This is a genomic window from Rhizobium sp. R635, from assembly GCF_002211285.1.
Taxonomy (GTDB): domain Bacteria; phylum Pseudomonadota; class Alphaproteobacteria; order Rhizobiales; family Rhizobiaceae; genus Rhizobium.
Genome location: NZ_LOKX01000033.1, coordinates 111,368 through 164,865 on the forward strand (window position 1 = coordinate 111,368; position 53,498 = coordinate 164,865).

A 53,498-nucleotide genomic window follows, 5' to 3' on the forward strand; every position below is an offset into this window, starting at 1 on the left:
GCCGGGACGGGAAAGACGGTGGTCGCCGTCGCGGACGAGGGTCAAGACAACGTCGTCGGCGGGAAGATGCTCGACGAGCTTCATCGCATGCGCATGCGGCACGTCAGGGTCCTTCATGCCCTGGAGGATATGCACCGGGCAGCCCGTCTCGATGATGCCGTCGAGCACCCGGTTCTCCCGACCGTCCTCGATCAGCGCCCTGGTATAGATGTTCGGTTCCGGGCTGTATTGCGAGCGCTCTTCGAAATAGCCGCGCTCGGCAAGCGACTTGCGCTCCTTTGCCGTCAGGTTCGGCTCGATCAGCTCGGAGGTGAAGTCGGGCGCCGGCGCGATCAGCACCATCCCGGCGAGCTTTGGGCCGCCCTGCCGCGCAAGCTCCTGCGCAAGCCTCAGCGCGATCCAGCCGCCCATCGAGGAGCCGACGAGAATGACCCGGGCGGGCGCGGCATGGCGGAGAACGGCAAGCGCCTCTTCGAGCCAGCGTGAGATCGTTCCGTCGCGGAAACTGCCGCCGGAAAGCCCGTGGCCGGAATAATCCAACCGGATGCAGGCGAGGCCGAGTTCTGCCGCCAGCCCGTCGAGCTCCACCGCTTTTGTGCCGCTCATGTCGGAACGGTAGCCGGATAGCCAAACGAGCGCCGGTGCGTCATCGCCGCCCTGCGCCGGGCGGACGATGAAGGCGATCTCACGCGCCGCCTCGCCCTCGCCGACGGCCAGGAACTGCGGCTGGGCATTGGGAATCTGATCTGACATCGGTGAAACTCCTTTTATTTTGGCCTATAAAACAGATTCTTGACAGGCTGACAGCAGGTGATTTTTCCGCTAAAGGATGATATTGACTCCGTTGCAGCGATGACGAGACACGTTGGTGCACCCTCACCGGGAGCGCGCGGCTGCAACATTTCGAAACAACGCGAGGAGAATACGACCATTCGCAGACCTTTTAAGACCGATGCGCCCGTGAAGGACGGCCCGCGCTCGAACCGTGAAATCCGCATCCCCAAAGTTCAGCTGATCGCGGCTGACGGACAGAATATGGGCATCGTGCCTACCGACCAGGCCTTGAGAATGGCGGAAGAAGCCGGCCTCGATCTCGTCGAAATTTCCCCCAATGCCGAACCGCCGGTGTGCAAGATCCTCGATCTGGGCAAGCTGAAATATGCCAACCAGAAGAAGGCTGCCGAGGCGCGCAAGAAGCAGAAGATCGTCGAAGTCAAAGAAATCAAGATGCGCCCGAACATCGACACCCATGACTATGAGGTGAAGATGAAGGCGATGGGCCGCTTCTTCGATGAAGGCGACAAGGTCAAGGTGACGCTGAAATTCCGTGGCCGTGAAATGGCTCACCAGGAACTCGGCATGAAGCTTCTGCAGCAGGTCAAGGCGGATACGACCGAGATCGCCAAGGTGGAGGCCGAGCCCAAGCTCGAAGGCCGCCAGATGATGATGGTGCTGGCGCCGAAGTAAGCGCCAGATACTTTTTCGCCCCAAGGCCGTCCGCAAGGGCGGCTTTTGTGCTTTCGGCTACCGTATTTTCGGCGCGCCGAAGATTCCTCCGCGGCCCCGTTGCACTTTCATGACGCTGCGGTTATAAGCGCGCGTCCGAACTGACCGGCAGGGCATGCCGTGGCAGTTTCGAATGCTTGCGGAACGGTTCGTCGCCGGTCCCGCAGATCAACAACAAACGCTCCCGCACCTTGTTGCGACGGCCGGAGAACCGGACTTCGCGAGGAGGGCTTTTTGATGAAGCGAGCAGGGAGGACAGAAGGAGTAGCAAAATGCCCAAGATGAAGACGAAGTCCTCTGCCAAGAAGCGGTTCAAGATCACCGCAACCGGCAAGGTCAAGGCGGCTGCCGCTGGCAAGCGCCATGGCATGATCAAGCGCTCGAACAAGTTCATTCGCGATGCACGCGGCACCATGGTTCTCGCAGAACCCGATGGCCGCAAGGTCGTGAAGAACTATCTGCCGAACGGTCTCTGAGACTATTCCGGTAACGCGTTAGATTAAGGAGATCATGAAATGGCACGTGTAAAAAGAGGCGTCGCTGCGCACGCCAAGCACAAGAAGGTTCTGAAGCAGGCCAAGGGCTTCTATGGCCGTCGCAAGAACACCATCCGTACCGCCAAGGCTGCCGTCGATCGCGCCAAGCAGTACGCATACCGCGACCGCAAGGTCAACAAGCGCAACTTCCGCGCCCTCTGGATCCAGCGTATCAACGCTGCCGTCCGCGAATTCGGCCTGACCTATGGCCGCTTCATCGACGGCCTGAACAAGGCTGGTATCGAAGTCGACCGCAAGGTTCTCTCCGACATGGCGATCCATGAGCCGGAAGCATTCGGTGCGCTGGTTGCTGCCGCCAAGAAGGCCCTTGAATACCTCAAGGAAACCGGCACGGCTAACGAGTTTGAAGGCGCGGTTCGTTAACCAGCGCTTCCCAAGCTTTGAAGTTATGATTTTGGGAAACCCGCGCTGGTTTGGGCTAGTGCGGGTTTTTCTTTCTTTATATTCCTTGCGCCGGTCGGCGCCACCTGCCTCCCGATCCCCCGCCTGATACTGGACGGAAAGAAGTGACAATGTCAGATATCGACCAGCTCAACTCATCGCTGCTCGCGGAAATCGCTGCTGCCAATGACGAGGCAGCCCTGGAAGCCGTGCGCGTGTCCGCTCTCGGCAAGAAGGGCTCCGTCTCGGAGCTCCTGAAGACGCTCGGCGCCATGACGCCGGAGGAACGCCAGACCCGGGGTGCGGCGATCAACGCCCTGAAGAATGCGGTGACGGACGCCATTGCCGAGCGCAAGTCGGTACTGAAAGTTGCGGCTGTCAATGCGCGGCTGAAGGCCGAGACGGTCGACGTCAGCCTGCCGGTGCGCTCCTCGCCCGCCGAGCGCGGCCGCATCCATCCGATCAGCCAGATCGTCGACGAGATCACCGCGATCTTCGCCGACATGGGTTTCTCGATCGCCGAAGGTCCCGATATCGAGACCGACTACTACAATTTCACCGCGCTGAACTTCCCGGAAGGCCATCCGGCCCGCGAGATGCACGACACCTTCTTCTTCAATCCGGATGAGAATGGTGAGCGCAAGGTGCTGCGCACGCACACCTCGCCCGTGCAGGTGCGCACCATGGAGACGCAGAAGCCGCCGATCCGCATCATCATCCCCGGCAAGACCTACCGTCAGGATTCGGACGCCACGCATTCGCCGATGTTCCATCAGGTCGAGGGCCTGGTCATCGACAAAAAGGCCAATGTCGCCAACATCCGCTGGGTGCTCGAGGAGTTCTGCAAGACCTTCTTCGAGGTCGACAGCGTGACGATGCGCTTCCGCCCGTCCTTCTTCCCCTTCACCGAGCCCTCCTTCGAGGTCGATATCCAGTGCGACCGCTCCGGCCCGATCGTCAAGTTCGGCGAAGGCACCGACTGGATGGAGATCCTCGGCTGCGGCATGGTCCACCCGAACGTGCTGCGCTACGGCGGCCTCGATCCGGACGAATATCAGGGTTTTGCCTGGGGCATGGGGCTCGATCGCATTGCCATGCTGAAATACGGCATGCCCGACCTGCGCGACTTCTTCAACGCCGACGTCCGCTGGATGACGCATTACGGTTTCCGCCCGCTCGACATGCCGACGCTGTTCGGCGGCCTCAGCGTTTGAACGGAGAATTGAGACGATGAAATTCACGCTCTCCTGGCTGAAAGAGCATCTGGAAACGGATGCCACGCTCGATGAAATCTGCGCGCGCCTCACCGAGATCGGGCTTGAGGTAGAGGATGTCGACGACAAGGCGGCCTTCAAGCCCTTCGTCATCGCGCGGGTTGTCTCGGCGGAAAAACATCCCCAGGCCGATCGCCTGAAGGTGCTGATGGTCGATACCGGTGCCGGTGCGCCGGTCCAGGTCGTCTGCGGCGCCCCGAATGCGCGCGCCGGCCTCGTCGGCGCCTTCGCCGCACCCGGAACCTATGTTCCCGGCATCGACGTGACGCTTGCCGTCGGCAATATCCGCGGCGTCGAAAGCCGCGGCATGATGTGCTCCGAAAAGGAGCTTGAGATATCCGACAATCACGATGGCATCATCGATCTGCCTGATGATGCGCCGGTCGGCACGAGCTATGCGACTTATGCCCATCTTGATGACCCGGTCATCGAGATCAATCTGACGCCCAACCGTCCGGACTGCACCTCGATCCACGGCATCGCCCGCGATCTCGCCGCCTCCGGTCTCGGCACGCTGAAGACGCGGCCCGCGCCCTCCTTCGCCGTCGAAGGCGAGACGCCGGTCAAGCTGACGCTCGATCTCGACGATCCCAGGCTCTGCCCCGGCTTCAGCCTGCGTCTCGTGCGCGGTGTGAAGAACGGCCCGAGCCCGCGCTGGATGCAGCAGCGGCTTCTCGCCATCGGCCTGCGCCCCATCAATGCGCTGGTCGATATCACCAACTACATGACCTTCGACCAGGGCCGGCCGATGCACGTCTTCGACGCCGCCAAGGTCAAGGGCAACCTGACGGTGCGCCGCGCCAAAGAAGGCGAGACCGTACTGGCGCTCGACCAGCGCGAATACAAGCTCGGCCCGAGCAACGTCGTCATATCCGATGAGGATGGCGTTGAATCGATCGGTGGCATCATGGGCGGAGAACATTCCGGCTGCGACGAGAACACCGTCGACGTTCTGATCGAATCCGCTCTCTGGGACCCGATGAACATCGCCAAATCGGGCCGCAGCCTCGGCATCATCACCGATGCCCGCTACCGTTTCGAACGCGGCGTCGATCCGGAATATATGGTTCCCGGCCTCGAGCGCACGACGGAACTGGTGCTGGAACTCTGCGGCGGCACGGCTGCCAAGGCTGAGGTCGTCGGCTACAAGGGTTATGAACCGAAGATCGTCGATTTCCCCTATTCCGAGATCAAGCGCCTGACCGGCCTCGACGTTTCGAATGAGGAAAGCAGCACGATCCTGACGCGCCTCGGCTTTACGGTTTCCGGTTCCGGCGAGCGTGTCTCCGTCGCCGTTCCCTCATGGCGCCCCGATGTCGACGGCAAGGCCGATCTCGTCGAGGAGGTCATGCGCATCCACGGCGTCGACAATATCAAGCCGGCGCCGCTCGAAAGCCATGCGGCCGTCAACGGTAAGATCCTGACGACGCTGCAGATCCGCACCCGCTCGGCCAAGCGCGCGCTTGCCTCGCGCGGCATGCTGGAGGCCGTCACCTGGTCCTTCATTCCGGAAGATCAGGCAAAGCTCTTCGGCGGCGGTTCGCCCGCCCTCAAGCTTGCCAATCCGATCGCTGCCGAAATGTCGGATATGCGACCCTCGCTGCTGCCGGGCCTGCTGACGGCTGCCCAGCGCAATGCCGACAAGGGTTATGGCGACGTGGCGATCTTCGAAGTCTCGGGCACCTATGAGAACGACCGGCCGGAAGGCCAGCGCCGCGTCGCCGGCGGCATCCGCCGCGGCACGGCCTCGCTATCAGGCGCGGGCCGCGCGTGGTCGAATACCGCCAAGGGCGGCGGCAAGCCGGTCGACGTCTTCGACGCCAAGGCCGATGCGCTCGCCGTCATCGAAGCCTGCGGCCTGCCGATGGGCAATATCCAGATCGAGCAGGGTGGTCCCGAATGGTATCATCCCGGCCGCTCCGGCACGATCAAGATGGGACCGAAAGTCGTGCTCGGCTATTTCGGCGAGTTTCATCCGCTGACGCTGGAAGCCCTCGATGTCTCCGGCGCGCTCTGCGGTTTCGAAGTCTATCTCGATGCCATGGCGGAGCCGAAGAAGGCGACCCGCACCAAGCCGGCGCTCGATCTCTCGCCCTTCCAGGCAGTCAAGCGCGACTTCGCCTTCGTCGTCGACAAGACGGTGGAAGCCGGCGCCATCATCAAGGCTGCGACCGGCGCCGACCGCAAGCTCATCACCGGCGTCAACGTCTTCGATATCTTCGAGGGCGCTTCGGTCGGCGAAGGCAGGAAATCGGTGGCGATCGAGGTTCAGATCCAGCCGGTCGAGCGCACGCTGACGGATGAGGATTTCGAGGCGCTGACCCAGAAGATCGTCGCAAGCGTGACGAAATTCACCGGCGGCGTCCTCAGAAGCTGAGCCCCATCCGCCCACAATACAATGGACCGGTCGCGTAAGCGGCCCGTCTTTTCATGTGTGCAGATGATAGAGCTTGCTGACGATCACCCATCGTCCTTCGATCTTCAGCAGCGAGAGATAGTCGGTGAAGCGCATGCCGGCAAAATCGTCGGTGACCTTGACGCTTGCCGCGTCGCCTTCGACATCGACGTTCTGGATATCCATGAAAGGCTGGGTGCCGGGCGGGGCCGGCTCCTCAGCCAGGATCGCGGCGATGAACTCGTCCCGCGTCAGCCATTCCACATCATTCTGGTAATAGCCGATGATCGAGCTTTTCGGGTGGAAAGCCTTTTTCAAGGCTGCCGCATTGGCGAAGGCCATGCCTTCGACATAGAGGTGAACCGTCTGTTCGACTGCCTGCCTGTCCGACATGTTTCCATCCCGTTCTTAGAGATGGCGTTAGATAGTTTCGCCGGCCGCGAAGGCAAGCCCGGCCTGTCGCAACCGGCCGGGCTCGTCAGTCTCAAATGTTCGTCATCGCGAGCGAGGCATCCGAATAGCGCTTGCCGGCCACTTCACCGGCAGGGATCGCTTCATCGAGCTGATTGAGCTCCTCCGCGCTGAGCGAGATATCGGCAGCGGCGACGTTTTGTTCGAGGTGGTGAAGCTTGCGCGCGCCCGGGATCGGCACGATGTCATCGCCCTGGCCCAGCACCCAGGCCAGCGCCAGCTGCGCCGCCGTTACGCCTTTTGTGGCGGCAAGCTGTTCGAGCGTTGCGACAAGCGCCGCATTGGCGTCGAAATTCTCAGCCTGGAAACGCGGCACCTGCCGGCGGAAATCGTCGGCGGCAAGATCCTCCGGCTTGCGGATCGCCCCGGTCAGGAAGCCGCGGCCGAGCGGGCTGTAGGGCACGAAGCCGATACCGAGTTCGCGGCAGGTGGCAAGCACATCCTCTTCGGGATCGCGCGTCCACAGCGAATATTCACTCTGCAGTGCCGCGATCGGATGGACCGCATGCGCGCGGCGGATGGTGGCGCTGCCGGCTTCCGAGAGGCCGAGGGCGCGAACCTTCCCTTCCCTGACCAGTTCGGCCATCACGCCGACCGTTTCCTCGATCGGCACGTTGGGGTCGACCCGGTGCTGATAGAGCAGGTCGATGGTCTCGATGCTCAATCGTTTCAGCGAGGCCTCAGTGACTTCACGCACATGTTCGGGGCGGCTGTCGACGCCGGCGATCGCGGCGGCACCCATCTGGCTGGTATCGATCTTGAAGCCGAACTTGGTGGCGATCACCACGCGGTCGCGGAAGGGCTTCAGCGCCTTGCCGAGAAGAACCTCATTGGTGAAGGGACCATAGACCTCGGCCGTGTCGAAGAAGGTGACGCCGAGATCGACGGCGCGCTGCAGCGTGCGAACCGATTCCGCCTCATCGCTGGCGCCATAGGCAAAGCTCATGCCCATGCAGCCAAGGCCGACGGCCGAGACCGTGAGATCGTTTCCGAGTTTTCGGATTTTCATGATGCGCTCCTTTTCTGAGCTGACGTCGAATCGCTTGGGAGATCATTGCGGTACGGGCAGACTATATCGGCGCCGCATCAATCAGAAAACGCATGCAGTTTCTAACAGGCTGTTCTATCATTTCGACCAATGAACAGAACACAGCTCGCTCAACTCGCCGTTCTCGCCGCCGTCGCGGAACATCGCAGCTTCCGGGCCGCAGCCAAGGAACTGCTCGTCGCGCCGTCGGCGGTCAGCCATGCCATATCCAGCCTGGAGGAAAGTCTTGGTGTCAGGCTTCTGGCGCGCACGACCCGCAGCGTCGCGCCGACCGAGGAAGGCCGGCTGCTTCTCGAAAGATTGCGCCCGGCGCTCGAGGAGATCGGCATCGCGCTGGAGGCGGTCAACGATACGCGCGGCAAGCCGGCCGGAAACCTGCGCATCACAGCGCCGCGGTTCGCCTCCGATATCCTGCTCGCCCCGCGCCTTGGCGACTTTCTCAACCTCTATCCCGATATCACGCTGGAAATCGCCAATGAGGACGGCTTTACCGATATCGTCAAGGAGGGTTTCGACGCGGGCATCCGGCTGGAGGAGAGCCTGGAGGCCGATATGATCGCCGTCAGGATCTCGCCCAAGCTGACGACGGTGATCGCAGCCTCGCCGGAATATTTCGAGCGCTATCCGAAGCCGGAGCATCCGCGTGATCTCGTCCGCCACCGCTGCATCAAGCGGCGCTTCACCAACGGCTCGATCTATCGCTGGGAATTCGAGAAGGACGGGCAGGAACTTGTCGTCGCGGTCGACGGGCCATTGATCGTCAGCGAGGATCGGCTGGCTCTTCTTGCGGCGGTGAATGGTGCCGGACTTGCCTATCTCTTCGACATGCGGGTGCACACCGAACTGGCGGCCGGCAGGCTCGTGCGGGTTCTGGAGGATTGGTGCGCGCCCTATCCCGGGCCGTTCGTCTATTATCCGAGCCGGCGGCAGATGCGGCCGGCACTGCGCGCCTTCATCGATTTCTTCCGATATGCCGAGAGGGATACGGGCGGCAGGTGAAGGCCCGCCGCCTGTTCCCGTAGTTGCGTCAGGCGGCTTTCGCCTTCTGGTTTGCCGCGGTGGTGGCGAGCTGGGAGAGGGTCTTGTCGGTCGCCGTCTCTTCCTGCAGCGTCTGGTCGAGCAAAGCGACGACGTCCTTCAGGCCGAGTGTCGCGGCCCAGGTTTTCAGCGTGCCGTAGCGGGCAATTTCATAATGTTCGACCGCCTGGGCCGCCGAAATCAGACCGGCGTCCAACGCCGGCGTGCCCTTGAATTCTTCCATGATCTCTTCGCCTTCGGCGATGATGCCCTGGATCGCCTCGCAGGTCTTGCCCTGGGCGCGCTTGCCGATCTTCTCGAAAACCTGCTGCAGGCGCTCGACCTGAGCTTCGGTTTCCTCCAGATGCTTCTGGAAACCCGCCTTCAGTTCGGAGGACTGGGCGGCGCGCGCCATCTTCGGCAGGGCGCGCAGAATCTGCCGTTCGGCGAAATAAATATCCTTCAGCGTGTCGTAGAAGAGATCTTCCAACGTCTTTTCCTTGGCCATGTTCTCGATCCTTGTTTTGGGAAAGGCCGCGAATGCGGCGACACCATAAGAAGCGAACTTTGCCCAAATTGTTCCCGATCGATTTCGGGTGGACTGGAAATCTGCTCCGGGCGATGATTCCTGTTATTCGAGGAGGGCAACAAGCCGATGCGAAAACCAGGTTCGATGAAAGGTCTGGAGGATCTCGGCCGCGTGCGGCTGTCGCAAAACTTCTTTTTCCGCGATTTCCTCCATTCCGAAATCGCTGATTTCTATCGCATCCCCAACATCCCCGAGGATCCCGATCTTGCGATCGAGGCGGGCAAGAGGCTCTGCGAGGAGCTGCTGGAGCCGTTGGAGGCGACGTTCGGACGTCTGCACATTCGTTCCGGCTATCGCTCTCCTGCGGTCAACAGGTTCGGCAACGAGAACAAGCTCAACTGTTCGACCAATGCCGCCACCGCGGCGCATCACATTTGGGACATGCGGGACTTTGACGGCTGCATGGGCGCGGCAGTCTGCATCGTTGTGCCGTGGATGGTCGACCGCTACCACGACGAAAGCGACTGGCAGCGGCTCGCCTGGTGGATTCACGACCACCTGCCGTACGCCTCGCTCTGCTTCTTCCCCAAGCTCTGGGCCTTCAATATCCAGTGGCACGAGCGGCCAAAGCGGGTGATCCAGAGCTATATCAACCCGCGCGGCATCCTCACCAAACCGGGCATGGCGAACTGGGAAGGCGACCATTCCGAATGGTATGAGGGTTTTCCGGAAGCGCGTCGGATCGAACCTGATCGATGCGACGCGCTTTAACTCTTTGTTTTTATGCATGTCGTTATCCCGGAACCGCTGCACACTTCCGGGCGACATGCATTAGAGACTGATGCGGTAGCGGATATGGCCATCGCTTTTGACATAGCTGTCGTAGAGCGCCCGTGCCGTTTTATTCTGCTCGCTCGTATGCCAGTAAAGCCGCGACCACCCCTTCGCCTTGCCAAGCGCGACGAGATCGTCGATCAGAGCCCGCCCGATGCCTTTTCCCCGTGCATCGGCGTCGACGAACAGGTCTTCGAGATAGCAGTCCCGGGCGCGAATCCAGGTTCCCTCATGGGTAAGATAGAGCGCAAAACCCATCACCCGGCCTTCGACCTCGGCAAGCCGCATCGCAATTTCCGACGCCGGATCGAAAACACGGCACCATGTCTGATCGGTGATATCGGCATCGACCGTGACGTCGTAGAAGGCAAGGTAATCAGCCCACAGTTCCCGCCAGCGGGCTTCGTCTTCCGGGCGGGCATCGCGGATCGTCACGGTCATGGGCTTTCCTCTCTCAGGCGCCGGCTTCGTCGAGCAGCGCCATCGCTTCATGAGAAAGCGCAAGTGTCGCCGATTTCACCAGGCTTTCAAGCTGCGATAGGCTGGTCGCGCTGGCGATCGGCGCCGTCACGCCTTGCTTGCGTAGGAGCCAGGCGAGCGAGATTTCCGCGGGCTTGGCGCCGGTCTCGGCCGAAACCTCGTCGAGCGCGGCGAGGATACGCAGGCCTTTGGCGTCAAAATACTGCGAAACCCGGCCTTCCCGGGCGCGGCCCGCCGTATCGGCCTTATTGCGGTATTTGCCTGTGAGGAAACCGGCGGCGAGGCTGAAATAGGTGATGACGCCGATATCCTGCCTGATGCAGAGCTCGGCAATCGGCCCCTCGAAGCTGGCGCGCGCATAGAGATTATATTCCGGCTGTAGCACCTCGTATCGCGGCAGGCCGGCCTTCTCGGCGGCGTCGAAGGAAGCCTGGAGCAGCGCCGCATCGTAGTTCGAGCAGCCGATGGCGCGGATCTTGCCCTGCTGCTTCAGCTTGGCAAAGGCGCCGAGCGTTTCCTCATGCGGCGTATCGGCATCCGGCCAGTGCGAGAGATAGAGGTCGATATGGTCAGTCTGCAGCCGGCGCAGCGAATCCTCGACCGCTTTCAGGATATAAGGCTCCTTCAGCGTCTTTCCCTGTCCCATGTCCGAGCCGACCTTGGTGACGATGACGGCCTTGTCGCGGGACATTCTCGATTGCTTCAGCCAGCGCCCGATGATTTCCTCGGAATCGCCGCCCTTGTTGCCGGGAACCCATGCGGAATAGACATCGGCCGTATCGATGGTGTTGAGCCCCGCATCGAAGAAGGCGTCGAGAATGGCGAAAGATGTTTTCTCGTCGGCCGTCCAGCCGAAGACATTGCCGCCAAAGACGATCGGCGAAATCGAGAGACCTGTTTTTCCAAGCCGGCGCATTTCCATGACGCTCTCCAAAATGACTGACATGTTTGAAATCACGGATACGGCAGAACGCCGTCCCGGAGCATGATGCCGAAAAGTGTGAGCGGTTTTCGGAGGACATCATGCTCTGACTATCTGAACTAACCTAGTGCGATCCGGGCGTGAGGGAAACCAAACTTCCGTGATTTCCGGTCGCGCCATTGCGCCGCAGCTAGGGCCTGAATAAGGTTCGCGGACATCAGCTTTGGGAGATTGATCATGTTGCGCTTCGGTATCATTTCAACGGCGAAGATCGGCCGCGACAACGTCGTTCCAGCAATCCAGGACGCCGAAAACTGCGTCGTCACCGCGATTGCGAGCCGCGATCTCACGCGCGCAAGAGAGATGGCGGACCGCTTCTCCGTGCCGCACGCCTTCGGCTCCTACGAAGAGATGCTCGCCTCCGACGTCATCGACGCGGTCTATATCCCGTTGCCGACCTCGCAGCATATCGAATGGTCGATCAAGGCGGCCGATGCCGGCAAGCATGTGCTCTGCGAAAAGCCCTTGGCGCTGAAAGCAGCCGATATCGACGAGGTGATCGCCGCCCGCGACCGCAACCGGGTGGTGGTGACGGAAGCCTACATGGTCACCTATTCCCCGGTCTGGCAGAAGGTGCGTTCGCTGATCGAGGAGGGGGCGATAGGCTCGCTCCGGCATGTCCAGGGCGCCTTCACCTATTTCAACCGCGACCCTGCCAACATGCGCAACGTTCCCGAACTCGGCGGCGGCGGCCTTCCCGATATCGGCGTCTACCCCGTTATGAGCACACGCTTTTCCACCGGCAAGGAGCCGCTCTGGATTCAGGCGATCACCGAGCGCGACCCGGATTTCGGCACGGATATCTATTCGAGCGTCAAGGCCGATTTCGGCGATTTCGAGCTGAGCTTCTATGTCTCGACACAGATGGCCAACCGCCAGATCATGGTCTTCCACGGCACCGAAGGCTACATCGAGGTCAAGTCGCCGTTCAACGCCAATCGCTGGGGACCGGAGGAGATCGAGCTTGCCGACCGCAGCCACAACGAGTCGCGCATTTTCCGCTTCCAGGACAGCCGTCAATACCGGCGTGAGGTCGAGGCCTTCGCCCGGGCCGTGAAGAACGGCAAGGAAGAGATCGTCACGCTCGAAAATTCGAAGCTGAACCAGAAGGTGATCGACGCGATCTACCGCGCCAGCGAGAAGGACGGCTGGGAGGCCGTCTGATCATTCGGCGCGGAAGACGAAGCGCGAATAGCCGAAGAAGCTGAGGACCATCGAGGCGATGCTGGCCATCACCAACGCCGCAAGCGGCTGAAGCCCCGGCAGCGAAAGCAGCAGGGCGGAATATAGCCCGTAATTGACGAGCGCCGCTGTGACGCCGACAGAGCCGTAGCGGAAGCCTTCTGCGGCGAGCGAGCGGCCGGAGCGATCGAAGGTGAAGTTGCGGTTGAAAGCCCAGGTCGCCGCCATTGCGAGGGCGATCGCGATGATCCGCGCGAGAAAAGGCCCGAGCGGTGTCAACTCCAGCAGTGCCGACAGCACGCCAGCATCGACGAGAAAGCCGATGCCGCCGGCAATCGCGAAGCGGATGACCTTCTTCATGCCGCATCCGCCTTGTCGCGGCCCGGGCGGGACACGGGCGCTGCCTCGTTATCCGGCAGTTTGACCGCGCTTGGTGTCTCCAGGCTCATATAGTGGATACGCAGCTGTTCGGCGCGGGCGCGGGCGACGGAATCGAGAATGACGCCGGCGGTGAACAGCATGAAGGAGATCATCATCAGCGCCATCGACAGCACCCAGGTCGGCATGCGGCTGACGAGGCCCGTGTCGAAATATTCCGCCAGCACCGGCGTCATGAAGCCAAGGCTTGCCAGCATGAAGGCGGCGCTGATCGTGCTGAAGAAGGCGAAGGGCCGCGTTTCCTTCATCAGCATGGCGAACATCCAGAGGATTTTGCCGCCGTCGCGGAACGTCGAAAGCTTGGAGTGCGAGCCTTCCGGGCGGCGGCCGTAATCGAGTTCCAGTTCGCTGACCGGCAGCTTCAGCCGGGAAGCGTGCACGGACATCTCGGTTTCGATCTCGAAGCCGCCCGATACGGCCGGGAAGCTCTTGACGAAACGGCGCGAGAAGGCGCGATAACCGGAAAAGATATCGGTGAAGTCGGGGCCGAAGATCGTCCGGTAGAGCATGTTGAAAAGCCGGTTGCCGAGCGCATGGCCCTGACGGCCGGCATCGGCGTGCACGCCGCGCCGCGTTCCCACAACCATGTCGGCGCGCTCCGTCAGAAGCGTGCGCACCAATTCTTCCGCATCCTCGGGCGCATAGGTCCCGTCGCCATCGGCCATGATGTAGATGTCGGCCTCGATGTCGGCGAACATGCGGCGCACCACATGGCCCTTGCCCTGCCGCCGCTCGCGCACGACATGCGCGCCGGCAAGCATCGCCTGCAGCGCGGTCCCGTCGGTGGAATTGTTGTCGTAGACGTGGATCGCAGCATCCGGCAGCATCGCCCGGAAGCCTTGCACGACACGGCCGATCGTCGCCGCCTCGTTATAGCAGGGAAGTAGGACGGCGATATTGAGATTACCGGTATGCGATCGGGCCATGACTTTACTCGTTACACAGAAGCCGTACCGAGCCTAAACCACCCGGCGTTAATAAGACCCTATGACGCAGGCAAAATCGGAGCTGCCGGAACGAGCTTTACACTTTCTTGATCGGCAGCCGCTAAGGTTCGGCCACATGGAAACGAACTGCTAACCACAATGAATGCTGTGCAGCCGATCGCCAATGCATCATCTCCGACTGAAGCCCGTCGCAGCGGGGTCCGTGGCCTGCTGACACGCCTGTGGCCGGCCGTCATCGCCTACAGCGTCATCCTTGCGGCCGTCATCGTCGTCACGCGGCTTTCCGGCGCCACCGATTACGTCGGCCCCGACAACGACGATGGCATGCGTCTCGTGGAGGTTCGCGATTTTCTCGCGGGGCAGGGCTGGTTCGATCTGATGCAATACCGTCTTGGTCTCGGCGGCGGGACGCTGATGCACTGGTCACGGCTGATCGACCTGCCGATCGCCTCGCTGATCTGGTTCTTCAGCCTGTTTACGCCGCGTGAGACGGCCGAGGCGCTGGCGCTCGGCATCTGGCCCGTCTCGCTGATCCTGCCCGCCATGCTGGCCATGGCCGTTGCCGGCCGGCGTATCGGTGGTGTCGCCGGCATGCATATCAGCCTCGGCATGACCTGCGCTGTGATCTATACCGGCAGCCGTTTCGCGCCGGGCGCCATCGATCACCACAATGCCCAGCTGGCGCTGGTGGCGACGATGACGGCGATGCTGCTCGATCCGCAGCGTCGCGGCTGGAGTTATGCGGTGGCCGGCATCGCCGCAGCCGTCGCCATTGCCATCGGCGCCGAGACGACGCCTTTCGTCGCCGCCGTCTGCCTGACCGTCGCCCTGCTCTGGGCATGGGAGGGACCGGATTTCGCCGTCGCCGCTCAGTCCTTCGGGCTGGCGCTGGCGCTTGCGATCAGCATTCTGTTCTTCGCGACGGTGCCGCCGCGGCTCTATTCCATGGTCACCTGCGACAATCTCTCGCTCGGTTATTACAGCCTGGCGGCGATCGGCGGCGGCCTTTTGCTGTTTTCTTCGGTTTTTGCGAGCCGCCTTACCCGCCCCATGCGCTTTCTGGCCCTGGCCGTCGTCGGCGCCGGTGTTCTCGGCTCGGCGATCGTGATCGCGCCGCAATGCCTGAGCGATCCGCTGGCCGGTCTCGATCCCATGCTGGTCGAGCTCTGGCTGAGAAACGTTTCCGAGGCGAAATCGGTCTTCTCTCTGGCGCGCACTGAGCCCTACGACGTCGGCGCCTTTTATGCGGCAGGTCTCTTCGGTCTCGCCGTCTGCATCTTCCGTATCGTCCGGCGCGACCGCACACAGGTCCATCTGATTCTGTTTTTCCTGCTCGCCATCAGCTGGGCGATCGCACTGGTGCAGGTGCGCGGTTCGCCCTTTTCCAACCTCATCTCCATTCTGCCGCTTGCCCTGCTGATCATCGATATCAGGCGCATTTCCAACAGTGACAGCGAGAATGTCGCCGCTGCCCTCGTCTATGTGATGACCGTGCTTGCAAGCGTCCCCGCCGCCTGGGCGGTCGGTGGCGGGCTTCTCGCGCTGCAGTTCGACAAAGACGGGCAGAAAAAGCCGGCGGCTCCGGCAAAGGAACATTCCTGTACATCGCAAGAGGCGCTGGCGCCGCTTGCCGGACTTCCCGTCGGCCTCGTCTCCGCGCCGGCGGAAATGGGTGTCTCCGTTCTGCGCTTCACTGAGAATCGGGTTCTCGCAGCCCCTTATCATCGCGATCAGGGCGGCATGCTGACGGAATTGCATATCGGCATGGCAGAGCCGCAGGAGGCCGAGTCTTTTTTGAGGGGGGCGGGCGTTACAACACTCGCCTTCTGCCCCAACGATCCGCAGACCCGACAACTCGCCAAGCTGAAACCGGATGGGCTCTACGCGCAGCTCGGCAAAGGTCATGTTCCGCCCTATCTCGAGGCGCTGCCGAAGGCGGCGGATGCAGGCGTGCAGTTCTTCCGCTATCGGTCGGCGGCGAATTGACGCTGGCGGTCGTCAGTGAGAGGTGCGCAGTGCACGAAGGCGCTCGCTGGCATAGAGCCCGAGCACGAAGAGGATGAGGCCGCCATTGTAGCCGAGAATGGCATAAAGAAGCGCCAGAAGTGAAACCGGACCGGGAGAGAATATCGCCGCCAGCGCGAAGGTCATCCCGATCAGCGCGGCGACCAACGCGATCACGCCAGCCGAGCGCAATTGCCCGGCGCTAAGGCCCAATGCTGCAGCTGTGAGAATAATCATTTGAGCACCTTCCCAGAGAGAACGTGGGGAAGCATAGGAAGCGCCAACTAACAAAGATTTACCGGCGAGATTTGCCGAAAAGCCTTTGCATTGCGGTGGTTAGCAATCCCTTTCGGATGAAACGCATAGTCTAACTATGTGTTCCCCGACAAAATGGATTTTTCCCGATTTTGTTGTCATGCATGAAACTGCAACGAGAGCATGTACGGAACGTGTGGGGCGAATGCTGCCCGGCGGGTGATGTCAACAGCCGGGAAAACGGGGCTCGGGGGCGGTCGCGACCTTCCCGTTTCCCGCGGATGGTCATAGAAAGAAGGGATGAGCAACGTCTTCGACAGCGATTCGCCGACCAACCTTGCCGAATATTCGGTTTCGGAGCTTTCCGGCTCGATCAAGCGCACCGTCGAAACGGCTTTCGACCAGGTGCGCGTGCGCGGCGAAATATCAGGCTATCGCGGGCCCCACTCTTCGGGCCACGCCTATTTCTCGCTGAAGGATGATCGTGCGCGCATCGATGCGGTCATCTGGAAGGGCACTTTCTCGCGCCTGAAGTTCCGCCCGGAAGAGGGCATGGAAGTCATCGCCACCGGCAAGGTCACCACCTTTCCCGGCTCCTCGAAATATCAGATCGTCATCGAGACGCTGGAGCCGGCGGGCGCCGGCGCGCTGATGGCGCTGATCGAGGAGCGCAAGCGCAGGCTCGGCGCCGAAGGCCTGTTCGATGCCGCCCGCAAGAAGCGGCTGCCTTTCATGCCCAAGGTCATCGGCGTCGTCACGTCGCCGACCGGCGCCGTCATCCGCGACATCCTGCACCGCATCTCCGATCGTTTCCCGGTGCATGTGCTCGTCTGGCCGGTCAAGGTTCAGGGGGAGGGATCAGGCGAGGAGGTGGCGAACGCCATTCGCGGTTTCAATGCGCTAGAGCCGGCCGGCGCCATCCCGCGTCCTGATGTGCTGATCGTCGCGCGTGGCGGCGGCAGTCTTGAGGATCTCTGGAGCTTCAACGACGAAATCGTCGTGCGCGCAGCCGCCGAGAGCCGAATTCCATTGATCTCCGCCGTCGGCCACGAGACCGACTGGACGCTGATCGATTATGCCGCCGATGTGCGTGCCCCGACGCCGACGGGCGCTGCCGAAATGGCGGTGCCCGTCAAGGCAGAGCTGGAAGCGCAGGCGGCTGCTCTTGCCGCGCGCCTGCAAGGCTGCATGAACCGTCAGATGGATCAGCGCCGCCAATCCGTCCGTGCCCTGATGCGGGCACTGCCGTCGCTCGATCAGCTTCTCGCTCTGCCCCGCCGCCGCTTCGACGAGGCCGCCGCCGGCCTCGGCCGCGGACTGGAGCTCAACACCATCAACAAGCGTCGCGGCTTCGAACGCGTCGCCTCGCATCTGCGCCCTGATGTGCTCTCCAACCGCATCGCCGAGCGCCGCCAGCTCCTGAACGAGCGCATGGCACGGGCTGAACGCACCGTCGAGCGCCTGCTCGACCGTTCGAAGTCCCGCATCGACCGCGCCGAGGCCATCCTCGCCTCGCTGCCGGCGCGGCTGAAGACCCAGACCGACCGCGGCCGCGAGCGGCTCGGCAACCTTTCGCGCCACGCCGATACGGCGATCCGCCACCAGCTGACGCGCGCCCGCGCCGAGCTTTCCGCGCAGGACCGTGTGCTGCAGTCGCTCTCCTACAAGAACGTGCTGAAGCGCGGCTATGCCGTCATTCGCGACGAGGATGACAGGCCGGTCTCGCAAGCTTCAGCACTCTCCGCCGGCATGGGAATCGCCATCGAATTCGCCGATGGCCGTGTCGGCGCCATGACCACGGAAGGCGGCGCCCCGCCCGCCGGCGGCAAGAAGCGCAGCACAAAACCCGCAGACCCGGCGAAGCAGGGAAGCCTGTTCTAACAATGCGAATCCTGCTGGTGCTTGCCCATCCGTTGCCGGAAAGCTTTGCCGCCTCGGTGGCACGCACGGCTCACGAGACACTGGAAGCTTCCGGCCATGTCGTCGATCTCATCGATCTGTATGCTGAGGATTTCGACCCGCGCCTCACCGAAGCCGAGCGCCGCGGTTACTTCGATACGCCTTACGACACGTCAGCCGTTGCCGATATCGTTGCCCGCCTGAAGGCGGCTGAAGGTCTCGTCCTCGTATTTCCGCAATGGTGGTTCAATTTCCCGGCCATCCTGAAAGGGTTCTTCGACCGCATCTTCGCGCCCGGCGTGGCCTTCACCCATGATGCCGCCGGCGGGCCGCATCGTGCCTCAGCTCACCAATATCAGGCTCCTATATGCGCTGACGACGACGGGCTCGCCCTGGTGGCTCGTGCATCTCTATATGGGCGATCCCGTTCGCCGGCTGCTGAAGCGCGGCATTGCCGCTTTCTGCTCGAAGAAGCTCGTCTTCCGCATGCTGAGCCTGCACGACATGGACCGGGCGACGGAGGCCAGGCGCAAGGCGCATATAGAGCGAGTCCGCGAGGCGCTTTCTGTCGTCTGACCTATTCGAAATCGGCCAGGAACTTCTTGAGCAGCCGGTCGAACTCGGCCTTGTCTTCGGCCGTCAGATTGCGCGTCAGCCGCTGCTGGTTGGCGACATGGGCACCGACCGCCTCTTCGACGGTCGCAAGCCCCTTATCCGTCAGCGCGATCAGCACGCTGCGCCTGTCCTGCGGATTGACGATGCGCTCGACGAAACCCGCCTTTTCCAACTGGTCGATCCGGTTCGTCATCGTGCCGGAGCTGACCATCGTCATCTCCAGAAGCTCGCCCGGCGAAAGCCGGTGCGGCGCGCCGGAGCGGCGAAGCGTGGCCAGCACGTCGAAAGACGAGGTGGAAAGCCCGTGCTTCATGAGCACGGCTTCGACTTCACGGCCGAGATGGGTGCCGAGGCGCTTCAGGCGCCCGAGGATGCCCATCGGCTCGACGTCGAGATCCGGCCGCTCGCGCCGCCATTGCGCCAGAATCCGGTCGACGTGATCTTGCTTCTCTTCACCCATACGACATCGATATCAGCAGATATCTTGACGTCAAGATAAGATACGCTATGTTGAATTTATCTTGATATAGAGATTCTTGAGATGAAGACAAATTCGCGCTATTTCGTCGACGTGTTCGTGACTGCCGTCGCGCCCGCCATCTGGGGCAGCACCTATTTCGTCGCGACCTCCTTTCTGCCGCAGGGTTATCCGCTGTCCGTCGCCATGTTGCGCGCTCTGCCGGCGGGTCTGCTTCTGCTACTCATTGTTCGGAAGTTGCCGACGGGCATCTGGTGGGGCCGCGCCTTCATTCTCGGCGCGCTGAACTTCTCGTTCTTCTGGGCGATGCTCTTCCTCTCGGCCTATCGCCTGCCGGGCGGCGTGGCGGCGACGGTCGGCGCCGTGCAGCCGCTGATCGTCATCGCGCTGTCGCGCCTCTTCCTCGGCAAGCCGATCCGCTTCCTCGCCGTCATCGCCGGCCTGATCGGCATGGCGGGCGTCGCGCTTCTGGTTCTGACGCCGAATGCGGCGCTCGATCCGATCGGCGTCGCCGCCGGTCTCGCCGGCGCCGTCTCCATGGCTTTCGGCACGGTGCTGAACCGCCATTGGCAGCCGCCCGTTTCCAGCCTGACCTTCACATCATGGCAATTGACCGCGGGCGGCATCCTGCTCGTGCCCGTCGCCTTGCTGCTGGAGCCGGCGCTCCCGGCGCCGACGGCAGCCAATATTCTCGGCATCGCCTGGCTTGGCCTCATCGGCGCGGCCTTTACCTATCTGCTCTGGTTTCGCGGCCTCTCTCGCATCGAGCCTTCGGCCGCGGCTTCGCTCGGCTTCCTGAGCCCGGTCGTCGCGACCCTTCTCGGCTGGCTGGCGCTCGGCCAGAGCCTGACGCCGGCGCAGATTGCCGGCTTCGCCATGGTGCTCGCCAGCGTCTGGCTCAGTCAGCGCGCGATGATGCCGATCAGGCCCACTCGCCCTGACGCATCACCGCAACCCGCGATCCATCGGGCTTGACGCCGTCGATATCGACCTTGTCGGAGCCGATCATCCAGTCGATATGAATCAGGCTGGAATTGCCGCCCTGCGCCTTGATCTGCTCCTGGCTCAGTTTTGCCCCATCGAGGAAGCACTTCGAATAGCATTGGCCGAGCGCGATGTGGCACGAGGCGTTTTCGTCGAACAGCGTGTTGTAGAAGAGGATGCCGCTCGCCGAGATCGGCGAGGAATGCGGCACGAGCGCCACTTCGCCGAGCCGGCGCGCGCCCTCGTCGGTGTCGAGCACCTTGTTCAGCACCTCTTCGCCACGCGAGGCCTTCGCTTCGACGATGCGTCCGCCCTCGAAGCGCACCTGGATGTTGTCGATCAGCGTGCCCTGGTGCGAAAGCGGCTTGGTGCTCGAAACATGGCCTTCGACGCGCAGCGCATGCGGCGTGGTGAAGACTTCCTCGGTCGGGATGTTCGGATTGCAGGTGATGCCGTTCTTGGCGGTGGATGCGCCGCCATGCCATTCATGCCCGTCGGCAAGGCCGACCGTCAGGTCCGTGCCCGGTCCCTTGAAATGCAGCGAGGCGAAGCGCTCGCCGTTCAGCCAGGCCGAGCGCTTGGCAAGGTTGGCATTGTGTTCGGCCCAGGCGGCGACGGGATCGCTGACATCGACGCGCGAGGCGGCAAAGATCGCCTTGGCGAGCTTGGCGATCGCGATCGGTTCCGGGTCGTCGGGAAAGACAACCTTGGCCCAGGACGGGTTGGGATAGGAGACGATGTTCCAGTTGATGTCGAAATTCGAGATTTTTTCGAGCGCCGGCTTGTAAGCCGTCGACATGGCGCGGTTGGCGCGGCCGACCTTGCCGGCATCCTGCTCGGCAAGCAGCATCGGATTGTCGCCCGAGACCGCAAGACGGGCCGCCCCGTTGGCATAGGCCTTGGCCATGCCCTCGTAGAGCCAATCGGAGGCGCGGTCGAAGCTCTCGTCGCTGCCGTATTGATAGCGCGCCAGCGTCGTTTCCTCGTCGGAATAGAAGGTGCTGACCAGCCCGGCGCCGGCCTGATAGGCGTGTTTGGTGATGAGGCGGACGAGCGGCAGCGCCACGACAGGGGCGGTGATCACCAGGTCCTGACCCTTCTGCAACTGCAAACCGACCTTGACGGCGACTTCCGCAAGCTTTTCCAGCTTGGCGGGATCAACGGTGTTCTGGCTCTGGGGCATGAAAGTCATGGGTGTAACCTGCCTTCTGTCATCGATGCTCGGAGGCTGGAAGACTTAGACCCGTTTGCGGCGAAAATGAAGCGCATCACTACCGAATTGAAGGCGGCCGGACGCATGCCCGGCCGCTTTGCGCGCCTCAAGCAGCGGCCGGTCGCCTGAGCAGGATCGAGTTACGCTTCTCGAGGAACTCCGTCAGCCGCTGCGGATAGTCTTCGCTGACGGCGTCCCTGACGCTCGCCCGCTCGGACAGCGCCTTGCGCCAGCGCTTGACCCGCTCGAGCCCGTCGAAGATGCGGCTGTCGCCGAGCGTATCGAAGAGATCGAAATAGCGGAAGACCGGCGCGAAGACGGCATCGACGAGGCTGAATCGGCTGCCGGCGAAATAGGGGCCGTCCGCCAGTGCACCCTCGATCGTCGCGAATTTGGCGGCGAGCGCCTTGCACTTGGCCTCCAGCTGCGCCGCATCCTGCGCCGTCTCATAACCCCAGAGATCGGACAGCACGGACGAGCCGAACTCCATCCACCCGCGATGGCGGGCACGGGTCAGCGGATCGGCCGGATGCAGGGCGGCACCCGACTGCGTCTCCTCCAGATATTCGCAGATGACGCTGCTTTCGAACAGCACCTCTTCGCGGCCATCGTCTTCTTCTATCCGGAGCAGCGGCACTTTGCCGAGCGGCGAGATCTTCAGGAACCAGTCCGGCTTGTCGGCAAGATCGATGTTGACGCGCTCGAAGGGTACACCCTTTTCGAGAAGCGCGATCGCGGCGCGCTGCACATAGGGGCAGAGGTGATGGCTGATGAGGGTAAGCCTGCTCATGGAAGTCTCCTGGATGTTGCGGAAAAGATCGGCCGTCTCATATTACATGCAAATGCATCTAATATCGCTTGCGGAGAAATTCAAGATAAATGTAATTGCATTTATGTCTGAGGATATGCACGAACCGCGTGAAGCCGCCGTCTCCGCCTGGACACGCATCATGCGCGCCCGCGAGCGGCTGCTTGGCGCCATCGAAGCCGATTTGAAAGCGGCCGGCATGCCGCCGCTTGCCTGGTACGACGTGCTGTGGGAACTGGCGCGCTCGGAAGAGGGCAGACTGCGCCCCTATGAGATCGAGGAGCGCACATTGCTGGCGCAGTATAATCTCTCCCGCCTGCTCGACCGGCTGGAAAGAGAAGGTCTGGTCCGCCGCGAGGTCTTCGCAGACGATGGACGCGGCCGCTGGGTGGTGATCACCGATACCGGCTGCCAGCTTCGCGAGCGCATGTGGGCCGTCTACGCCAGATCGATCGAGGCTCATATCGGCGGCAAGCTTGCCGAAAGCGAGGCGAAGACGCTTGCCGGTCTTCTCGCGCGATTCCTCTGATCAGGCGATCAGTGGCGCTGCGGCCGCCTTCAGCGCCTTCAACGCATCCTTCGGATCGAGCCGCACTTGCAGCCCGCGTTGCCCGCCATTGATATAGACGAGCGGCTCTGCGAGGGCCGCCTCCTCGATCGCCGTCGGCACCGTCTTCTTCTGGCCGAAGGGGCTGATGCCGCCGACATGATAACCCGTCAGCCGCTCGGCATCGGCAGGCTTCATCATATTGGCCGACTTGCCGTGAAAGGCGTTTGCGAGATTCTTCATGCTGACTTCGCGATCCGACGGCACGACGACGCAGACCGGTTTGCCGTCCACCTCCGCCATCAGCGTCTTCAGAACCCGGTGCGGGGCCTCGCCCAAGGCTTCCGCCGCCTGCAGCCCGACGCGCTCGGCGCCGGGGTCGTACTCATAGCTATGGATGGTGAAGGGGATGCCTGCCTGAGAAAGAGCCTGCGTCGCACGGGTGGTCTTGGACATTGTCAGCGCTCGAAAGCACCGGCGTAGATGTCCGGCTTGAAGCCGATCAGCAGCTTGCCCTTCGCCTCCAGCACCGGCCGCTTGATCATCGACGGCTGGTCGAGCATCAGCGCGATCGCCTTTTCCCGGGTCAGGTTCTCGCGCTCGGCATCGGGAAGCTTGCGGAAGGTCGTGCCGGCGCGGTTGAGCACCGTATCGAGACCGGCTTCGTCGATCCAGGCTTCGAGATGGCCGCGGTCGATGCCGAGCGCCTTATAATCGTGAAACTCATAGGCGACGTCGTGTTCTTCAAGCCAGCTGCGGGCCTTCTTCATCGTGTCGCAATTCTTGATGCCATAGATGGTGACGGCCATGCCGATCGATCTCCCTGTGATGACAGCGAGATAGCATGCACGATGGCCGGCGCAAACGCCGTGCGGCGTTTTATCCCTTGATCCTTGCCCCACATTCATCCGGGAAGAGACGCTCAATTCTCCAGCGTGCCGGCTTTACGTGAGGCTTTGCTCGGATTGTCGCAGGCGATCTTCATCAGGTCGCCGCGCCGCCGCACCAGCCTGTCGGACGTTCGGGTCAGGATCAGCCCGTCCTGCGGCGAATGCAAGTCGATGCTGCCGCCAGGCTGACCCGGCCGGGTGACGATCGTCGCCAGAAGATCGCCTGCGGCAATCCGCTCGCCGATGCTGCGATGGAAGAGTACGGCTCCGCCTTCGGGTGCGCGGATGATCTCGACATTGTCGAGCGGCACGGCCGGACCGGAAAATGCGGCTGCCGTTGCCATTGCGCCGCTGACGATCCCTCGTGCGCCAAGGAAATGCCAGAGCCCGTCCGCATCCTTTTTCGCCAGCACCGGATCGACATCGCGCTTGCCGCGCAGTTCGACGGTGACGGAGAGTTTGCCTGGCAGCCGGGATCGGCGTTCGCCGGGGATTTGATATTTCCAGGCAAAGCCGACTGCCTCCTCGAAGGCGGAGCTTTCGCCGTCCGAAAGCAGCACGGCCTTCATGTCGAGCGCGGCGGCAAGATCGGCCGCTTCCGGCCAGAAGGCCTCGTCGATATAGGCATATTGCAGGGATTCGTCGTCGCAATGCAGATCGAGGACCAGATCGGCGCCGAGCGCCATATGCAGGAGCTGCCGCTTCAACCTGTCGATAGCCGGATAATCATCGATGTTCTCGATCAGCTCGGCCCGATCGGCAATGGAGATCAGCGGGAAATCACGGTTGAAATTGGTGCGGGAGCCGAGGTCGAAACGGCCCTGCAGCTCGCCGAAATGCGATTGCGCCGCGCCGATCGGATTGGCCTGCGGTACGATGGTGATATCGCCTGCGATCTTACCTTCGCTTTCCGCCTGCCGCAGCCGCTCGCAGAGGAAATGCAGGAGCGCCGTGCCCGGCAATTCGCCGGCATGGAGAGCGGCCTGGATATAGGTCTTCGGCGCTTTCGGATCGCGGCCGGTAAACCGCAGCACCGGCAGCCGCCACTCCGTACCCGGCGTATCGCCTGGGATGATGATCTCTGAAACGTCCATGCTGTCTTGGCTCCCGTCTGTATCTCGAACAGGTTTTCCGAGTTTTATGCGCGGACATTGGAGAAGCGCAAGCTCAGCCAAGCAGCGGCCAGCGATCGATGATGCGGTGTTCGGTTTTTCCGAGAAGGCTGTGGATCAGCAGGAATTCATCCGCCGTCCATGAAACCGGCCCGTCGAGGGTCGTCGCCGGCACGGCCTTGCGGTCATAGAGCAGCGTCATGTGCGGCGTGAAATTTCGGCTGATATTATGTGGCAATCCCGTGTTGTGCATGCCGACGCCCAGCTGGACATGCAGCCGCGTGAGCGGTTTCAGCCCGCCTTCACCGCAAAGGACGAGCGGGCGCGCCTTGCCCTCCCGCCTGAAGCTCATGATCCTGTCGAAACTGATCGCGATCGGCGCGCTCTCCACCGTGGCGCCCGCCTGGCGCGCCGCGAAAATCACATCCTCCGGCAGGTCCTCATAGTCGCCGACGCCGATAACGCTCACGTGCAGCGTCGAAAGCCGCGGTTCTGCGGAAAGGGAGAAGGTTTTGCCATAGTCATCGGCGATCGAAGCCACCCGCTCCCCGATGCTCGCGGGAGGACGGAGAGCGAAGAACAGCCGGTGTCCGCCGCCACCCCGCCGCTGAGGCTGGTTTTGGCCATGGCCGAAGTCGAAGGAAATCTGGTTCATGGGCTGTCAGGCCGTCATCACCCGCCTCATCGTTGGAAAGGAACGACGAAGGATATCCGGAGGGGATGGAATATCAAGAACAAAAAAAGAACAATATCTGCAAGAAACGGGTTGAAACAGCGCCCGTCCCATATGATTTTGGTGGTAATCGAAAACGCGGAGGCTGTGTCATGGCCCAAGCAGTGCACCACTATCTCATCTTCGAAACCGCAGGCGGTTTCTGCGGCATCGCCTGGAGCGACGCCGGCATCGCCCGGTTCCAACTGCCGACCAAAACCGCGGAAGCGACCGAGCGGTTGCTGCTGCGCCGTCTGCCGGATGCCGAACCCGGCGCGCCGACGCCCGGCGTGATCGAGACGATCGCCGCCGTGCAGCGTTATTTCCAGGGAGAAGAGACGGATTTTTCCGGCGTCGAGCTCGATCTTGCCGGCCAGGACGCCTTCTTCAAGGATATTTATGCGGCGGCGCGGCGCGTCGGCTGGGGCAGCACGACCACCTATGGCGCGCTGGCGAGAGAACTCGGTGCCGGGCCGGAAGCCGCCCGCGATGTCGGCCAGGCGATGGCGAAGAACCCAGTCGCTCTCATCATCCCCTGTCATCGCGTGCTCGCCGCCGGCGGCAAGATCGGCGGCTTCTCCGCCCCCGGCGGTTCGTCGTCCAAGGCCCGCATGCTGGAGCTCGAAGGCGTCCAGCTCGGCCCGCCGCCGCCTGCTCAACAATCGCTCCTCTTTTAGAAGACGAAACGAGCTTGCCGCCAGCTCAATAGGGGCTGGCGGTCGGCCGGATGATGATCTCGCTGACATCGACGTCATCGGGCTGCGCGAGATGCAGGCACGTCCGGGCGGCCTGCTAAGGATCACCGTTTCCTTGATTGCCGAAAGCTTCCTCTCCGGCACATTGTTGGCCGGCTTCATGGAAGCCTGCCCTGAAATCAAGCTCGCTATCACCGTCACCGACGACGAATTCGATATTGTCGGCAGCCGCTGAAGCTGCGTGCGCTGGTCGATTATATCAGGAGGACTGCCCGTCGTTAGCTGTGCCGCCGATCACCTGATCCCGCCCCGCAGGCTATCGGCAAGCGCGGAAAGAGCATTGGCGATTTGCGCCGCGGTTTCGGGCGGCGGCAGCGGTATCTTCAGGCTCCGCGCGCCTGTGGCCGAATCACGCTCGACCCAGGGATGCGCCGCTGCATCGGAATCGTTGGCCGCAGTCAGCGCGGCAACGACCTGCACGCCGATCTGGGCCAGCGCTTGCCACGGATCGGAAGCGGCATCGGGCGGCGGCGCTCCGGCGGCTTCGGTTCGTACGGCCGCTTTTGCCGCCGCGGCGGGCTCGGTATCCGCTTGGAGATCGTCCGCGGACACAGCATCGTCAGCGACGGCGAAGTTCGACACTTCCTCGGCCGGCGTCACGGTTTCGCCTTCGCCCATGTTCCCGGTGACGTTCTCCACTTCCTTCATGAAGCGGCTGAGGCGCGAGCCGCCGAGCGAAATCTCACCAAGGCCGCCGTCGAGAATTCCGGCGGACAGAGAGCGCTTGAACGCCAGAACCGAAAGCATGCCCTCTTCGATGGTGCCCTTCGAGACGAAATTGATGACCTGCACCGGTCGCGCCTGGCCTATGCGATGGATGCGGGCGATGCGTTGCTCAAGAATAGCCGGGTTCCACGGCAGATCCATGTTCACGAGCGTCGATGCATTCTGCAGATTGAGCCCCGTGCTGCCGGCATCGGTGGACAGGAAGACGCGGCAGGCCGGATCGTTGCGAAACTGCTCGAGCAGCGCCGGACGTTTTTCCGACGGAACGCCGCCATGGAGACTGACATAGCCGATTCCGCGCGCTTCGAGGCGGCGGATGACGATATCGTGGGTGCGGGTCCATTGGGAGAATACGACCGCCTTGGCTTCGGGATCGGCGAACAGTTCATCCAGCAGCGCCGCCAGTTCGTCTGCCTTGACGCCGTGGTCGGTCTCCTGGTCCAGGAGATAGGTGCTGTTGCACGACATCCGCATGTTCTGCAGCGCACAGGTCAGCCGGCGTTGATCCTTGTCCGAAAGGAATTTCGTCTTGTGCCAGCGCTGGACGATTCTCGCCACGACATCAGCGTTTTCCTGGTGGCAAAGCATCTGACCTTCGGTCATCGGCACCAGGAAATTTTGGTCGGTTCGGCTCGGCAGTTGCCGCAGCACCTCGGATTTGCGCCGGCGGATCATGATGGGCGCCAGTGTCTGGCCGATCTTTTCCAGCCCCGTATAGCCGATGACGCGTCCGCTTTCGTCCTTGACCTGATGTTCGTGCAGCAGCTTCCAGGTTGGCCCCAAACGGTGCTGATCGACGAACTGGACGATGGAAACCAGCTCTTCCAGCTTGTTCTCCAGGGGCGTTCCGCTCAGAACGATCGCGTAGGCGCTGTCGATGCTTTTCAAGGCGCGCGCCGCAATGGTGTTCCAGTTTTTTACCCGCTGCGCTTCATCGACAATGACCAGATCAGGCGCCCAGGCGGTGATCAGGTCGAGATCGGGTTTGAGCTTTTCGTAGTTCGTGATTTTGCAGAAATCGTCCAGAGCGAAGTCCTTCTGCCGCTCCGCCCGGCCACCGTTGATGACGCGGGCCGCATTCTCGCCGCCTCGGCCCGAAAAACGCGCAATTTCGCTTTGCCACTGGTATTTGAGCGAAGTCGGGCAGATCACCAGCACTCTCGATACGCCGAAATGCCGCGCCAGGATTTCCGTAGCGGCGATCGCCTGTATTGTCTTGCCCAGCCCCATGTCGTCGCCGATCAGCGCCCGCCCGGCCCGCGTCGCAAACAGCGCGCCTTCGGCCTGATAGGGATAGAGCGGCACCGACAGGAGCGTCTGCAGTCCGGGGTCGGCGGCACCTTGCGGAAAAAGTTGGTCGAGCTTCGAGGCTCGCCGTTCTGCATCCCTTTTTCCCGCGATGAAGTCGAGCGCATCGTCGTAGGCGCGGAACTCATGGTCGCTGCCAGACGCCGTGGCCATGAAAAGCTCCAGTTCGCCGAAGCGGCCGTCCGGAAGCATGCCGTCGCGCTCGGCGTCGAACAGGGCCGCCGCGGCTTGCCTCACGGCCTGCGGGCATTGGGTTCCGGCCCGGAAATGGATGCGCCTCTGGCCGTCATTGCGCAGGTAGAGTTCGGAAAATGCCGGCTGATAGCCCCGCGCAAACGCCGTCTTGGCGCCGCGCTTCTTCTCCAGCCGGGAAAGCGTGAATTCGATGTGCTTGCAGGTGCCCAGTTCGCTGGTGGAGTAGTCGGGGCACGAACAGAAATTGCCGCCGGGGCCTCGACCACGAATCGCGACGCGGTAGCTGGAATTCGAAACGGGATTGCTGACCTTGAACTCGGAGAAAAACGGCTCGCCGGTCAGATTCTCGAGTCCGAAAGCCTGCCCCCGGCCGAATTGGCGGCGCAGGCCGCGCTGCCAGTCCACCGGCGACAGATCGGCGGGCGCGTGGGTACGCGACAGCTTGGGTTCCTGGTTCGACTTGGCCGCCGCTTTCACGTTTCCGGGCTTGGATTTCATCGAAGCACATCCATTCAGAAGAGTTTTCCGCGTAACATTCTTCCAGGCTTACCCCGTGGTATCGGCGAGTTCCTTTGCCGTAGGGTAAACCGTCGCCGCAGAAGAATTATCGAGATTCGAAGCCGGATGCATCCGCTCTTCCGAAAAATATACGCAGCTCCGACCGGCGGTAGGATGCGGTCCATGGCTATCGGCTCAATGCTGCCGCCGGCAGGTCTGGTGAATTGATTTTAGGCTTCCCGGACAGTCTCATAGCCCGCCGCTTGGGCGGATCTTATGAAGCCGCGGTCAAAGGTAACGAACGCGTCGCAGTGAGCCGCCTTGGCAAGATGGAGGGCATCGGCAAAATCCATTCCCTTCTCGGCGAGATCGAACGCGACGGCAACGCCTGTTGGTTCTTCAATCGTCACCCTAGCCAGTCCGCCAAAAGCGCGAAGTGCGCGGGCAACGTCCGAGCGGCCGTACCCATAGGCGCTGCGCAGCACCCATTCGACTTCCAGCATCACCGTAACGGCGACAAAAACCGGTTGTCCGTCGATGATCTCACGTGCGCGAGGAGACTGTTCCGGATGATCGCCCGTCAAGTATCGGACGATGAGATTGGTATCAATCGCGATCATGGCGGCGGCGGGCTTCAGCTAGGATGGCGGCTTCCATGTCTTCCAGGGTTTTCGGCTCGCCGCCGAAGGGAAGCATGCCGAATACGTCGGCCGGCCGCGTCGGCGCGAAAGCAGAGGCTTGCCTCAGCAGCACCCCCTCCGGGGTTTCCTCGACAATCAAACGAGTTCCAGCTTCCCACTCCCTGCGCTGGCGCACGGCTTTGGGAAGAATGACCTGTCCTTTGGTGGAAACGGTGGTGATGAGGTTTTCAGCACGCGCCATCAGCTTGAGTTCCGTAGGTAAGACAAAGGTAAGATAGCTGTGCTGGCTGCTTTATTCAAGATGCCCCATATGACATGGTGGGCCGTCAGCACCTGGCGGTGCGGTCGTTGGACGTTTCCCGCCGGCGCCGTACAAACATCAAGATTGGTCGAGCGCTGCGCGTCGTCGGCACCACCGACAATCTGGAGCCGGCTGCGCTCTATCTTTATCGCGACTGGCTTCCAGTGAGCGGTGAAGAAGCACGCGACTTCCCGATTTATTGCCAGCGCCTCAGTTTCTTCCCGGAAGTGCCGGAGCATGAGGCGGTGGCGGAGCTTTTTCTGCCGCTGAAATGGCGGCCGTCACTCCCACTCGATCGTGCCCGGGGGCTTCGACGTGACGTCGTAGACCACGCGGTTGATGCCGCGCACCTCGTTGATGATGCGGGTGGCGGCGCGGCCGAGGAATTCCATGTCGTAGTGATAGAAATCCGCGGTCATGCCGTCGACTGACGTGACGGCGCGGAGCGCACAGACGAATTCGTAAGTGCGTCCGTCGCCCATGACGCCGACGGTCTGGACGGGAAGCAGTACGGCGAAAGCCTGCCAGATGGCGTCGTAGAGGCCGGCCTTGCGGATTTCGTCGAGATAGATCGCATCGGCTTCGCGCAGGATCTCGAGCTTTTCGCGGCTGATGCCGCCGGGGCAGCGGATGGCGAGGCCCGGACCCGGGAAGGGGTGACGGCCGATGAAGCTGTCGGGCAGGCCGAGTTCGCGGCCGAGCGCGCGCACCTCATCCTTGAAAAGTTCGCGCAGCGGCTCGACGAGCTGCATCTTCATGCGCTCCGGCAGGCCGCCGACATTGTGGTGCGATTTGATCGTCACCGACGGGCCGCCGGTGAAGGAAACGCTCTCGATCACGTCGGGATAGAGCGTACCCTGGCCGAGGAAATCGGCGCCGCCGAGTTTCTTCGCCTCTTCCTCGAAGGTTTCGATGAAGAGCCGGCCGATGATCTTGCGCTTGGTTTCCGGGTCGGAAACGCCTTCGAGTTCGCCGATGAAGCGGTCGGAGGCATCGACGTGCAGCAGATGCAGATTGTAGTGCTCGCGGAACATGGCGACGACGTTGGCCGCCTCGTCCTTGCGCATCAGCCCGTGGTCGACGAGGATGCAGGTCAACTGGTCGCCGACTGCCTCGTGGATCAGCAGAGCGGCGACGGAACTGTCGACGCCGCCCGAAAGCGCGCAGATGACGCGCTTGTCGCCCACATGCTTGCGGATCTCGTCGACCGCCTTCTGGCGATAGGCCGACATCGACCAGTCGCCCTTGATGCCGGCGATGTTGTGAATGAAGTTGCCGATCAGCTTGGCGCCGTCTGGCGTATGCACCACCTCGGGGTGGAACTGCACGCCGTAATATTTGCGCTTCTCGTCGGCGATGAAGGCGTAGGGCGCGTTGGAGGAGGTGGCGACCACCTCGAACCCATCAGGCAGCGCCGTGACGCGGTCGCCATGGCTCATCCAGACCTGATGGCGCGAGCCGGAGGACCAGAGGCCCTCGAACAGCTGGCAATCCTTGTCGACATCGAGGAAGGCGCGGCCGAATTCGCGGTGATGGCCGCTCTCGACCTTGCCGCCGAGCTGCATGCACATCGTCTGCTGGCCGTAGCAGATGCCGAAGACCGGCAGGCCGCTGTCGAAGATGATCTGGGGCGCCCGCGGCGACCCTTCATCGACGGTGGAAGCCGGGCTGCCGGAGAGGATCACGGCTTTCGGCTGCAGGCGCTTGAAGCCTTCTTCGGCCGATTGGAAGGGAACGATCTCGCAATAGACGCCGGCCTCGCGCACGCGCCGCGCGATGAGCTGGGTCACCTGGCTGCCGAAATCGACGATGAGAACGGAGTCGGGATGTGCTGTCTGGGTCATGGCGAGGCTTTAAAGAAAAGCGCTTCGCCTTGCAATCCGGGAAATCGGCGGCATCGGCTTTTTATTGTTCCGATTGTCCCCGCACGTCCTTTAAGACGCGCATCGGCGCCGTCAGGCTCAGAACCAGAACACGCCGTCTTCCAGCGCCGTGAACAGGCTGTCGACGCCGTAGGAGAGCTTGCGGTCGACGATGTGCAGATATTCGGTCCAGCCCGAAATGTGCTGCAGCTCGACGACACCGTCGGAAATGCCGCGGAGCCCGATCAGCGGCAGCTTGTAGCCCTGGCAGGCGCGCAGCACCGCATAGGTTTCCATGTCGACCATGTCGGCGTCGATGCCGCTATAGGCGGCACCCGAGATGACGTTGCCGCCTGTGGAAAGGCTGGCTTCCGGAATGCCGGGAATGCGCAGCGGCAGCTCCAGCGTCACGGGCAGGTCCAGGAAGGGCGTCTGGCCTTTTTCGAAGCCGAGCGGCGAGGCGTCCATGTCGCGATAGGAAACCGAAGTCACCTGATAGATTTCGGTCTGTTCGAGCTTGGCCGAGCCGGCTGAGCCGAGCGAGACGACGAGATCGGGCAGATCGTCTGCGGCATCGAGCCGCGCCAGGGCTCTGGTCAGCGCGACCGCCGCTTCCACAGGGCCGACGCCGGTCATCAAGGGTTCGATGCGCGAACGCAGGAAGGGGCCGTATTCGGCTTCCGCCGCCATCACGAAAAGGATGGATTTTCCCGCGACCGACTTCAGTTCGAACTTCATCCGGTAATTCCCTCTCTACCGCGAATGACCATCATCGTTCCGGTCATGGAGGCGATGAGCTTCGCCGGCCCGTCGCCGATCGCGTAGCCTCGTCCGTCGGCGACGATGATGGTCGAGCCGGGCTTGGTGATTTCCCCGCGAAACAGGAAGCGATCGCCCCGCCCCGGCGACATGAGATTGACCTTGAACTCGATCGTCAGGATCGAGGCTTCCGGGTCGATGAGGCTGTAGGCCGCAAAGCCGCAGGCCGAATCGAGTGCTGCGGAAATGATGCCGGCATGCAGGATGCCGTGCTGCTGTGTCAGTTTGACGTCGAAGGGAAGCTCGATCTCGACGACGCCGTGCTCGACGCGCGTCAATTCCGCGCCGATCGTCTGCATCGCCGCCTGGCGCGCAAAATTACGGCGGATTCGCGCGCGGAAATCGCCCCTGTCAGTCTCGCTCATGGCTACCCCTCTCGAAGCCGCGAAAGTGGCATGACACGCCGGATTCGACAAGCTGGACATCGCCGAAATCGATCTCGGCGGCGATGGAAACGTCAGGGCGTGTCGCCGGGGCCACCTTTCGCCGTGCCGCCGTTGCGCAAGCCTGCATCGTCGGCCGATCGGCTTCGTGCAATGCGATTGCAGCTTCGCGCGGAACGCGTATTCTCGCAGCCGATCCCGATGATGGAGCGCCAGCGGCATGACGACGATATCGCAATCGGTCCGGAATTTCGAGGACTGGCTGGCCGGCGAACTCGGCGACGATCTCGTCAAGAAGGATCTGCGCGAGAAGCACAAGAAGATGCGCAGCAACGAGTTCGTCTTCCTGCGCGCCACCTATTGGCGCTGGTGCGAAACTATCCTCGATATCTGCCCGAAGCTTGCGAGCGCGCCCCAGGTGCTCGCGGTCGGCGATACGCATCTGGAAAATTTCGGCACCTGGCGCGATGTCGAGGGCCGGCTCGTCTGGGGCGTCAATGATTTCGACGATGCGGCGGTGATGCCCTATGCGCTGGATCTCGTTCGTCTGGCGGCAAGCGCCATCCTGGCGCGCGGCGACAACGGCCCGTCCGTCCGCAGGATCGGCGAACTGATCCTGAGTGGTTATCGCAGGGGCATTGAAAATCCGCTGCCCGTCATCCTCGAGCGCGACTATAAATGGTTGCGGAAGGCGTTGATGCTGCCGAATTCGGAACGCCGGGAATTCTGGGAGAAATATGAGGTGCTGCGTCCCGGCAAGAAGCCGGCGCCTCCAGCCTATGTCAAGGCGCTCACCGGTGCGCTGCCGCCCGGATCAGGTCCCTTCGTGGCGAAGCCGCGGAGCGCCGGCACCGGAAGCCTCGGCCGGCCGCGCTTCGTCGCCTATGCCGAATGGCAGGGCGGGCCCGTGCTGCGCGAGGCGAAGGCGCTGGTGCCGTCGGCTTGGTCGCTTTGCCATGGGCCGCGGGATGGGACGATCCATGCGGGCAAGATCGCCGGCGGCCGGATGCGCTCGGCCGATCCCCACTATCAAGTCTCCGGGCGTATTCTCCTGCGCCGGCTCTCGCCGAACAGCCGCAAGATCGAAATCGACAAGCACCCGGAAATCCTCCTTGCACCGACGATGCTCGAGCTGATGGGCTTCGAGATCGCCAACTGCCATTCCGATGATCCGGCGGCGGCTGCGGCGATCCTGGACGATCTGCGGGGGCGCGGAAGCGAATGGCTGCATGAGGCGGCAAGGGCCGCGGCGACAGCGATCAGCGCCGAGCAGAAGGCTTATGAACGCAGGCGTTGAGAGATCCGGACGATGTGCTGATCCCAGGCGACGTCGCTGCGGGTCGACCGGAAATCGCCGTCATAGGAGGAGACGGCAAAGCCCTCTCTTGCCGGCGCAATGCCGGCGGCATCCGGAACGATGGTCTCGGCCAGTACCTTGCCCGTCCTGGCATCGATCGTCACCGAGGCGCCGCCTTTCGGCGAGGTGACGCCGACGAGGCCTTCGCTGCGATTGACGGCGATCGCGCCGACGTAGTTGGCAAGCCTGCGCGTCGTCTCTTCCGGCAGGTCGATGAAGGAGAGGTCCTCGCCCTTGGCGAAATGGCCGACAAGCGGCGGCAGATCGTTGCGGTGGCCTTCATACTGGCACGCGAACCAGATGCGGCCATCGCCGCCGAGGTCGACATGGCGGGTGGAGAGCGCCGACCATTCCGCCGGCAGCATGTGTTTTTCGACCAGCGCACCGGTCGCCGCATCGATCAGGACGAGAGACGGCTGCATCGCCCCGAGATTGAGCTTGGTGCGGCCGAAATCCGGATGGGTTTCGATGCCGCCATTGGCGACGATGAGAAGGCGCCCGTCATCGGAAACCGTCATGTCGTGCGGGCCGATACCGTAAGTCTCGAATTCGCCGATGCGGGTGAAGCGGTCGGTGGCGTCGTAGAGCCCGATCATGCCGCGATTGCCGTCGAAGTCGTTCTCGCTGGCGTAAAGCAGGCGGCCGTCGGGAGAGAAGGCGCCGTGACCGTAGAAATGCCGGTCTTCCCTGGAGCTGATGACGATCGGCTCGCCCTTATTCCGAGGGTCGAAGATCATCGCATAGGTGCCGGGCCGGCGCGCGAAGGCGACGGTCTTGCCGGTGGCCGCACTGAAGGCCATGCCGTGAGCCCGCGCCGGAAGCGCCACTTGGTCGATGATCTCGCCGCCCTCCGTCACGGTCGCGACGGCAAAGGAGCCGTCGGCTGCGCGAATGCCCGAGGCATAGACCGCATCGGCCCGTTCGAGAGCCATCAGCGACTTGGGCGCCAAGGCTGCAAGAAAGCCCATTCCTGCCGCCTTGACGAAGCTGCGTCGGTCGATCGCGGCACTTCTCCACATCGCATCAGTCTCCGTCGGAAAAGGAAAAGCCGGCCGAAAGCCCAACGGCCGCACCGTAATCGTCGCTGATCTTGGTGATCAAATTACGGCTCTCGGCCAGCAGCGTGTCGAGCTTGGCCTTCTCGGCATCGCTGGTTGCGACTTCGATATCGGGATTGAGCTTCGGAACGTTCTCGAGCAGCGATTTGAAATTCTCGTCGATCGATGCGGCGACCGCCTGCTTGTCCGGCGGCAGGAGCTCGGCCATGCCGGCCTTCTGCCAGAGCGTGCGCAGGCCCTCCAGATTGGCGGCCATCGACTTCCAGGTGTTTTTCGACCGCCAATAGATCGCCATGCGCGGGCGCGGCGCGGTGTCCTTGCCCTTGTAGAACTGCTCCAGCCGCTGGTCGCGGACATTCTCCGCGCCATGGACGAGAATGCCGAGCAGGGCGGTGACGGCTTCCTTGTTGTCCATGAAATCGTCGCTCTGCGGGCCGGGATGTTTCCAGCTCGCCTGCACCCCGTCGGGCTTTTCCCAGGCGGCGACGACTTCGCCGGCCTCGCGCTGGATATTGCCGGCGATCGCCGCGCCGTAAAGGCAGCGGAAGCCGCCCTTCTGCTTGACGAGATCGTCGGAGCCGTTGCCGTAAAGCACATATTCCAGCGCCGTCAGGCCCTGGAGCGCGACACTCTTGCCGGCGATCGCATCGACCGTCGCATCCTTCGGATCGGCCTTGGCGATCAGCGCCTGCACCTGCTTGAGGCCGACGCCCTTGCGGTCGGGATAGAACAGGATGTGCTCGAAGAGATTGTCCTGGATGACGGGGCCGGTCTGGACGATTTCGATGATCGACCAGTAGCGGATCGTATCGTCGAAGGCGGATTTCGCTTTGTCGAGCGTCTGCTGCGTGCCGCCGTCGCAAAGGTCCTTCATCGCCGTCGTCAGCCGGGCGGCCGATTGCTGCATGTTGCGATAGCCGGGACGGATCACTTCGTCGACGGCGCGCTGCATGACGGCGGGAACGGCATCCTCGTTCAGCCCTGCCGGAGGAGCGGCGGTCTGGGCGGCGGCCGATGTGGCGAAGCCGATCAGAGTGAGGCAGAGCAGGGGGTGCCAAAGGCGCATCAAAGTGACTCCAGGAATGTAATCAGGGCCGCCCTGTCGTCTTTCGACAGGGCAGAGAAAGCGTTGCGGGCTTTTTCAGCTTCGCCGCCATGCCAGAGGATCGCCTCGGTGACATCCCGCGCACGGCCGTCATGCAGGAAAAAGCTGTGTCCGCTGACAGTCCGGGTCAGTCCTATACCCCATAGCGGTGGCGTGCGCCATTCACGTCCGCTTGCAAGGCCGACCTGTTGCCCGTCGGCTAGGCCATCGCCCATGTCGTGCAGGAGAAAATCGGAATAAGGCCAGATCAGCTGGAAGGACTGCGCCTTGTCAGGCGTATCCCGGCGGGTGACGAATTTCGGCACATGGCAGGAAATACAGCCGGTTTCGTAAAAGATCCGCTTGCCCCGCAGCGTCTCGGGAAAGCTTGCCTTGCGTCGCGCCGGAACGGCCAGGTTTTCCGAATAGAAGGTCACGAGGTCGAGAATGGGCCCGGGCGCTTCTTCTGCGCCCAGCCGTTTCTGGACGCCGGTCGGCAGAGCAAGGCATTTTTCTTCCGGCTTGGTGCAGTCGCCATGCGCATCCGGATGATCGGGCGTCGAGATGCCGATATCGTTGGCGAAGGCATCCGCGCTCTGATCGCGCACCGTGGCGTTCTGTGCCTTCCAGCCGAAACGGCCGAGCGCGATCTTGCCGTTGCGATGGTCGCGCACGATCGCCGCCTTGCCCGAAATGCCGTCGCCGTCTGCATCATCGGGGTCGGCGTGAGCCAGGATATCGGCTTCCGGAATGGCTTCGATCAGTCCGAGGCCGATCATCGCCGGCGCCATGCGCGCCGAAATGGTCGTCGCCGCATCAAGCGGCCCGTAGGCGAGGTTCACCGCCGCATAGTGCGGCCGGCGAAGCGATATCGTTTCACCATCGCCGAGGGTGACCGGCTCTTCGTCATAGCGGATCGCCATCCTGCCTTCGGCGGCAAGGCCGGGAACGGCAAGATCCTGCAATTGATGGCCATAGACCGGGTCGGGAAAGTTGACGACGTCGGCATTCGCGATCGCTTTCTCCTCTTCCGGCGTTCTGGCCGCGCGCGAAAGCCGCAGGAACATCGAAGTAGAGCTCGGGCCGCCCTCCGGCGGTTTGCCCCGGCCGTCATTGACATGGCAGCTCATGCAGGAGCGGGCGTTGAAGAGCGGCCCGAGACCATCGGAGGCCTGCGTCGAGGAGGGAGCGGAAACCCAGAGCTTGCGGAAGAGCGCATTGCCGAGCTTGAAATTCTGCTCTTCCTCGAAGGGAATGTTGGCCGAAATATGCGAGAAACTGTCCTCGGTGACGGGATCGACCGAGGTCGCGGCACCCGCCTGCATCGCTTCGTATTGTTCGGCCTTGGAAAAATCAGCCGTCGGCCGCGTGACGTCGGCGACGCGGTTGAGATCGGATTCGGTGAGGTCCGTGCGTTTCGTCGGCAGATCGAACCCGGCGGCGATGGCTGCGGGTGCGCCTGCGAGGGCGGCAAAGACCGCGATGCGGATAGATAGATGAAGTTTTGCGAGACAATTCCTGTGCTTGTCACAGGAATCCAGTGCGCCCAAATCTTTGGGCGCGGAAGACTCCCCCTTGACCGAGTCATTCACGGCGCCGACGCGCCGTGGCTGGATTCCTGTGCCAAGCACAGGAATGAGGGAAGTAGGAAACGGCATTTCAGAGTCCGGGCCGCCTCGGCTTTCGAAGCGGCCCGCCTTTTGCTTATTTGAAGACGGCGTTAGGATTATCCAAGCTGTCGGAACCTTCAAGCTGAACCGTGCCGAGATCGAGTGCGGCAATAACGCGCTGGATCGATTTCGTCTGGTCGATCAGTCCGTCGATGGCGGCCTGGACGACGGCGTTGCCTTCCTTGTTGCCTTCGGCGATCATCTGGTCGTACTTCTCGACCGTCTCGCCGCGCTTGGCCATGGCGTTCATGGCATCGAGCGTCTTGTTGAGCTTGCCTTCCGTCTCGGCATCGAGCGCCTTGTCCTTGGCGGCAACGAGATCGTGCAGCGACGGGCCGCTGAGCTTGGTGCCGTCGACGCGGGTGTAGTTGCCGGTATAGGCGGCGGCGATGCCGATCGCGTCGTTGAGATGCGAGTTGTAGGTATTGTCGGAGAAGCAATCATGCTCCTCCTCCGGATCATGCAGCAGCAGGCCGAGCTTCATGCGCTCGCCGGCAAGCTCGCCATAGGAGAGTGAACCCATGCCCGTCAGAATGGCGACGAGACCGGCCTTCGGGTCGGATTCGACGTTCTTGGTCGCAGCCCCGTCCGGCTTCCAGTTGTCGGTCATTTCCTGCAGGTCGGAAACGAGCAGGGTGGAGGCGGACTTCAGATATTCGGCGCGGCGGTCGCAATTGCCGTGCGTGCAGTTCTTGAGGTCGTAATCCGTCGCGGGGCGGTTGCCGGCGCCGGGACCGGTGCCGTTCAGATCCTGGCCCCAGAGCAGGAATTCGATGGCGTGATAGCCGGTCGCGACGTTGGCTTCGATGCCGCCGGCTTCCTGCAGCGTGCCGGAGAGGAATTCCGGCGTCAGCTTGGAGGCGTCGATATCCTTGCCATCGATCTTGATCGTCTTGTTGGCGATGACATTCGCCACGTAGAGCGAGTTTTCGTCGCTCTCGCTGCCGTAGGAGGCATCGACATAGTCGATCAGGCCTTCGTCGAGAGGCCATGCATTGACCTTGCCTTCCCAGTCGTCGACAATCGGATTGCCGAAGCGGTAGACTTCCGTCTGCTGGTAAGGAACGCGCGCCTTGATCCAGGCATCCCTGGCGGCCTTGAGCGTCTCGTCGGTCGGCGCCTTGAGGAAGGCATCGATGGCGGCGTCGAGCGCCTTTGCCGTCGTCAGCGAATCCTCGTATTTGGCGTGCGCCACGTCGGCATAGTGTTTCACCACGGCGGCAGCATCGGTCTCGGCCTGCGCGGGAAGGGCGAGCAGGGCCGCGGGGGCAATCGCCAGCACGGCTGCGCGGAATTTGCGGTTAAGCTTCATGATCCTCTCCTGTGACGGATATTCCGTCTAATGGGGCTCCGTCTCTTCGCGCAAAAGCAAACTGGTGTCAAATGCTCTAGTTTGGAATGATTTTAAGGATGCGGAGGTGCTTCCAAACCGCCCGTTTGAAAGGCGTCAGCCCGGAAAATCAGCGGCAATTGCGTGGACGGTTCCGGCATCGCCGAACCCCGTCATCCCTTCCGCTGCATGCGGCAGAAGAAGAAGCCGTCGGTATCCGTGGAAGCGGGCGTCAGCGTCACCGTCAGGCCGTCGGAAGAGCGCGGGCGCGGGGCATCCTTGCCGAACAGTCCATCCCAGGCGGGCAGGGCGCTGACGATCTGGAAGCCGGGGTTGTCGGCTGTGAAACGGCGCACCTGCTCCTCGTTTTCCCGAGGCAGCACCGAGCAGGTGACGTAGATCAGTTCGCCGCCCGGTTTGACGAAGCCGCTTGCCTGCGCCAGCGCATCCTGCTGCTGGGCAGTGCGTTCGTCGAGGTTCTTTGCGGTCAGCCGCCATTTGGTATCGGGCCGCCGCCGCCACGTGCCGGTGCCGGTGCAGGGTGCATCGACGAGCACCTTGTCGCAGCGGCCGGCAAGGCCGGAAAGCCCTTTGGCGTCGTCATGCACCTGGACATTGCGGGTGCCCGCGCGCTTCAGCCGCTCGATGATCGGCGCCAGCCGCTTGCGGTCGGCGTCATAGGCATGAACCTGACCTTTGTTCTGCATGGCGGCCGCCATGGCGAGCGTCTTGCCGCCGCCGCCGGCGCAGTAATCGAGGATCTGTTCGCCGTCGCGCGCCAGCACCAGATCGGCGACGATCTGCGATCCCTCGTCCTGAACTTCGAACCAGCCTTTCTGGAACGAAAGCTCGGCTGTCACGTTGGGAAGACGCGAGGCGCCTTCGCCTGCGGCAATCCGGATGCCGTAGCGGGCGATCTTCGCCGCATGCGCGCCGGCTCTTTCGAGCGCCTTGACGGCTTTGTCGCGGGAGGCTTTCAGGATGTTGGCGCGCAGATCGAGCGTCGGGCGGGCGGCAAGCGCCTGTGCCTCGGCGAGCCAATTGGCGCCAAAGGCCTGTTCGAAGGAGGATTGAACCCATTCTGGAATATCGCCGCGGATATGCGGCGGCGCATCGTCGAGCGAGCGGCTTGCGAAAGCGGCGGCGGCATCGGCCGGAAGCGGCGGCGGCGCAAACTTGTCGTCGGCCAGTTCGGCGGCGAGGCTGTCAGGTGTAAAACCCCACTGGCGGAACATGACGGCGTAGGCAATGGCCGAGGCACTGTCGTCATCCATGAGCCAGGCATGGGAAAGCCGCATGCGCAGGGCGTCGTAGACGATATTGCCGATTGCGGCGCGGTCGCCGGAGCCGGCGAAGCGATGCGCGAGGCCCCAGTCCTTCAGCGCGTCGGCGACGGGTCGCTTGCGGGCATCGATGTCCGCGAGCACAGAAATCGCCCCTTCGAGGCGGCCGCCCAAACGCATTCACATGTCTCCTGTTGCCGTGGCGTGTGAACGATCCGCGCGCAGACGTGATGGGCGCGGGGCGGATTGTGCACAAGTCTCAACCGCGTGGTAACCGCGATTGGCGGCAAGAGCAAGCGCCGCTGGCGGCGCAGCCTTCAGCCTCAGCTGACGACCTGGTAGCAGACCTTCGCAGTGCCCGAGCTCACCATGCCGATATTCTGCGCGGCAGCCCGCGACAGGTCGAGCACGCGTCCCCGGATGAACGGACCGCGATCGTTGATGCGAACGACGACGGTGCGGCCATTGTTGCGGTTGGTGACCTTCACCTTGGTGCCGAATGCGAGCGAGCGGTGCGCGGCAGTCAAGATGGCAGGGTTCATGCGTTCTCCGGAAGCAGTTTTGGAGCGAAGTGCGTACCATGAAGCACCACCGCAACCATTTGCAGCAAAACCTTCCGCCGGAAGCAAGGAAGAACAGGCTGCAATAGTCGCGGCAGCGACAATAGAACGGCAGATTTTCTTCAAAACGGAGTATCCCTCAACTATTGAACTCACGCCCTTGCAGGCGGCGGGGCTTAAATCCGTCGAAAAATGGCGAAAAAGTGCCGTGAACGATCACGGAATGTTACATAGTGTAATATTTGTGAGGCCATTGATAAAATATGAGAATTTGCCACGTGTGGTAGGATGTGGAAAAAACGCAATGAAATCAGCTAAAATTCAAATGATTTTTCCGAGGAAGTTTTAAACTTCACGGCCTTCACAAAAATCACGAAATATTTTTTCCGCGTCTGCCATATTTGCTGCCACATTTGGGCAAATTCAGAGGCCGTTAACCATGTTCTGCGGCGAGAATTGTTCTGATAAATGCAGAAAGTAGGAATTTCCTACTCATTTTGGGTGATAACCCCGGTCACCAGCGGCCGGTGTTGATCTAACCGCGCCAGCGTCCGTCCTGCCACAATTGCGCGAGCGACATCGGGTAGTTGGGGAAGGAAAATTCGAAGCCAGCGGCCTTCAATTTCGCATTCGAAACCCGTTTGTTCTCACCATAGAAAGAGCGGGCCATCGGCGTCAGTTCGGCGGTTTCGAAAGCCTGCTCCGGCGGCGGCTCGACGCCCATCAGGCGCGCCGCCTCGACGATCACGTCCTGCGGCGGGCCCGGCCGATCGTCGGTGACATTATAGATGCCGCCGAGGCGATGGTCCGAGAGATAGCGGGTCGCCGCGCCGATATCCTCGACACGGATGCGGTTGAAAACCTGGTCCTTCTTGATCAGGCGCCGCGCCGTGCCCTTTTCCAGATTGCAGAAGGCATTGCGGCCCGGCCCGTAAATGCCGGAGAGGCGCAGCACGGCCGCCGGCACGCCGCACTTCGCGCCCATTGCCAGCCAGCCCTCTTCCGCCTCGAGCCGCTCCTTCGAGCGTCCCGAAACGGGCACGCAGGGCGTTTCCTCGTTGATCCAGGCTCCCTTGTGATCGCCATAGACGCCGACGGTGGAGAGGTAGCCGATCCATTCGAGCCTCGGCAGCAGGCCTGCGCCGTCTTCGCCGAGCAGCCGCAGCAGCGGATCGGCCTTTCCAGGCGCGATCGACTGCACGAGATGGGTGACATCGGCCAAAGCCTGGACGAGACCCTCTTCCATGGTCTCGCCATCGAACAGGAATGCTTCGATGCCGGCGCGGCGGAGCGCTTCCGTCTTCTCTGCCGAGCGGGTCGTGCCCGACACGCGCACGCCATCGCCGGCGAAAGCCTCGGCGATGGCCGTGCCGGAAAAACCGCAGCCAAAGATCATCACATGCATCAGCCCACTCCTGCCAGCCGCCATTCGTTCAGTACGTCGTCATCTCTCTCGCCGGCCCTTTGTGCGGCAAAGGCCGAGAATTCGCCAGCCTCCATCAGCCGCGAAAGCGCCCAAACCGCCATCCCTCGCACCACCGGCGAGGCATCGTCCGCGAGCATGCGACATTGTGGGATCAGTGACTTCTCGCCGGAATTGCCGGCGGCGATCAGCACATTGCGGATGAAGCGGTCGCGGCCGATCCGCTTCACCGGCGAGCCGCTGAATAAGGTGCGGAAAGCCGGATCGTCGAGCGTCAGCAGAAAGGCGATCGACGGTTCCTGCAGATCTTCTCTCGCCTTCAGCTTCATTTCGGAGGCGGCACTTGCGAACTTGTTCCAGGGACAGGCGGCAAGACAGTCGTCGCAGCCATAGATGCGGTTGCCGAAGAGCACCCGCAGGTCGGGATCGATCGGTCCCCTGTGCTCGATGCTGAGATAGGAGATGCAGCGCCGCGCATCGATCTGGTAAGGCGCCGGAAAAGCGGCGGTCGGGCAGGCGTCGAGACAGGCGCGGCAGGAGCCGCAATGATCGATCTCCGGCGCGTCGACGGCAAGGTCGGCGGTGGTGAACATCGAGCCGAGAAACAGCCAGGAACCGTGCGTGCGGCTGACGAGATTGGTGTGTTTGCCCTGCCAGCCGAGGCCGGCCGCCGCCGCCAGCGGTTTTTCCATGACGGGCGCGGTATCGACGAAGACCTTCACATCGGCGCCCGCCCGCGCCGCAAAGCGCGTGGCGATCTCCTTCAGCCGGCCCTTGATGACGTCATGATAATCGCGATTGCGGGCATAGACTGAAATCGCCGCCTTGTCAGGCTTGCCGAGGATGCCGCGCGGATCTTCCTCCGGTCCGTAGTTGAGGCCGAAGACGACGACGGATCGCACCTCGCTCCAGAGTGTGCGGGGATCGCCGCGCCGGTCGCGCGTCTCCGCCATCCAGTCCATCGTCCCGTGACGCCCGGCGTCGATGAACTGGCCGAGCCGCTCTTTTGCTTCGGGGATGGCGTCCGGGCGCGTGATGCGGCAGAGATCGAAGCCCTTGGCGGCAGATTCCGCCCTGACGAAGTCGGTCAAATTGTCGCGGCGCCGCCGCTCTTTGTCGTGGTTGTCAGCTTCGGGCATGAAGAGCCCTCGTCAGAAATCCAGATCCGCATAATGCGAAACGGGGGTCAGGCCGCGCACGCGTTCCGTCAGCATCGGCCGGAAGGAGGGGCGCGATTTCAGCCTCTGATACCATTCCTTGACGACAGGCGCATCCGCCCAATCGATCTCGCCGAGATAGTCGAGGATCGAAATCGAGGCGGCGGCGGCAAGATCGGCATAGCTCATCCGCTCGCCCGCCAGCCATTGGCGCGAGCCGGCGAGCCAGGTGAGATAGCGCATATGCTGGCGGATATTCGCGCGGGCCGTGCGCAAAATCTTCGAATCCGGCGCTCCGCCGCCCTGGTCGGCCGTCATCTGCAACTTGTAGACGCGCTCGCGGGCAAGCGGCTTCGTCACGTCGTTTTCCATCTTCTGCATGAACCACTCGCTCAGCCGGCGGATTTCCGCCCGCTGGAAAGGGTCCTCGGCGAGCAGCCGCCGGTCGCGCTTCAGGACGCCGTGCGTCTCGTCCAGATATTCGGAAATGACGGTCGCGCCGCAAAGTGCGCGCATGCTGTCGTCGACATAGACCGGCAGCGTGCCGGCGGGATTGAGCGCCAGGAAATCCCGGCGCTTCTCCCAGGTCTGCTCTTCGATCAGATCCGCCTGATAGCCGTATTCCGCCAGGATCAGCCGGACGAAGCGAGATGCGGATGACATGGGATGGTGATAAAGCGTGGGCATCGATACTCGTGCTTTATGATTGCTGTTACAGGACTGTGCGGCAGCTCATTTATAGCGCCCTAGTCATGACTCATTGGTTGAAGCTATAGGAGCTTGGCCGGGGCAATACAAGCGAATCGGATCTCACGCCATCTGAGAGGGGATAAAACACGCTTCTTGTGCACGAGGATAGAGGCCGCGCCTGATCGGCTCAAGCGCAGCCCGGAGCATTTCCAGCCGGAGATGCTCGGTCCGAACGACCTTTAAACCGGAGACAATTTATGGACTATATCAATGCTATTATCCTCGGTATCGTCGAGGGGATTACCGAGTTTCTGCCGATCTCGAGCACCGGCCACCTCATCATTGCGGAGCAATGGCTGGGTCACCGGTCGGACATGTTCAATATCGTCATCCAGGCAGGCGCCATCCTCGCCGTGACCATCATCTATTGGCGTCGTCTGGTGGATCTGGTGCTCGGCTGGCGAGAGCCGGCAAACCGCGATTATGCCGCCAAGCTGATCGTCGCCTTTCTCATCACCGCGATCCTGGGCCTTGTCGTCAAGAGGCTCGGCTATGAGCTTCCCGAGACCGCGACGCCGATCGCCTGGGCGCTCATCATCGGCGGTATCTGGATGATCTTCGCCGAATGGGCCGCGGCGCGCAGGCCGCCTCACAAGGAGATCACCTGGCTCGTCGCCATTCTGGTCGGCATCGCCCAGATCGTCGCCGGCATCTTTCCGGGAACGTCGCGCTCCGGCGCCACGATTTTCGTCGCCATGCTGGCGGGCACGGGCAATCGCGCTGCCGCGACCGAATTCGCTTTCCTCGTCGGCATTCCCACGATGTATGCCGCGAGCGGTTATGAGTTGCTGAAGGCCTTCAAGGACGGCGGAGCGGCAGGCGAAGACTGGACGGCGCTCGGCATAGCCTTCGTCGCCTCCACGGTCGTCGCTTTCATCGCCGTCAAATGGCTGCTCGCCTATATCAGAAGCAACCGGTTCACGCTCTTCGCAATTTACCGGATCATTCTCGGCGTCCTGCTGCTCGGCTTGGCTGCCGGCGGCCTGATTCCCTGAGATATCGGTCTCGCCTTGCATTCGCGCAGCTCTCAGGCGCGAATGCAAGGCGCCCTATCGGGGCTGACGATCCCACTACCTTCGCCCTTTTGATAAGGGGTCGAGATCCCCGCACGATCAACGCCATGGTTCGATATCCGTATGGGCAAAGTCGTTGCCTTTGAAGAGGAGGGGCAGAGATAGGCTCTTCGCCAGCGCGTAGGCGGCACAATCGGCAAGATTGAGTTTGGCTTTCGAATGAATTCCCCTGCCGAATTGTCCGAAAGCTATGGCCGCCAATCGCGCCTGCTCTCGATCGAATGCAGCGATCTCTACCTGCGCTTCGTCCAGATAGATCCAGAACTGATTAACCGCCGCCTCGCCGCGGCGAGAGCGGAGGACCACAGCGGTTTCATAGACATTCAGCGCCGACATGACCAATCGCTCGGCGTTGGCGATCGCGCCTGCATAAGTCGCCGCGTCGGCTTCTTTCTCGAAGATGGCGATCAGCGCAGACGTGTCGATGACGATCATATTGCGTTCAGGTCGTCCATGATTTCTTGCGGGCTGCGAGGATCGAGCACGGGCATGGCGGCAATCCTCTCTCCGAAGGCGAGCATCTCCTCGGCGGTCATCCGGTGCTTCGGCTTGTCGAGCACTCCGAAGGTGATGGCTTCACGCTCGATCGCGACGCGAACGACGTCTTCGGCGCTTCGCCCCGTGCGATCGGCGACGAGCCGTGCGAGGCGTTCGGTCTCTTGTGGCACCTGCAACATCTTTTCAACCTCTCAAAAGCCAATCGAGCACAGCTATTTTGAAAGTGTAATACAAGAGATGGTTTTGCAATGACCTAAGCGGCGCACGTCCGCGCCGTTTTTGATGCTGGCCGGACGGCACTTGCATTTCAAGCGTCTCAATCAGGCGCTCGGGTTGACTAATGTCTTTGATAAATGCCGGTCTCAAGACCGGCTTTTCGTCAATGGATGATCGAAGCCGTCGAGCAAGGATCGACGCCGTAAGCCGGCGAGCAGTCGCCCTTCAACGCCGCGACCGAACCGGGCGCAACGAAGGAGCCTGCAAGGATAACCAGCGCCGCACACGCAAACAGGAGCGCGATTGACTTGCCCATCGAGAAATGCCTTTCACAGTGATTGCCGCACGCTTTTCGCAGGCGTTGAGTCCGTTCGAGGACGCGCGGGTTTGGTAGTCAGTGGAATGACAAATAGCAATAAACGTTCCTGCTAAATTTGGCGTTAATTCCACAAATTTTCCGATGCGTCTTTTATGCAACGCCGCTCAATATGGCCGCAGGGAAACATTCCAAACTTGCGCAGGCGCTGCGTGACGGGACGACGGCAAAACGCCGCCCGCGGTATCCGCGGACGACGCTGTCAATTCTTCGGGAAAGATGATCAGGCGGCCTTGCCGGAATCCGTATACTGGCCGTGCGGCCGGTACTGCACGAGATAGGAGGCAAGCACCGATGCCGGCATGGTGGGCGTGATGCCGAGCCCCTTCAGCGTGCGGCCTTCGGCCTCGGCTTCCTTGGAGACGATGTTGTCGTGCTTGAGCAGGCGCACCTGGTCCGGCGTGATCGGCGGCGTTATGAACGGGACCAGCGAGGCGATGCTGCCGATCAGCGACGCGATGCCGAAGGGCAGGGAGACGAGCGGGTTCTTGCGGCTCGTCACCTTCAGCATCATCTCGAGACATTCGCGGAAGCTCAGCACCTCAGGCCCGCCGAGTTCATAGATCCTGCCGCCGGCCACCTTGCCGTCGACCGCGCGGGCAACGGCCTCGGCGATATCCTCGACGTAAACGGGCTGGAATTTCGTCTTGCCGCCGCCGACCAGCGGCAGGACCGGCGACATGCGCGCCATGTTGGCAAACTTGTTGAAGAAGCTGTCCTCCGGTCCGAAGACGATCGACGGGCGGAAGATCACCGCATCGGGCTTGACGGAGAGGATGGCCGCTTCCGCGCGGCCCTTGGTGCGGCCATAATCGGAATCGGAATTCGCATTGGCGCCGAGCGCCGAAATATGGGTGAGCGTGGCGCCGGCGCCACGCGCCGCTTCGGCAACCGCGCGACCGCCGAATTCCTGCACCGCGTCGAAGGTGTTGCGGCCGGTCTCATGCAGGATGCCGACGCAGTTGACGACGTGGCTCGCACCGTTGACGGCGCGGTCGATCGAGCTGCGGTAGCGCAGGTTCGCCTGAACGAAGGAAATCTGGCCGACATTGCCGAGTGGCTGCAGGAAGCCGGCGAGATCGGGACGGCGCACGGCGACGCGGATGCGATATCCGCGCTTGGCGAGCGCGCGAACCACGTGCCTGCCCACGAAGCCGGACCCTCCGAACACGGTGACGAGCGGCGGCAGGTTGGCAAGGGTCATGGCAGGCTCCTCGAAAGGCTTTTGGGGTGCTTTATCGGCTCCCGTCTTAGCCGAATCCCGGCGTGACGGGAAGGCCCATCGCGCCGTCAGTTTTGCAGGTGCGAAGTGGTTCAGATGCCCTCGACGACGACCATTTCCGCGTCCGCCGCTTCCTGGCGGATTTTCGCGGCGATCTGGTATTCGGGTGAATTGTAGCAGTCGACCGCATGCTGCATCGAGGGAAATTCGATCACGACGTTGCGGGCGCGGGCCTTGCCCTCGAGCTCGGTGATCGCGCCGCCGCGCGCCAGGAAATTCGCGCCGTATTTTTCGAAGGCGAGCTTCGCCGCCGCCACGTAATCCTTGTAGCGCTCGGCATCGCGAACGTCGACGCGGGCAATCCAGTATCCCTTGGCCATGGTCTTCTCCCTTTGCGATTGAATTAGCGGTTTGCCGGCCAGAGGGCGCTGACCATCTCATTGAGGACGGCGCGGGCGGCCTCCCTCGGATCGGGCGCCTTGACGATCGGCCGGGCAACGACGAGATGCGTGGCTCCCGCCTTCAGTGCGTCGAAAGGCGTCATCACCCGCTTCTGGTCGCCCTTGTCGCTGCCGGTCGGGCGGATGCCTGGGGTGACGATCGCCATGTCGGGTCCGACGATATCGCTTACTTCGGCTGCTTCCGCCGCCGAACAGACGATGCCGCCCATCCCGGCCGCGCGCGCCTGGCCGGCGCGGCGCAGCACCAGGCTGTGCGGATCCTGATTGTAGCCGGCGTCGGCAAGATCGTCGGCATCCATCGAGGTGAGCACGGTCACGCCGAGCAGGCAGAGGCCGGAGCCGGCAGCCGCCTCGACCGCCGCCTTCATGGCTTTGGGATAGGCGTGCAGCGTCAGCATCGACATGCCCATCTTGGCGATGTTCTCGACGCCGGACGCGACCGTGTTGTCGATGTCGAGCAGCTTCATGTCGAGAAAGATCTTCTTCCCGCTGGCGGCAAGGTCGCGGGCGAATTCCAGGCCGCCGGCAAAAACGAGCTGGTAGCCGATCTTGTAGAAGAGAACGTCGTCGCCGAGCGTGGAAACCAGTCGTTCCGCCTCGCCGATCGTTGGAACATCCAGGCCGACGATCAGCCGCTCGCGTGCGTCCATTTCAAGTCACTCCCGCCAGTCTTCGATGGGCGTCCAGTCGCATGATAAGCGGCGATCCGCAAGGCCGAAAGCATAGAGATTACCGCCACCGGCCGGCTGGTCGCGGTCGCGGCCGATCGGCCGGCCCGACAGATGGCATTTGAGCAGCGTGCCGACACCGCCATGGCCGACGAAGGCGATGGGTGCTGTCGCATCATGCATGGCAAGAACGGCATTGACAGCCCCGACGATGCGGGCCTGCGCGTCGACAGCGCGTTCCCAGCCTTTGAAGCTTTCTTCCGGGTTGGCAAAGAACCAGTCGGCGGCTTCCTCGAATTGCGGCGGCGGCAGGAAGCCGGTCGCCGAGCGGTCGTTCTCGTGCATACCGTGGACGATCTCGATGCCGATGCCGGATGCTCTCGCCAGAATTTCGGCCGTTTCGATCGACTTCGTCTCGTCGCTGGAGACGATGCGCCGCAGCTGCCCGGCCCAGCCGCTCTCGGCAGCTTTGCGGGCGCGCGCCGCGCCGACATCGGAAAGCCCCCATTTCGGCACGGGCACGTTCGCGTCGATCTTGACCTGCGGATGGGTGATATAGACCCCGAACATCTCAGCCGCGCCGGTAGATCCAGAGCTGCGCCGGTGGAATGTTGCGCACCACGAAGTCGAAATGCTGAATGTGGTAGCGGTCGGGATTGGCGGCGATCGGCGAAATCGCGCCATAGGATATCTGCACCACCGGCCGGCCGGCCGGCAACCGGTCGAGCAGGCTTTCGAGCAGCGAGACGCGCATCGCCATCGGGAAGTTCAGAAGCGGAATGCACGAGATGACGCAATCGAACGTCTGGTCGCCGAAGGCGCCGAGCGTGGTCTTGAGATCGAAGGCATCGCCGTTGATGAAGTGCACGCCCGGATAGGTGCGCAGCAGATGCTGGTGGAAATCCGTCGAATATTCAATCGCGACCAGATTGTCCGGCTTCAGGCCGCGTCCGAGAATGGCTTTGGTGATAGCGCCCGTGCCCGGTCCGAGTTCGAGCACCGGCAGGCCGGAATTGAGGTTGATGACGCTTGCCATGCGTTTGGCGGTGATGGAAGAGGTCGGCACGATAGAGCCTACCGTCTTCGGCCCCTGCATCATGCCCCGGAAGAAACGGATTTCTTCATCGAATTTCTTCCCGAGATGTTCCCTCACCTTGACCCTTAAGCGCATTCTCCACCCATCCGCATGTTGATCGACTGTCTTAATATGCTCTTTGTCGCTGTCGGGACAAGAATTTTCGCAACGAAGACACCGGCATCAACAGCTCATGCCGCCTTCCGCTCGGATCGAGGCATGAGATCCGCAAGCCTGTCGCTGAGATGATCGGCGTCGACGGGCGCGCGCAGCTTTTTGTCGGTGTTATCGAAATAAAGATAGACGTCGCGGCCCTTGGCTCGCGCCGGCAGCGGCTCCAGCATCCGCGTCGCGTTGTCGGGTTCTCTGCCCTTCGCCCAGGCGCGGATGCGTTCGGCCCATAGGTCGAGTGCCTCATCCTCGTAGCCGCTGATGTAAAGCTGTTCGGAACCATGCAGCCGGCAATAGATGAAGTCGGCGGTGATGTCCATCAACAGCGGCCATTGCACCGTGTCGGCGCAGACCAAGGCGGCGTTATGTCGCCTCAGTATCTCGATGAAGGCGGCTGAGCGGAAGCTGTCGTTGCGGATTTCGAGCGCATGGCGGATCGGCTGATGTCCGTCGCTTTCGAGCCAGGCATGTTTGAGCCGCTCATCATGCCGTCTGGCGAGAGCTGTCGCCGCATCGTGGTCATGCGGCAGCAGCGACAGGAAACTTTCGAAACGATCGGGATCGAAGGCCATGTTCGGCGGGAATTGCCAGAGGATCGGCCCAAGCTTGGGGCCGAGCCGCAGCAGCCCGGAAGCGAAGAAGTTGGCAAGCGGCGCCTCGATCTCCCTCAGCCGCCGCATATGGGTGATGAAGCGCGGCCCCTTGACCGCAAAGACGAAGTCGTCAGGCGTTTCGTCCCGCCAGCGGCCGAAGCTTTCGGGCTTCTGCAATCCGTAGAAGGTGCCGTTGATCTCGATCGAACGGAAGTGCCGGGCGGCGTAGGCAAGCTCCTGCTTCTGCGGCAGGCCTTTCGGATAGAATTGGCCGCGCCAGGGCGCATAGGTCCAGCCTGAAATGCCGATGCGCACCGCTCCCGTCTTCTTCATCCTGGCATCCTCCGGTTTGACTGGAGGAAAACCGGAAACGGGCGCCTTCGTTCCCGTCAGACGCGCATCGGCATCAGCACGTAGAGCGCATCGTCGCCGGCCGTGTCGCGGATCAGCGTCGGCGAGCCGGCATCGGCCAGCAGGAAGATCGCTTCCTCGCCGGAAAGCTGCGCGGTAATGTCGAGCAGGTATTTGGCGTTGAAGCCGATTTCCATCGAATCCGTATCGTAGCCGACGGCGACTTCTTCAGTCGCGCTGCCGGAATCCGGATTGTTGACGGTCAGCATCAGCTGCCCTTCGGAAAGCGCGAGCTTTACGGCGCGGCCGCGCTCGGAAGAGATTGTGGAGACGCGGTCGACGGCCTGGGCGAAGGTCGTGCAGTCGACGCGCATTTCCTTGTCGTTGCCTGTCGGGATGACGCGCTGATAATCCGGGAAGGTGCCGTCGATCAGTTTCGAGGTCAGCACGATCGAGCCGATCGTCATGCGGATCTTGGCATCGGACACTTCGACGGTCACGACGGCCTCGGGATTGTCGACCAGTTTCTGCAGCTCTCCCACGGTCTTGCGCGGAATGATGATGCCCGGCATGCCCTCGGAACCGGAGGGCGCGTCGACATCGGCGCGCGCCAGGCGGTGGCCGTCGGTCGCGACCGCCCTGAGCTTCAGGTCGCCCTTGCTCTCGATCGTGTGGAAGAAGATGCCGTTGAGATAATAACGCGTCTCTTCGGTCGAGATCGCAAACTGCGTGCGGTCGATCAGCATCTTCAGATCGGTCGCCTTCAGCTTGAAGGAATGCGTGAAGGTGCCGGCGGTCAGATCAGGGAAGTCCGATTCCGGCAGGCACTGCAGCGAGAATTTCGAACGGCCGGACTGCACGGTCATCGAGCCGCCGTCAGTGCTGGTGGCAAGCAGCACTTCCGAACCGTCGGGCAGCTTGCGCACGATGTCGTAGAGAAGATGGGCGGGAACGGTGGTGGCGCCGGGCTGTTCGACGCTTGCCGGCGTCGCCTCGGTGATTTCGAGGTCGAGGTCGGTCGCCTTCATATCGAGGTTCTGGCCGTCGGCTTTGAGCAATACGTTGGACAGGATCGGGATCGTGTTGCGACGTTCGACCACGCGATGGACGTGGTTCAGCGATTTCAACAGGTTTGACCGCTCAATAGTAATACGCATGGGATGCTACCGCTTTCGACCGTGACTGTCCGGGCGCATCGAGCACCCGAAGAATGCTTTCCCGACTTTGGACCGGGAGTGGACGGGCAAAATGGCAGACTTCAGCATCGGTTTGCAAGAGGCATGGATGGCTCCGAGCCCGCATTTGCGGTTTTCCGGAGCAATCCTCACAGAAATCCGAACCCTTGCCGAAGCGGTGCCGCTCGCCCATAAAGGCCGATGAACCGGCAGGGCGCCGGCGGGACGGAAAGCAAATGGCATGAATGAGGAAACGACAGCGGAAACCGCCGGCCGGCGAAGCTTCCGCCTGCACAATGCAACGGTGCCGGCGCGGCCGCTGGAGCCGGCGCTTTATCTGGTCGCGACCCCCATCGGCAATCTCGGCGACATCACGCTGCGCGCGTTGGAAACCCTGGCCGGCGCCGATGTGCTCGCCTGCGAGGACACGCGCGTCACCCGTGTCCTGCTCGATCGCTACGGCATCCAGAACCGCCCTTTCGCCTATCACGAGCATAATGCCGACGAAGCGGGGCCGCGGCTCCTGCAGGCGCTGGAGGCGGGCCGGTCGGTGGCGCTGGTTTCCGATGCCGGCACGCCGCTCGTCTCCGATCCCGGCTATCGGCTGGCACAGCAGGCGATCACGGCGGGCTATCGCGTCATTCCCATCCCGGGAGCGTCGGCGCCGCTCGCGGCCCTTGTCGGTTCCGGCCTGCCGAATGACGCCTTTCTTTTCGCCGGTTTCCTGCCGGTCAAGGACAAGGCCCGCCGCGACCGTCTCGGCGAACTTGCCGCCGCACCGGCGACGCTGATCTTCTTTGAATCACCGCATCGCATCGGCGCCACCCTTCTCGCCGCCGCCGATGTGCTGGGGGCCGCCCGGCCCGCCTCCGTCTGCCGCGAGCTGACCAAGACCTATGAG

General features: G+C 62.4%; 58 protein-coding genes and 3 pseudogenes (2 of these 61 running past the window's edge). 20 read left to right on the forward strand and 41 right to left on the reverse strand.

Annotated features, from left to right (window positions below; genetic code table 11):
- On the reverse strand, positions 1-753 hold the 5' portion of the coding sequence (locus ATY78_RS21870; RefSeq protein ID WP_088684397.1) for an alpha/beta hydrolase. 72 nt of this gene lie to the left of the window's left edge; 753 of the gene's 825 nt are visible here — the first part of the coding sequence; its start codon is at positions 751-753; the stop codon falls past the left edge of the window.
- A 177-nt stretch (positions 754-930) separates the two neighbouring features.
- Between ATY78_RS21870 and infC the strand changes: the two genes are divergently transcribed.
- The 5 genes from infC to pheT all read left to right on the forward strand — a co-directional run bounded on the left by infC (position 931) and on the right by pheT (position 6,095).
- Positions 931-1,467 carry a translation initiation factor IF-3 gene (infC, locus tag ATY78_RS21875; protein ID WP_077991295.1) on the forward strand — a complete coding sequence of 179 codons (537 nt, stop codon included), beginning with the start codon at positions 931-933 and terminating at the stop codon, positions 1,465-1,467.
- A 311-nt stretch (positions 1,468-1,778) separates the two neighbouring features.
- Positions 1,779-1,982 carry a 50S ribosomal protein L35 gene (gene rpmI, locus ATY78_RS21880; RefSeq protein ID WP_007813308.1) on the forward strand — a complete coding sequence of 68 codons (204 nt, stop codon included), beginning with the start codon at positions 1,779-1,781 and terminating at the stop codon, positions 1,980-1,982.
- A gap of 39 nt (positions 1,983-2,021) precedes the next feature.
- A complete protein-coding gene (gene rplT, locus ATY78_RS21885; RefSeq protein WP_064693455.1) occupies positions 2,022-2,426 on the forward strand; it encodes a 50S ribosomal protein L20 in 405 nt (134 codons plus the stop codon).
- Positions 2,427-2,575: 149 nt separating this feature from the next.
- On the forward strand, positions 2,576-3,658 hold the full coding sequence (gene pheS, locus ATY78_RS21890) for a phenylalanine--tRNA ligase subunit alpha (protein WP_088684398.1): 1,083 nt from the start codon (positions 2,576-2,578) through the stop codon (positions 3,656-3,658).
- 16 nt (positions 3,659-3,674) lie between these two features.
- The gene (gene pheT, locus ATY78_RS21895) at positions 3,675-6,095 is read left to right on the forward strand and encodes a phenylalanine--tRNA ligase subunit beta (protein WP_088684399.1); all 2,421 of its coding nucleotides are present in this window, start codon (positions 3,675-3,677) and stop codon (positions 6,093-6,095) included.
- 51 nt (positions 6,096-6,146) lie between these two features.
- On the opposite strand, the gene ATY78_RS21900 is transcribed toward pheT, so the two are convergent.
- Positions 6,147-6,506, reverse strand: a complete 360-nt coding sequence (locus ATY78_RS21900) for a nuclear transport factor 2 family protein (protein WP_088684400.1) — start codon at positions 6,504-6,506, stop codon at positions 6,147-6,149.
- A gap of 91 nt (positions 6,507-6,597) precedes the next feature.
- Positions 6,598-7,593, reverse strand: coding sequence for an aldo/keto reductase (locus tag ATY78_RS21905; protein ID WP_088684401.1), 996 nt, complete (start codon positions 7,591-7,593; stop codon positions 6,598-6,600).
- Positions 7,594-7,722: 129 nt separating this feature from the next.
- Here ATY78_RS21905 and ATY78_RS21910 point away from each other — a divergent pair, with 129 nt between their 5' ends.
- Entirely contained in the window at positions 7,723-8,631 is a 909-nt protein-coding gene (locus tag ATY78_RS21910; RefSeq protein WP_088684402.1) for a LysR family transcriptional regulator, read from the forward strand.
- Positions 8,632-8,659: 28 nt separating this feature from the next.
- Here ATY78_RS21910 and ATY78_RS21915 read toward each other — a convergent pair whose 3' ends face one another.
- Positions 8,660-9,157 carry a ferritin-like domain-containing protein gene (locus ATY78_RS21915; RefSeq protein WP_088684403.1) on the reverse strand — a complete coding sequence of 166 codons (498 nt, stop codon included), beginning with the start codon at positions 9,155-9,157 and terminating at the stop codon, positions 8,660-8,662.
- A gap of 147 nt (positions 9,158-9,304) precedes the next feature.
- Between ATY78_RS21915 and ATY78_RS21920 the strand changes: the two genes are divergently transcribed.
- The gene (locus ATY78_RS21920) at positions 9,305-9,949 is read left to right on the forward strand and encodes a hypothetical protein (protein WP_088684404.1); all 645 of its coding nucleotides are present in this window, start codon (positions 9,305-9,307) and stop codon (positions 9,947-9,949) included.
- Between the two features lie 60 nt (positions 9,950-10,009).
- Here ATY78_RS21920 and ATY78_RS21925 read toward each other — a convergent pair whose 3' ends face one another.
- Both ATY78_RS21925 and ATY78_RS21930 read right to left on the reverse strand, forming a co-directional pair.
- A complete protein-coding gene (locus ATY78_RS21925; RefSeq protein WP_088684405.1) occupies positions 10,010-10,453 on the reverse strand; it encodes a GNAT family N-acetyltransferase in 444 nt (147 codons plus the stop codon).
- A gap of 13 nt (positions 10,454-10,466) precedes the next feature.
- Positions 10,467-11,414, reverse strand: coding sequence for an aldo/keto reductase (locus ATY78_RS21930; protein WP_088684406.1), 948 nt, complete (start codon positions 11,412-11,414; stop codon positions 10,467-10,469).
- Positions 11,415-11,651: 237 nt separating this feature from the next.
- On the opposite strand from ATY78_RS21930, the gene ATY78_RS21935 reads away from it, so the two are divergent.
- Entirely contained in the window at positions 11,652-12,638 is a 987-nt protein-coding gene (locus ATY78_RS21935) for a Gfo/Idh/MocA family oxidoreductase (RefSeq protein ID WP_088684407.1), read from the forward strand.
- Here ATY78_RS21935 and ATY78_RS21940 read toward each other — a convergent pair whose 3' ends face one another.
- Both ATY78_RS21940 and ATY78_RS21945 read right to left on the reverse strand, forming a co-directional pair.
- Positions 12,639-13,016, reverse strand: a complete 378-nt coding sequence (locus ATY78_RS21940; RefSeq protein WP_088684408.1) for a GtrA family protein — start codon at positions 13,014-13,016, stop codon at positions 12,639-12,641. It lies immediately after the preceding gene.
- The gene (locus tag ATY78_RS21945; protein WP_088684409.1) at positions 13,013-14,020 is read right to left on the reverse strand and encodes a glycosyltransferase; all 1,008 of its coding nucleotides are present in this window, start codon (positions 14,018-14,020) and stop codon (positions 13,013-13,015) included. Before ATY78_RS21945 ends, ATY78_RS21940 begins: the two co-directional genes overlap by 4 nt.
- 159 nt (positions 14,021-14,179) lie before the next feature.
- On the opposite strand from ATY78_RS21945, the gene ATY78_RS21950 reads away from it, so the two are divergent.
- Positions 14,180-16,027, forward strand: coding sequence for a hypothetical protein (locus ATY78_RS21950; protein ID WP_088684410.1), 1,848 nt, complete (start codon positions 14,180-14,182; stop codon positions 16,025-16,027).
- A 12-nt stretch (positions 16,028-16,039) separates the two neighbouring features.
- Here the strand turns inward: ATY78_RS21950 and ATY78_RS21955 are convergent, their stop codons facing one another.
- A complete protein-coding gene (locus tag ATY78_RS21955; RefSeq protein ID WP_088684411.1) occupies positions 16,040-16,282 on the reverse strand; it encodes a hypothetical protein in 243 nt (80 codons plus the stop codon).
- 318 nt (positions 16,283-16,600) lie between these two features.
- Between ATY78_RS21955 and xseA the strand changes: the two genes are divergently transcribed.
- On the forward strand, positions 16,601-18,181 hold the full coding sequence (gene xseA / locus ATY78_RS21960) for an exodeoxyribonuclease VII large subunit (protein ID WP_088684412.1): 1,581 nt from the start codon (positions 16,601-16,603) through the stop codon (positions 18,179-18,181).
- A gap of 2 nt (positions 18,182-18,183) precedes the next feature.
- A pseudogene (locus tag ATY78_RS21965) lies at positions 18,184-18,775 on the forward strand (NAD(P)H-dependent oxidoreductase).
- A gap of 1 nt (position 18,776) precedes the next feature.
- On the opposite strand, the gene ATY78_RS21970 reads toward ATY78_RS21965, so the two are convergent.
- Positions 18,777-19,274 (reverse strand): MarR family transcriptional regulator, encoded by a 498-nt coding sequence (locus ATY78_RS21970; protein ID WP_088684413.1) that lies wholly within the window; start codon positions 19,272-19,274, stop codon positions 18,777-18,779.
- An 81-nt stretch (positions 19,275-19,355) separates the two neighbouring features.
- Here ATY78_RS21970 and ATY78_RS21975 point away from each other — a divergent pair, with 81 nt between their 5' ends.
- Positions 19,356-20,267, forward strand: coding sequence for an EamA family transporter (locus ATY78_RS21975; protein WP_088684414.1), 912 nt, complete (start codon positions 19,356-19,358; stop codon positions 20,265-20,267).
- On the opposite strand, the gene ATY78_RS21980 is transcribed toward ATY78_RS21975, so the two are convergent.
- Both ATY78_RS21980 and ATY78_RS21985 read right to left on the reverse strand, forming a co-directional pair.
- Positions 20,215-21,468 (reverse strand): aminopeptidase, encoded by a 1,254-nt coding sequence (locus ATY78_RS21980; protein WP_088684415.1) that lies wholly within the window; start codon positions 21,466-21,468, stop codon positions 20,215-20,217. The genes ATY78_RS21975 and ATY78_RS21980 overlap by 53 nt on opposite strands.
- 127 nt (positions 21,469-21,595) lie before the next feature.
- Complete coding sequence (locus ATY78_RS21985) at positions 21,596-22,279, reverse strand: glutathione S-transferase family protein (RefSeq protein WP_088684416.1); 684 nt, start codon at positions 22,277-22,279, stop codon at positions 21,596-21,598.
- Between the two features lie 103 nt (positions 22,280-22,382).
- Between ATY78_RS21985 and ATY78_RS21990 the strand changes: the two genes are divergently transcribed.
- Positions 22,383-22,826 (forward strand): helix-turn-helix domain-containing protein, encoded by a 444-nt coding sequence (locus tag ATY78_RS21990; protein ID WP_088684417.1) that lies wholly within the window; start codon positions 22,383-22,385, stop codon positions 22,824-22,826.
- Here the strand turns inward: ATY78_RS21990 and ybaK are convergent, their stop codons facing one another.
- The 4 genes from ybaK to ATY78_RS22010 all read right to left on the reverse strand — a co-directional run bounded on the left by ybaK (position 22,827) and on the right by ATY78_RS22010 (position 25,501).
- Complete coding sequence (gene ybaK / locus ATY78_RS21995; protein ID WP_088684418.1) at positions 22,827-23,300, reverse strand: Cys-tRNA(Pro) deacylase; 474 nt, start codon at positions 23,298-23,300, stop codon at positions 22,827-22,829.
- A 2-nt stretch (positions 23,301-23,302) separates the two neighbouring features.
- Positions 23,303-23,653 carry an ArsC family reductase gene (locus tag ATY78_RS22000; RefSeq protein WP_088684419.1) on the reverse strand — a complete coding sequence of 117 codons (351 nt, stop codon included), beginning with the start codon at positions 23,651-23,653 and terminating at the stop codon, positions 23,303-23,305.
- Between the two features lie 113 nt (positions 23,654-23,766).
- A complete protein-coding gene (locus ATY78_RS22005; RefSeq protein ID WP_088684420.1) occupies positions 23,767-24,828 on the reverse strand; it encodes a succinylglutamate desuccinylase/aspartoacylase family protein in 1,062 nt (353 codons plus the stop codon).
- A gap of 73 nt (positions 24,829-24,901) precedes the next feature.
- The gene (locus ATY78_RS22010; protein WP_088684421.1) at positions 24,902-25,501 is read right to left on the reverse strand and encodes a 2'-5' RNA ligase family protein; all 600 of its coding nucleotides are present in this window, start codon (positions 25,499-25,501) and stop codon (positions 24,902-24,904) included.
- A 170-nt stretch (positions 25,502-25,671) separates the two neighbouring features.
- On the opposite strand from ATY78_RS22010, the gene ATY78_RS22015 reads away from it, so the two are divergent.
- Together ATY78_RS22015 and ATY78_RS22020 are read left to right on the forward strand one after the other, a co-directional pair.
- Positions 25,672-26,235: a methylated-DNA--[protein]-cysteine S-methyltransferase gene (locus tag ATY78_RS22015; RefSeq protein ID WP_088684422.1), complete on the forward strand. Its 564-nt coding sequence runs from the start codon at positions 25,672-25,674 to the stop codon at positions 26,233-26,235.
- Positions 26,236-26,317: 82 nt separating this feature from the next.
- A pseudogene (locus ATY78_RS22020) lies at positions 26,318-26,476 on the forward strand (LysR family transcriptional regulator); the annotation flags it as partial.
- Positions 26,477-26,547: 71 nt separating this feature from the next.
- On the opposite strand, the gene ATY78_RS22025 reads toward ATY78_RS22020, so the two are convergent.
- From ATY78_RS22025 to ATY78_RS22035, 3 genes are all read right to left on the reverse strand, one after another.
- Positions 26,548-29,040: a DEAD/DEAH box helicase gene (locus tag ATY78_RS22025; protein ID WP_088684423.1), complete on the reverse strand. Its 2,493-nt coding sequence runs from the start codon at positions 29,038-29,040 to the stop codon at positions 26,548-26,550.
- A 230-nt stretch (positions 29,041-29,270) separates the two neighbouring features.
- Entirely contained in the window at positions 29,271-29,660 is a 390-nt protein-coding gene (locus tag ATY78_RS22030) for a type II toxin-antitoxin system VapC family toxin (protein ID WP_088684424.1), read from the reverse strand.
- Positions 29,647-29,922, reverse strand: a complete 276-nt coding sequence (locus ATY78_RS22035) for an AbrB/MazE/SpoVT family DNA-binding domain-containing protein (RefSeq protein ID WP_088684425.1) — start codon at positions 29,920-29,922, stop codon at positions 29,647-29,649. The genes ATY78_RS22030 and ATY78_RS22035 overlap by 14 nt, the downstream gene beginning before the upstream one ends.
- 155 nt (positions 29,923-30,077) lie before the next feature.
- Between ATY78_RS22035 and ATY78_RS22040 the strand changes: the two are divergent.
- Positions 30,078-30,254 (forward strand): annotated as a pseudogene (locus tag ATY78_RS22040) (GyrI-like domain-containing protein); the annotation flags it as partial.
- Positions 30,255-30,263: 9 nt separating this feature from the next.
- On the opposite strand, the gene guaA reads toward ATY78_RS22040, so the two are convergent.
- The 3 genes from guaA to ATY78_RS22055 form a co-directional block, all read right to left on the reverse strand.
- Positions 30,264-31,826, reverse strand: coding sequence for a glutamine-hydrolyzing GMP synthase (guaA, locus tag ATY78_RS22045; protein WP_088684426.1), 1,563 nt, complete (start codon positions 31,824-31,826; stop codon positions 30,264-30,266).
- A 117-nt stretch (positions 31,827-31,943) separates the two neighbouring features.
- Complete coding sequence (locus ATY78_RS22050; RefSeq protein ID WP_088684427.1) at positions 31,944-32,582, reverse strand: 5'-methylthioadenosine/S-adenosylhomocysteine nucleosidase; 639 nt, start codon at positions 32,580-32,582, stop codon at positions 31,944-31,946.
- Complete coding sequence (locus ATY78_RS22055) at positions 32,579-33,028, reverse strand: PaaI family thioesterase (protein ID WP_088684428.1); 450 nt, start codon at positions 33,026-33,028, stop codon at positions 32,579-32,581. The genes ATY78_RS22050 and ATY78_RS22055 overlap by 4 nt, the downstream gene beginning before the upstream one ends.
- Positions 33,029-33,266: 238 nt before the next feature.
- Between ATY78_RS22055 and ATY78_RS22060 the strand changes: the two genes are divergently transcribed.
- Positions 33,267-34,343, forward strand: coding sequence for a DUF2252 family protein (locus ATY78_RS22060; protein WP_088684429.1), 1,077 nt, complete (start codon positions 33,267-33,269; stop codon positions 34,341-34,343).
- Here ATY78_RS22060 and ATY78_RS22065 read toward each other — a convergent pair.
- The 6 genes from ATY78_RS22065 to ATY78_RS22090 all read right to left on the reverse strand — a co-directional run bounded on the left by ATY78_RS22065 (position 34,325) and on the right by ATY78_RS22090 (position 41,475).
- Positions 34,325-35,422: a DUF1513 domain-containing protein gene (locus tag ATY78_RS22065; protein WP_088684430.1), complete on the reverse strand. Its 1,098-nt coding sequence runs from the start codon at positions 35,420-35,422 to the stop codon at positions 34,325-34,327. The two genes, ATY78_RS22060 and ATY78_RS22065, sit on opposite strands and share 19 nt — an antisense overlap.
- A 4-nt stretch (positions 35,423-35,426) precedes the next feature.
- Complete coding sequence (locus tag ATY78_RS22070) at positions 35,427-36,527, reverse strand: imelysin family protein (protein WP_088684431.1); 1,101 nt, start codon at positions 36,525-36,527, stop codon at positions 35,427-35,429.
- Complete coding sequence (locus tag ATY78_RS22075; RefSeq protein ID WP_245313616.1) at positions 36,527-38,203, reverse strand: di-heme oxidoredictase family protein; 1,677 nt, start codon at positions 38,201-38,203, stop codon at positions 36,527-36,529. The genes ATY78_RS22070 and ATY78_RS22075 overlap by 1 nt, the downstream gene beginning before the upstream one ends.
- 46 nt (positions 38,204-38,249) lie before the next feature.
- Positions 38,250-39,527, reverse strand: coding sequence for an imelysin family protein (locus tag ATY78_RS22080; protein ID WP_088684432.1), 1,278 nt, complete (start codon positions 39,525-39,527; stop codon positions 38,250-38,252).
- Between the two features lie 191 nt (positions 39,528-39,718).
- Positions 39,719-41,008 (reverse strand): RsmB/NOP family class I SAM-dependent RNA methyltransferase, encoded by a 1,290-nt coding sequence (locus ATY78_RS22085; protein WP_088684433.1) that lies wholly within the window; start codon positions 41,006-41,008, stop codon positions 39,719-39,721.
- Between the two features lie 143 nt (positions 41,009-41,151).
- Positions 41,152-41,475: a septal ring lytic transglycosylase RlpA family protein gene (locus ATY78_RS22090; RefSeq protein WP_245313618.1), complete on the reverse strand. Its 324-nt coding sequence runs from the start codon at positions 41,473-41,475 to the stop codon at positions 41,152-41,154.
- Here ATY78_RS22090 and ATY78_RS28920 point away from each other — a divergent pair.
- Complete coding sequence (locus ATY78_RS28920) at positions 41,357-41,737, forward strand: hypothetical protein (RefSeq protein WP_245313619.1); 381 nt, start codon at positions 41,357-41,359, stop codon at positions 41,735-41,737. The genes ATY78_RS22090 and ATY78_RS28920 overlap by 119 nt on opposite strands.
- Positions 41,738-41,923: 186 nt before the next feature.
- Here ATY78_RS28920 and ATY78_RS22095 read toward each other — a convergent pair whose 3' ends face one another.
- Genes ATY78_RS22095 through ATY78_RS22105 form a run of 3 tightly spaced genes read right to left on the reverse strand, consistent with a single transcriptional unit; the run spans position 41,924 to position 44,655 of the window.
- The gene (locus tag ATY78_RS22095; RefSeq protein ID WP_088684435.1) at positions 41,924-42,793 is read right to left on the reverse strand and encodes an SDR family oxidoreductase; all 870 of its coding nucleotides are present in this window, start codon (positions 42,791-42,793) and stop codon (positions 41,924-41,926) included.
- Positions 42,793-43,950 (reverse strand): tRNA epoxyqueuosine(34) reductase QueG, encoded by a 1,158-nt coding sequence (queG, locus tag ATY78_RS22100; RefSeq protein ID WP_088684436.1) that lies wholly within the window; start codon positions 43,948-43,950, stop codon positions 42,793-42,795. Before queG ends, ATY78_RS22095 begins: the two co-directional genes overlap by 1 nt.
- Positions 43,951-43,962: 12 nt before the next feature.
- Entirely contained in the window at positions 43,963-44,655 is a 693-nt protein-coding gene (locus ATY78_RS22105) for a glutathione S-transferase family protein (RefSeq protein WP_088684437.1), read from the reverse strand.
- 260 nt (positions 44,656-44,915) lie between these two features.
- Between ATY78_RS22105 and ATY78_RS22110 the strand changes: the two genes are divergently transcribed.
- Positions 44,916-45,713: an undecaprenyl-diphosphate phosphatase gene (locus ATY78_RS22110; RefSeq protein WP_088684438.1), complete on the forward strand. Its 798-nt coding sequence runs from the start codon at positions 44,916-44,918 to the stop codon at positions 45,711-45,713.
- Positions 45,714-45,830: 117 nt separating this feature from the next.
- Here the strand turns inward: ATY78_RS22110 and ATY78_RS22115 are convergent, their stop codons facing one another.
- From ATY78_RS22115 to dnaN, 10 genes are all read right to left on the reverse strand, one after another.
- Positions 45,831-46,226: a type II toxin-antitoxin system VapC family toxin gene (locus tag ATY78_RS22115; RefSeq protein WP_088684439.1), complete on the reverse strand. Its 396-nt coding sequence runs from the start codon at positions 46,224-46,226 to the stop codon at positions 45,831-45,833.
- Positions 46,223-46,468, reverse strand: coding sequence for a type II toxin-antitoxin system VapB family antitoxin (locus ATY78_RS22120; RefSeq protein ID WP_088684440.1), 246 nt, complete (start codon positions 46,466-46,468; stop codon positions 46,223-46,225). The genes ATY78_RS22115 and ATY78_RS22120 overlap by 4 nt, the downstream gene beginning before the upstream one ends.
- Before the next feature lie 200 nt (positions 46,469-46,668).
- Positions 46,669-46,821, reverse strand: coding sequence for a hypothetical protein (locus ATY78_RS28635; protein ID WP_088684441.1), 153 nt, complete (start codon positions 46,819-46,821; stop codon positions 46,669-46,671).
- Between the two features lie 283 nt (positions 46,822-47,104).
- Positions 47,105-48,085, reverse strand: coding sequence for a complex I NDUFA9 subunit family protein (locus ATY78_RS22130; protein ID WP_088684442.1), 981 nt, complete (start codon positions 48,083-48,085; stop codon positions 47,105-47,107).
- 110 nt (positions 48,086-48,195) lie between these two features.
- Positions 48,196-48,483, reverse strand: coding sequence for a DUF1330 domain-containing protein (locus ATY78_RS22135; RefSeq protein WP_088684443.1), 288 nt, complete (start codon positions 48,481-48,483; stop codon positions 48,196-48,198).
- A gap of 23 nt (positions 48,484-48,506) precedes the next feature.
- Entirely contained in the window at positions 48,507-49,214 is a 708-nt protein-coding gene (gene pyrF / locus ATY78_RS22140; protein WP_088684444.1) for an orotidine-5'-phosphate decarboxylase, read from the reverse strand.
- Positions 49,215-49,220: 6 nt separating this feature from the next.
- A complete protein-coding gene (locus ATY78_RS22145) occupies positions 49,221-49,802 on the reverse strand; it encodes a histidine phosphatase family protein (protein WP_088684445.1) in 582 nt (193 codons plus the stop codon).
- A 1-nt stretch (position 49,803) separates the two neighbouring features.
- Entirely contained in the window at positions 49,804-50,403 is a 600-nt protein-coding gene (gene pmtA, locus ATY78_RS22150; RefSeq protein WP_088684446.1) for a phospholipid N-methyltransferase PmtA, read from the reverse strand.
- A 95-nt stretch (positions 50,404-50,498) separates the two neighbouring features.
- Positions 50,499-51,404 (reverse strand): DUF72 domain-containing protein, encoded by a 906-nt coding sequence (locus ATY78_RS22155; protein ID WP_088684447.1) that lies wholly within the window; start codon positions 51,402-51,404, stop codon positions 50,499-50,501.
- A 56-nt stretch (positions 51,405-51,460) separates the two neighbouring features.
- Positions 51,461-52,579, reverse strand: coding sequence for a DNA polymerase III subunit beta (gene dnaN / locus ATY78_RS22160; RefSeq protein ID WP_088684448.1), 1,119 nt, complete (start codon positions 52,577-52,579; stop codon positions 51,461-51,463).
- Positions 52,580-52,838: 259 nt separating this feature from the next.
- On the opposite strand from dnaN, the gene rsmI reads away from it, so the two are divergent.
- Positions 52,839-53,498, forward strand: the 5' portion of a protein-coding gene (rsmI, locus tag ATY78_RS22165) for a 16S rRNA (cytidine(1402)-2'-O)-methyltransferase (RefSeq protein WP_088684449.1). It continues 258 nt past the right edge of the window; only the first 660 of its 918 coding nucleotides appear in the window; it begins with the start codon at positions 52,839-52,841; its stop codon lies off the right edge, out of view.

What these genes read in the sequence shown, in the direction of transcription:
- ATY78_RS22115 (WP_088684439.1), bottom strand. Translation starts at nt 46,226, where the DNA reads ATGATCGTCATCGACACGTCTGCGCTGATCGCCATCTTCGAGAAAGAA.
- ATY78_RS21955 (WP_088684411.1), bottom strand. Translation starts at nt 16,282, where the DNA reads ATGATTATTCTCACAGCTGCAGCATTGGGCCTTAGCGCCGGGCAATTG.
- dnaN (WP_088684448.1), bottom strand. Translation starts at nt 52,579, where the DNA reads ATGCGTATTACTATTGAGCGGTCAAACCTGTTGAAATCGCTGAACCAC.
- ATY78_RS22025 (WP_088684423.1), bottom strand. Translation starts at nt 29,040, where the DNA reads ATGAAATCCAAGCCCGGAAACGTGAAAGCGGCGGCCAAGTCGAACCAG.
- ATY78_RS21915 (WP_088684403.1), bottom strand. Translation starts at nt 9,157, where the DNA reads ATGGCCAAGGAAAAGACGTTGGAAGATCTCTTCTACGACACGCTGAAG.
- ATY78_RS22005 (WP_088684420.1), bottom strand. Translation starts at nt 24,828, where the DNA reads ATGGACGTTTCAGAGATCATCATCCCAGGCGATACGCCGGGTACGGAG.
- ATY78_RS22110 (WP_088684438.1), top strand. Translation starts at nt 44,916, where the DNA reads ATGGACTATATCAATGCTATTATCCTCGGTATCGTCGAGGGGATTACC.
- pmtA (WP_088684446.1), bottom strand. Translation starts at nt 50,403, where the DNA reads ATGCGCTTAAGGGTCAAGGTGAGGGAACATCTCGGGAAGAAATTCGAT.
- ATY78_RS22080 (WP_088684432.1), bottom strand. Translation starts at nt 39,527, where the DNA reads ATGAAGCTTAACCGCAAATTCCGCGCAGCCGTGCTGGCGATTGCCCCC.
- pheS (WP_088684398.1), top strand. Translation starts at nt 2,576, where the DNA reads ATGTCAGATATCGACCAGCTCAACTCATCGCTGCTCGCGGAAATCGCT.
- ATY78_RS21950 (WP_088684410.1), top strand. Translation starts at nt 14,180, where the DNA reads ATGAATGCTGTGCAGCCGATCGCCAATGCATCATCTCCGACTGAAGCC.
- ATY78_RS22060 (WP_088684429.1), top strand. Translation starts at nt 33,267, where the DNA reads ATGACGACGATATCGCAATCGGTCCGGAATTTCGAGGACTGGCTGGCC.
- ATY78_RS22145 (WP_088684445.1), bottom strand. Translation starts at nt 49,802, where the DNA reads ATGTTCGGGGTCTATATCACCCATCCGCAGGTCAAGATCGACGCGAAC.
- ATY78_RS21910 (WP_088684402.1), top strand. Translation starts at nt 7,723, where the DNA reads ATGAACAGAACACAGCTCGCTCAACTCGCCGTTCTCGCCGCCGTCGCG.
- ATY78_RS22085 (WP_088684433.1), bottom strand. Translation starts at nt 41,008, where the DNA reads ATGCGTTTGGGCGGCCGCCTCGAAGGGGCGATTTCTGTGCTCGCGGAC.
- ATY78_RS21940 (WP_088684408.1), bottom strand. Translation starts at nt 13,016, where the DNA reads ATGAAGAAGGTCATCCGCTTCGCGATTGCCGGCGGCATCGGCTTTCTC.
- ATY78_RS22010 (WP_088684421.1), bottom strand. Translation starts at nt 25,501, where the DNA reads ATGAACCAGATTTCCTTCGACTTCGGCCATGGCCAAAACCAGCCTCAG.
- rplT (WP_064693455.1), top strand. Translation starts at nt 2,022, where the DNA reads ATGGCACGTGTAAAAAGAGGCGTCGCTGCGCACGCCAAGCACAAGAAG.
- ATY78_RS21900 (WP_088684400.1), bottom strand. Translation starts at nt 6,506, where the DNA reads ATGTCGGACAGGCAGGCAGTCGAACAGACGGTTCACCTCTATGTCGAA.
- ATY78_RS22105 (WP_088684437.1), bottom strand. Translation starts at nt 44,655, where the DNA reads ATGCCCACGCTTTATCACCATCCCATGTCATCCGCATCTCGCTTCGTC.
- ATY78_RS22095 (WP_088684435.1), bottom strand. Translation starts at nt 42,793, where the DNA reads ATGCATGTGATGATCTTTGGCTGCGGTTTTTCCGGCACGGCCATCGCC.
- guaA (WP_088684426.1), bottom strand. Translation starts at nt 31,826, where the DNA reads ATGACCCAGACAGCACATCCCGACTCCGTTCTCATCGTCGATTTCGGC.
- ATY78_RS21945 (WP_088684409.1), bottom strand. Translation starts at nt 14,020, where the DNA reads ATGGCCCGATCGCATACCGGTAATCTCAATATCGCCGTCCTACTTCCC.
- ATY78_RS22055 (WP_088684428.1), bottom strand. Translation starts at nt 33,028, where the DNA reads ATGAGCGAGACTGACAGGGGCGATTTCCGCGCGCGAATCCGCCGTAAT.
- ATY78_RS21970 (WP_088684413.1), bottom strand. Translation starts at nt 19,274, where the DNA reads ATGGGTGAAGAGAAGCAAGATCACGTCGACCGGATTCTGGCGCAATGG.
- pheT (WP_088684399.1), top strand. Translation starts at nt 3,675, where the DNA reads ATGAAATTCACGCTCTCCTGGCTGAAAGAGCATCTGGAAACGGATGCC.
- ATY78_RS22000 (WP_088684419.1), bottom strand. Translation starts at nt 23,653, where the DNA reads ATGGCCGTCACCATCTATGGCATCAAGAATTGCGACACGATGAAGAAG.
- ATY78_RS21975 (WP_088684414.1), top strand. Translation starts at nt 19,356, where the DNA reads ATGAAGACAAATTCGCGCTATTTCGTCGACGTGTTCGTGACTGCCGTC.
- ATY78_RS21925 (WP_088684405.1), bottom strand. Translation starts at nt 10,453, where the DNA reads ATGACCGTGACGATCCGCGATGCCCGCCCGGAAGACGAAGCCCGCTGG.
- ATY78_RS21935 (WP_088684407.1), top strand. Translation starts at nt 11,652, where the DNA reads ATGTTGCGCTTCGGTATCATTTCAACGGCGAAGATCGGCCGCGACAAC.
- ATY78_RS22035 (WP_088684425.1), bottom strand. Translation starts at nt 29,922, where the DNA reads ATGGCGCGTGCTGAAAACCTCATCACCACCGTTTCCACCAAAGGACAG.
- ATY78_RS21985 (WP_088684416.1), bottom strand. Translation starts at nt 22,279, where the DNA reads ATGAGCAGGCTTACCCTCATCAGCCATCACCTCTGCCCCTATGTGCAG.
- ATY78_RS22155 (WP_088684447.1), bottom strand. Translation starts at nt 51,404, where the DNA reads ATGAAGAAGACGGGAGCGGTGCGCATCGGCATTTCAGGCTGGACCTAT.
- rpmI (WP_007813308.1), top strand. Translation starts at nt 1,779, where the DNA reads ATGCCCAAGATGAAGACGAAGTCCTCTGCCAAGAAGCGGTTCAAGATC.
- ATY78_RS22120 (WP_088684440.1), bottom strand. Translation starts at nt 46,468, where the DNA reads ATGTTGCAGGTGCCACAAGAGACCGAACGCCTCGCACGGCTCGTCGCC.
- ATY78_RS22030 (WP_088684424.1), bottom strand. Translation starts at nt 29,660, where the DNA reads ATGATCGCGATTGATACCAATCTCATCGTCCGATACTTGACGGGCGAT.
- ATY78_RS21980 (WP_088684415.1), bottom strand. Translation starts at nt 21,468, where the DNA reads ATGACTTTCATGCCCCAGAGCCAGAACACCGTTGATCCCGCCAAGCTG.
- ATY78_RS22075 (WP_245313616.1), bottom strand. Translation starts at nt 38,203, where the DNA reads ATGCCGTTTCCTACTTCCCTCATTCCTGTGCTTGGCACAGGAATCCAG.
- ATY78_RS21990 (WP_088684417.1), top strand. Translation starts at nt 22,383, where the DNA reads ATGTCTGAGGATATGCACGAACCGCGTGAAGCCGCCGTCTCCGCCTGG.
- ATY78_RS28920 (WP_245313619.1), top strand. Translation starts at nt 41,357, where the DNA reads ATGGCAGGGTTCATGCGTTCTCCGGAAGCAGTTTTGGAGCGAAGTGCG.
- ATY78_RS21920 (WP_088684404.1), top strand. Translation starts at nt 9,305, where the DNA reads ATGCGAAAACCAGGTTCGATGAAAGGTCTGGAGGATCTCGGCCGCGTG.
- ATY78_RS22130 (WP_088684442.1), bottom strand. Translation starts at nt 48,085, where the DNA reads ATGACCCTTGCCAACCTGCCGCCGCTCGTCACCGTGTTCGGAGGGTCC.
- xseA (WP_088684412.1), top strand. Translation starts at nt 16,601, where the DNA reads ATGAGCAACGTCTTCGACAGCGATTCGCCGACCAACCTTGCCGAATAT.
- ATY78_RS22050 (WP_088684427.1), bottom strand. Translation starts at nt 32,582, where the DNA reads ATGAAGTTCGAACTGAAGTCGGTCGCGGGAAAATCCATCCTTTTCGTG.
- ATY78_RS21930 (WP_088684406.1), bottom strand. Translation starts at nt 11,414, where the DNA reads ATGGAAATGCGCCGGCTTGGAAAAACAGGTCTCTCGATTTCGCCGATC.
- ATY78_RS22135 (WP_088684443.1), bottom strand. Translation starts at nt 48,483, where the DNA reads ATGGCCAAGGGATACTGGATTGCCCGCGTCGACGTTCGCGATGCCGAG.
- pyrF (WP_088684444.1), bottom strand. Translation starts at nt 49,214, where the DNA reads ATGGACGCACGCGAGCGGCTGATCGTCGGCCTGGATGTTCCAACGATC.
- queG (WP_088684436.1), bottom strand. Translation starts at nt 43,950, where the DNA reads ATGCCCGAAGCTGACAACCACGACAAAGAGCGGCGGCGCCGCGACAAT.
- ATY78_RS28635 (WP_088684441.1), bottom strand. Translation starts at nt 46,821, where the DNA reads ATGGGCAAGTCAATCGCGCTCCTGTTTGCGTGTGCGGCGCTGGTTATC.
- ATY78_RS22065 (WP_088684430.1), bottom strand. Translation starts at nt 35,422, where the DNA reads ATGTGGAGAAGTGCCGCGATCGACCGACGCAGCTTCGTCAAGGCGGCA.
- ATY78_RS22070 (WP_088684431.1), bottom strand. Translation starts at nt 36,527, where the DNA reads ATGCGCCTTTGGCACCCCCTGCTCTGCCTCACTCTGATCGGCTTCGCC.
- ATY78_RS21905 (WP_088684401.1), bottom strand. Translation starts at nt 7,593, where the DNA reads ATGAAAATCCGAAAACTCGGAAACGATCTCACGGTCTCGGCCGTCGGC.
- ATY78_RS22015 (WP_088684422.1), top strand. Translation starts at nt 25,672, where the DNA reads ATGGCCCAAGCAGTGCACCACTATCTCATCTTCGAAACCGCAGGCGGT.
- ybaK (WP_088684418.1), bottom strand. Translation starts at nt 23,300, where the DNA reads ATGTCCAAGACCACCCGTGCGACGCAGGCTCTTTCTCAGGCAGGCATC.